The sequence below is a fragment of the Pantoea sp. SGAir0418 genome, assembly GCF_043529865.1.
Map to the genome: position 1 here is coordinate 2,860,646 of NZ_CP027911.1, position 54,084 is coordinate 2,914,729.

Annotated in this window: 64 protein-coding genes, 1 tRNA gene and 2 pseudogenes (2 of these 67 only partly in view); 33 read left to right on the plus strand and 34 right to left on the minus strand. The window is 53.2% G+C overall.

The genetic code is table 11. From position 1 onward, the window contains the following. The 7 genes from mrdB to C1N84_RS13375 form a co-directional block, all read left to right on the plus strand. Positions 1–243, plus strand: partial view of a peptidoglycan glycosyltransferase MrdB gene (gene mrdB / locus C1N84_RS13345; protein ID WP_031279886.1) — the 3' end only. Its footprint begins 870 nt before the window's first position; only the last 243 of its 1,113 coding nucleotides appear in the window; its start codon lies beyond the left edge, outside the window; its stop codon occupies positions 241–243. Between the two features lie 10 nt (positions 244–253). Then, entirely contained in the window at positions 254–1,348 is a 1,095-nt protein-coding gene (rlpA, locus tag C1N84_RS13350) for an endolytic peptidoglycan transglycosylase RlpA (protein WP_058769434.1), read from the plus strand. A gap of 118 nt (positions 1,349–1,466) precedes the next feature. Further along, positions 1,467–2,678, plus strand: a complete 1,212-nt coding sequence (dacA, locus tag C1N84_RS13355) for a D-alanyl-D-alanine carboxypeptidase DacA (protein WP_021508587.1) — start codon at positions 1,467–1,469, stop codon at positions 2,676–2,678. Between the two features lie 93 nt (positions 2,679–2,771). Continuing rightward, on the plus strand, positions 2,772–3,035 hold the full coding sequence (gene ybeD / locus C1N84_RS13360) for a DUF493 family protein YbeD (protein ID WP_010618866.1): 264 nt from the start codon (positions 2,772–2,774) through the stop codon (positions 3,033–3,035). Between the two features lie 69 nt (positions 3,036–3,104). After that, the gene (gene lipB / locus C1N84_RS13365) at positions 3,105–3,755 is read left to right on the plus strand and encodes a lipoyl(octanoyl) transferase LipB (protein WP_222985620.1); all 651 of its coding nucleotides are present in this window, start codon (positions 3,105–3,107) and stop codon (positions 3,753–3,755) included. 176 nt (positions 3,756–3,931) lie between these two features. Then, the gene (lipA, locus tag C1N84_RS13370; protein ID WP_394541638.1) at positions 3,932–4,897 is read left to right on the plus strand and encodes a lipoyl synthase; all 966 of its coding nucleotides are present in this window, start codon (positions 3,932–3,934) and stop codon (positions 4,895–4,897) included. Positions 4,898–5,052: 155 nt separating this feature from the next. After that, positions 5,053–6,102: a hypothetical protein gene (locus tag C1N84_RS13375; RefSeq protein WP_264441523.1), complete on the plus strand. Its 1,050-nt coding sequence runs from the start codon at positions 5,053–5,055 to the stop codon at positions 6,100–6,102. Between the two features lie 78 nt (positions 6,103–6,180). Here the strand turns inward: C1N84_RS13375 and tatE are convergent, their stop codons facing one another. The 6 genes from tatE to C1N84_RS13405 all read right to left on the minus strand — a co-directional run bounded on the left by tatE (position 6,181) and on the right by C1N84_RS13405 (position 10,872). Continuing rightward, positions 6,181–6,384 (minus strand): twin-arginine translocase subunit TatE, encoded by a 204-nt coding sequence (gene tatE, locus C1N84_RS13380; protein WP_010618871.1) that lies wholly within the window; start codon positions 6,382–6,384, stop codon positions 6,181–6,183. A gap of 98 nt (positions 6,385–6,482) precedes the next feature. Beyond that, a complete protein-coding gene (locus tag C1N84_RS13385; protein WP_058757904.1) occupies positions 6,483–7,253 on the minus strand; it encodes an amino acid ABC transporter ATP-binding protein in 771 nt (256 codons plus the stop codon). After that, the gene (locus C1N84_RS13390) at positions 7,250–8,209 is read right to left on the minus strand and encodes an amino acid ABC transporter permease (RefSeq protein ID WP_264441524.1); all 960 of its coding nucleotides are present in this window, start codon (positions 8,207–8,209) and stop codon (positions 7,250–7,252) included. The genes C1N84_RS13385 and C1N84_RS13390 overlap by 4 nt, the downstream gene beginning before the upstream one ends. Next, positions 8,206–9,093 carry an ABC transporter substrate-binding protein gene (locus tag C1N84_RS13395; protein WP_125309952.1) on the minus strand — a complete coding sequence of 296 codons (888 nt, stop codon included), beginning with the start codon at positions 9,091–9,093 and terminating at the stop codon, positions 8,206–8,208. Before C1N84_RS13395 ends, C1N84_RS13390 begins: the two co-directional genes overlap by 4 nt. Positions 9,094–9,115: 22 nt before the next feature. Then, positions 9,116–9,910, minus strand: a complete 795-nt coding sequence (locus C1N84_RS13400; RefSeq protein WP_059010522.1) for a deaminated glutathione amidase — start codon at positions 9,908–9,910, stop codon at positions 9,116–9,118. Positions 9,911–9,912: 2 nt separating this feature from the next. Then, positions 9,913–10,872 carry a nitrate ABC transporter substrate-binding protein gene (locus tag C1N84_RS13405; protein ID WP_264441525.1) on the minus strand — a complete coding sequence of 320 codons (960 nt, stop codon included), beginning with the start codon at positions 10,870–10,872 and terminating at the stop codon, positions 9,913–9,915. 136 nt (positions 10,873–11,008) lie between these two features. On the opposite strand from C1N84_RS13405, the gene C1N84_RS13410 reads away from it, so the two are divergent. After that, complete coding sequence (locus C1N84_RS13410) at positions 11,009–12,364, plus strand: aminotransferase class I/II-fold pyridoxal phosphate-dependent enzyme (protein WP_132465596.1); 1,356 nt, start codon at positions 11,009–11,011, stop codon at positions 12,362–12,364. Here C1N84_RS13410 and C1N84_RS13415 read toward each other — a convergent pair. The 3 genes from C1N84_RS13415 to pagP form a co-directional block, all read right to left on the minus strand. Then, on the minus strand, positions 12,348–12,773 hold the full coding sequence (locus tag C1N84_RS13415) for a GNAT family N-acetyltransferase (protein WP_021508597.1): 426 nt from the start codon (positions 12,771–12,773) through the stop codon (positions 12,348–12,350). The genes C1N84_RS13410 and C1N84_RS13415 overlap by 17 nt on opposite strands. A 358-nt stretch (positions 12,774–13,131) precedes the next feature. Then, a complete protein-coding gene (gene cspE, locus C1N84_RS13420) occupies positions 13,132–13,341 on the minus strand; it encodes a transcription antiterminator/RNA stability regulator CspE (protein WP_010615627.1) in 210 nt (69 codons plus the stop codon). A gap of 150 nt (positions 13,342–13,491) precedes the next feature. Continuing rightward, on the minus strand, positions 13,492–14,064 hold the full coding sequence (gene pagP / locus C1N84_RS13425; protein WP_021508599.1) for a lipid IV(A) palmitoyltransferase PagP: 573 nt from the start codon (positions 14,062–14,064) through the stop codon (positions 13,492–13,494). A 398-nt stretch (positions 14,065–14,462) separates the two neighbouring features. Between pagP and C1N84_RS13430 the strand changes: the two genes are divergently transcribed. The 3 genes from C1N84_RS13430 to C1N84_RS13440 all read left to right on the plus strand — a co-directional run bounded on the left by C1N84_RS13430 (position 14,463) and on the right by C1N84_RS13440 (position 16,452). Then, on the plus strand, positions 14,463–14,648 hold the full coding sequence (locus C1N84_RS13430; protein WP_058781246.1) for a hypothetical protein: 186 nt from the start codon (positions 14,463–14,465) through the stop codon (positions 14,646–14,648). A 374-nt stretch (positions 14,649–15,022) separates the two neighbouring features. Then, the gene (locus C1N84_RS13435; protein ID WP_058781245.1) at positions 15,023–15,268 is read left to right on the plus strand and encodes a hypothetical protein; all 246 of its coding nucleotides are present in this window, start codon (positions 15,023–15,025) and stop codon (positions 15,266–15,268) included. Positions 15,269–15,369: 101 nt separating this feature from the next. Next, a complete protein-coding gene (locus C1N84_RS13440) occupies positions 15,370–16,452 on the plus strand; it encodes a malate/lactate/ureidoglycolate dehydrogenase (protein ID WP_264441526.1) in 1,083 nt (360 codons plus the stop codon). Between the two features lie 33 nt (positions 16,453–16,485). On the opposite strand, the gene gntT is transcribed toward C1N84_RS13440, so the two are convergent. Then, positions 16,486–17,802, minus strand: a complete 1,317-nt coding sequence (gene gntT / locus C1N84_RS13445; protein WP_021508602.1) for a gluconate transporter — start codon at positions 17,800–17,802, stop codon at positions 16,486–16,488. 277 nt (positions 17,803–18,079) lie between these two features. Between gntT and C1N84_RS13450 the strand changes: the two genes are divergently transcribed. Next, the gene (locus C1N84_RS13450) at positions 18,080–19,225 is read left to right on the plus strand and encodes an iron-containing alcohol dehydrogenase (RefSeq protein WP_264441527.1); all 1,146 of its coding nucleotides are present in this window, start codon (positions 18,080–18,082) and stop codon (positions 19,223–19,225) included. 34 nt (positions 19,226–19,259) lie between these two features. Here the strand turns inward: C1N84_RS13450 and C1N84_RS13455 are convergent, their stop codons facing one another. The 3 genes from C1N84_RS13455 to C1N84_RS13465 all read right to left on the minus strand — a co-directional run bounded on the left by C1N84_RS13455 (position 19,260) and on the right by C1N84_RS13465 (position 21,677). Next, positions 19,260–20,087, minus strand: a complete 828-nt coding sequence (locus C1N84_RS13455) for a Cof-type HAD-IIB family hydrolase (protein WP_021508604.1) — start codon at positions 20,085–20,087, stop codon at positions 19,260–19,262. A gap of 109 nt (positions 20,088–20,196) precedes the next feature. Then, a complete protein-coding gene (locus C1N84_RS13460) occupies positions 20,197–20,658 on the minus strand; it encodes an RcnB family protein (protein WP_021508605.1) in 462 nt (153 codons plus the stop codon). Between the two features lie 779 nt (positions 20,659–21,437). Next, complete coding sequence (locus tag C1N84_RS13465; RefSeq protein WP_058781242.1) at positions 21,438–21,677, minus strand: DUF1272 domain-containing protein; 240 nt, start codon at positions 21,675–21,677, stop codon at positions 21,438–21,440. Positions 21,678–21,869: 192 nt separating this feature from the next. Between C1N84_RS13465 and C1N84_RS13470 the strand changes: the two genes are divergently transcribed. The 5 genes from C1N84_RS13470 to C1N84_RS13490 all read left to right on the plus strand — a co-directional run bounded on the left by C1N84_RS13470 (position 21,870) and on the right by C1N84_RS13490 (position 25,465). After that, positions 21,870–22,973, plus strand: coding sequence for an AI-2E family transporter (locus C1N84_RS13470; protein ID WP_264441528.1), 1,104 nt, complete (start codon positions 21,870–21,872; stop codon positions 22,971–22,973). Positions 22,974–23,237: 264 nt separating this feature from the next. After that, positions 23,238–24,398, plus strand: a complete 1,161-nt coding sequence (locus C1N84_RS13475) for a diguanylate phosphodiesterase (protein WP_264441529.1) — start codon at positions 23,238–23,240, stop codon at positions 24,396–24,398. A 66-nt stretch (positions 24,399–24,464) separates the two neighbouring features. Then, complete coding sequence (locus C1N84_RS13480; protein ID WP_058769421.1) at positions 24,465–24,746, plus strand: hypothetical protein; 282 nt, start codon at positions 24,465–24,467, stop codon at positions 24,744–24,746. Between the two features lie 180 nt (positions 24,747–24,926). Beyond that, complete coding sequence (locus C1N84_RS13485; protein WP_125311780.1) at positions 24,927–25,187, plus strand: hypothetical protein; 261 nt, start codon at positions 24,927–24,929, stop codon at positions 25,185–25,187. 80 nt (positions 25,188–25,267) lie between these two features. Next, the gene (locus C1N84_RS13490) at positions 25,268–25,465 is read left to right on the plus strand and encodes a hypothetical protein (protein ID WP_021508610.1); all 198 of its coding nucleotides are present in this window, start codon (positions 25,268–25,270) and stop codon (positions 25,463–25,465) included. 32 nt (positions 25,466–25,497) lie between these two features. On the opposite strand, the gene C1N84_RS13495 is transcribed toward C1N84_RS13490, so the two are convergent. The 3 genes from C1N84_RS13495 to ycgZ form a co-directional block, all read right to left on the minus strand. Next, a complete protein-coding gene (locus tag C1N84_RS13495; protein WP_264441530.1) occupies positions 25,498–25,764 on the minus strand; it encodes a biofilm development regulator YmgB/AriR family protein in 267 nt (88 codons plus the stop codon). A gap of 134 nt (positions 25,765–25,898) precedes the next feature. Beyond that, positions 25,899–26,168 carry a hypothetical protein gene (locus tag C1N84_RS13500; protein ID WP_058775261.1) on the minus strand — a complete coding sequence of 90 codons (270 nt, stop codon included), beginning with the start codon at positions 26,166–26,168 and terminating at the stop codon, positions 25,899–25,901. A 99-nt stretch (positions 26,169–26,267) separates the two neighbouring features. Further along, positions 26,268–26,510 (minus strand): regulatory protein YcgZ, encoded by a 243-nt coding sequence (gene ycgZ / locus C1N84_RS13505; RefSeq protein WP_021508613.1) that lies wholly within the window; start codon positions 26,508–26,510, stop codon positions 26,268–26,270. A 314-nt stretch (positions 26,511–26,824) separates the two neighbouring features. Between ycgZ and C1N84_RS13510 the strand changes: the two genes are divergently transcribed. Continuing rightward, a complete protein-coding gene (locus C1N84_RS13510; RefSeq protein ID WP_264441531.1) occupies positions 26,825–27,064 on the plus strand; it encodes a biofilm development regulator YmgB/AriR family protein in 240 nt (79 codons plus the stop codon). A gap of 221 nt (positions 27,065–27,285) precedes the next feature. Here the strand turns inward: C1N84_RS13510 and C1N84_RS13515 are convergent, their stop codons facing one another. Next, the gene (locus tag C1N84_RS13515; protein WP_031279895.1) at positions 27,286–27,546 is read right to left on the minus strand and encodes a hypothetical protein; all 261 of its coding nucleotides are present in this window, start codon (positions 27,544–27,546) and stop codon (positions 27,286–27,288) included. A 199-nt stretch (positions 27,547–27,745) separates the two neighbouring features. Next, complete coding sequence (locus C1N84_RS13520; RefSeq protein WP_264441532.1) at positions 27,746–29,209, minus strand: sugar porter family MFS transporter; 1,464 nt, start codon at positions 29,207–29,209, stop codon at positions 27,746–27,748. A 342-nt stretch (positions 29,210–29,551) separates the two neighbouring features. Between C1N84_RS13520 and C1N84_RS13525 the strand changes: the two genes are divergently transcribed. Then, the gene (locus tag C1N84_RS13525) at positions 29,552–30,127 is read left to right on the plus strand and encodes a TetR/AcrR family transcriptional regulator (RefSeq protein ID WP_264441533.1); all 576 of its coding nucleotides are present in this window, start codon (positions 29,552–29,554) and stop codon (positions 30,125–30,127) included. A 23-nt stretch (positions 30,128–30,150) separates the two neighbouring features. On the opposite strand, the gene C1N84_RS13530 is transcribed toward C1N84_RS13525, so the two are convergent. Together C1N84_RS13530 and C1N84_RS13535 are read right to left on the minus strand one after the other, a co-directional pair. Beyond that, positions 30,151–30,891, minus strand: a complete 741-nt coding sequence (locus C1N84_RS13530) for a BPL-N domain-containing protein (protein WP_394541849.1) — start codon at positions 30,889–30,891, stop codon at positions 30,151–30,153. A gap of 239 nt (positions 30,892–31,130) precedes the next feature. Continuing rightward, positions 31,131–31,586: a MarR family winged helix-turn-helix transcriptional regulator gene (locus tag C1N84_RS13535; RefSeq protein ID WP_264441534.1), complete on the minus strand. Its 456-nt coding sequence runs from the start codon at positions 31,584–31,586 to the stop codon at positions 31,131–31,133. 77 nt (positions 31,587–31,663) lie between these two features. Between C1N84_RS13535 and C1N84_RS13540 the strand changes: the two genes are divergently transcribed. Beyond that, positions 31,664–32,743 carry an FAD-dependent oxidoreductase gene (locus tag C1N84_RS13540; RefSeq protein WP_264441535.1) on the plus strand — a complete coding sequence of 360 codons (1,080 nt, stop codon included), beginning with the start codon at positions 31,664–31,666 and terminating at the stop codon, positions 32,741–32,743. A 31-nt stretch (positions 32,744–32,774) separates the two neighbouring features. Here C1N84_RS13540 and C1N84_RS13545 read toward each other — a convergent pair whose 3' ends face one another. After that, entirely contained in the window at positions 32,775–32,990 is a 216-nt protein-coding gene (locus C1N84_RS13545) for a hypothetical protein (protein ID WP_021508621.1), read from the minus strand. Between the two features lie 1,166 nt (positions 32,991–34,156). On the opposite strand from C1N84_RS13545, the gene C1N84_RS13550 reads away from it, so the two are divergent. The 4 genes from C1N84_RS13550 (at position 34,157) to C1N84_RS13565 (ending at position 39,801) form a co-directional block, all read left to right on the plus strand. After that, positions 34,157–35,347 (plus strand): ABC-three component system protein, encoded by a 1,191-nt coding sequence (locus C1N84_RS13550; protein WP_394541639.1) that lies wholly within the window; start codon positions 34,157–34,159, stop codon positions 35,345–35,347. A 20-nt stretch (positions 35,348–35,367) separates the two neighbouring features. Further along, complete coding sequence (locus tag C1N84_RS13555; protein WP_394541640.1) at positions 35,368–35,856, plus strand: three component ABC system middle component; 489 nt, start codon at positions 35,368–35,370, stop codon at positions 35,854–35,856. After that, positions 35,853–37,844: a DUF3732 domain-containing protein gene (locus tag C1N84_RS13560; RefSeq protein ID WP_264441537.1), complete on the plus strand. Its 1,992-nt coding sequence runs from the start codon at positions 35,853–35,855 to the stop codon at positions 37,842–37,844. The genes C1N84_RS13555 and C1N84_RS13560 overlap by 4 nt, the downstream gene beginning before the upstream one ends. Positions 37,845–39,582: 1,738 nt before the next feature. Continuing rightward, the gene (locus tag C1N84_RS13565) at positions 39,583–39,801 is read left to right on the plus strand and encodes a hypothetical protein (protein ID WP_152391266.1); all 219 of its coding nucleotides are present in this window, start codon (positions 39,583–39,585) and stop codon (positions 39,799–39,801) included. 56 nt (positions 39,802–39,857) lie between these two features. Here C1N84_RS13565 and C1N84_RS13570 read toward each other — a convergent pair whose 3' ends face one another. Both C1N84_RS13570 and C1N84_RS13575 read right to left on the minus strand, forming a co-directional pair. Then, on the minus strand, positions 39,858–40,541 hold the full coding sequence (locus C1N84_RS13570; RefSeq protein WP_152391267.1) for a VIT1/CCC1 transporter family protein: 684 nt from the start codon (positions 40,539–40,541) through the stop codon (positions 39,858–39,860). Between the two features lie 42 nt (positions 40,542–40,583). Then, positions 40,584–41,165 carry a cytochrome b/b6 domain-containing protein gene (locus tag C1N84_RS13575; RefSeq protein ID WP_159378390.1) on the minus strand — a complete coding sequence of 194 codons (582 nt, stop codon included), beginning with the start codon at positions 41,163–41,165 and terminating at the stop codon, positions 40,584–40,586. A 578-nt stretch (positions 41,166–41,743) separates the two neighbouring features. Between C1N84_RS13575 and C1N84_RS13580 the strand changes: the two genes are divergently transcribed. The 3 genes from C1N84_RS13580 to C1N84_RS13590 all read left to right on the plus strand — a co-directional run bounded on the left by C1N84_RS13580 (position 41,744) and on the right by C1N84_RS13590 (position 42,524). Further along, complete coding sequence (locus C1N84_RS13580; protein ID WP_338119616.1) at positions 41,744–42,070, plus strand: DUF1203 domain-containing protein; 327 nt, start codon at positions 41,744–41,746, stop codon at positions 42,068–42,070. 56 nt (positions 42,071–42,126) lie between these two features. Next, positions 42,127–42,255, plus strand: coding sequence for an Ltp family lipoprotein (locus C1N84_RS13585; protein ID WP_394516778.1), 129 nt, complete (start codon positions 42,127–42,129; stop codon positions 42,253–42,255). Positions 42,256–42,338: 83 nt separating this feature from the next. Then, on the plus strand, positions 42,339–42,524 hold the full coding sequence (locus C1N84_RS13590) for an Ltp family lipoprotein (RefSeq protein ID WP_394517478.1): 186 nt from the start codon (positions 42,339–42,341) through the stop codon (positions 42,522–42,524). Here C1N84_RS13590 and C1N84_RS13595 read toward each other — a convergent pair. Both C1N84_RS13595 and C1N84_RS13600 read right to left on the minus strand, forming a co-directional pair. Further along, entirely contained in the window at positions 42,507–42,827 is a 321-nt protein-coding gene (locus C1N84_RS13595) for an ASCH domain-containing protein (RefSeq protein ID WP_264441538.1), read from the minus strand. The genes C1N84_RS13590 and C1N84_RS13595 overlap by 18 nt on opposite strands. 533 nt (positions 42,828–43,360) lie before the next feature. After that, on the minus strand, positions 43,361–43,612 hold the full coding sequence (locus C1N84_RS13600; protein WP_264441539.1) for a hypothetical protein: 252 nt from the start codon (positions 43,610–43,612) through the stop codon (positions 43,361–43,363). A 449-nt stretch (positions 43,613–44,061) separates the two neighbouring features. On the opposite strand from C1N84_RS13600, the gene C1N84_RS13605 reads away from it, so the two are divergent. Then, the gene (locus tag C1N84_RS13605; protein WP_136545611.1) at positions 44,062–44,511 is read left to right on the plus strand and encodes a carboxymuconolactone decarboxylase family protein; all 450 of its coding nucleotides are present in this window, start codon (positions 44,062–44,064) and stop codon (positions 44,509–44,511) included. Between the two features lie 449 nt (positions 44,512–44,960). On the opposite strand, the gene C1N84_RS13610 is transcribed toward C1N84_RS13605, so the two are convergent. From C1N84_RS13610 to C1N84_RS13620, 3 genes are all read right to left on the minus strand, one after another. Beyond that, a complete protein-coding gene (locus tag C1N84_RS13610; protein WP_058759805.1) occupies positions 44,961–45,191 on the minus strand; it encodes an EexN family lipoprotein in 231 nt (76 codons plus the stop codon). A 167-nt stretch (positions 45,192–45,358) separates the two neighbouring features. Further along, positions 45,359–45,727, minus strand: coding sequence for a hypothetical protein (locus tag C1N84_RS13615; RefSeq protein ID WP_264441558.1), 369 nt, complete (start codon positions 45,725–45,727; stop codon positions 45,359–45,361). Next, positions 45,717–45,911 carry a hypothetical protein gene (locus C1N84_RS13620; RefSeq protein WP_021509672.1) on the minus strand — a complete coding sequence of 65 codons (195 nt, stop codon included), beginning with the start codon at positions 45,909–45,911 and terminating at the stop codon, positions 45,717–45,719. Before C1N84_RS13620 ends, C1N84_RS13615 begins: the two co-directional genes overlap by 11 nt. Before the next feature lie 311 nt (positions 45,912–46,222). Between C1N84_RS13620 and C1N84_RS13625 the strand changes: the two genes are divergently transcribed. Continuing rightward, positions 46,223–46,402, plus strand: coding sequence for a hypothetical protein (locus tag C1N84_RS13625; protein WP_136548049.1), 180 nt, complete (start codon positions 46,223–46,225; stop codon positions 46,400–46,402). Between the two features lie 301 nt (positions 46,403–46,703). Here C1N84_RS13625 and C1N84_RS13630 read toward each other — a convergent pair. The 5 genes and pseudogenes from C1N84_RS13630 to C1N84_RS13650 form a co-directional block, all read right to left on the minus strand. After that, positions 46,704–46,886: pseudogene (locus C1N84_RS13630) on the minus strand (helix-turn-helix transcriptional regulator); the annotation flags it as partial. A 207-nt stretch (positions 46,887–47,093) separates the two neighbouring features. Further along, on the minus strand, positions 47,094–47,894 hold the full coding sequence (locus tag C1N84_RS13635) for a hypothetical protein (RefSeq protein WP_264441559.1): 801 nt from the start codon (positions 47,892–47,894) through the stop codon (positions 47,094–47,096). 145 nt (positions 47,895–48,039) lie between these two features. Then, positions 48,040–49,266, minus strand: a pseudogene (locus C1N84_RS13640) (tyrosine-type recombinase/integrase). 165 nt (positions 49,267–49,431) lie between these two features. Then, a tRNA-Arg gene (locus C1N84_RS13645) sits at positions 49,432–49,508 on the minus strand. Positions 49,509–49,603: 95 nt separating this feature from the next. Next, positions 49,604–50,107: a DUF1198 family protein gene (locus tag C1N84_RS13650; RefSeq protein WP_152391275.1), complete on the minus strand. Its 504-nt coding sequence runs from the start codon at positions 50,105–50,107 to the stop codon at positions 49,604–49,606. Between the two features lie 175 nt (positions 50,108–50,282). Between C1N84_RS13650 and folD the strand changes: the two genes are divergently transcribed. Then, positions 50,283–51,149 (plus strand): bifunctional methylenetetrahydrofolate dehydrogenase/methenyltetrahydrofolate cyclohydrolase FolD, encoded by an 867-nt coding sequence (folD, locus tag C1N84_RS13655; RefSeq protein ID WP_058757932.1) that lies wholly within the window; start codon positions 50,283–50,285, stop codon positions 51,147–51,149. After that, positions 51,149–51,361, plus strand: a complete 213-nt coding sequence (gene ybcJ / locus C1N84_RS13660; RefSeq protein ID WP_058781236.1) for a ribosome-associated protein YbcJ — start codon at positions 51,149–51,151, stop codon at positions 51,359–51,361. Before folD ends, ybcJ begins: the two co-directional genes overlap by 1 nt. Positions 51,362–51,443: 82 nt before the next feature. Here ybcJ and cysS read toward each other — a convergent pair whose 3' ends face one another. Beyond that, positions 51,444–52,829, minus strand: coding sequence for a cysteine--tRNA ligase (gene cysS / locus C1N84_RS13665; protein WP_021508630.1), 1,386 nt, complete (start codon positions 52,827–52,829; stop codon positions 51,444–51,446). A gap of 218 nt (positions 52,830–53,047) precedes the next feature. On the opposite strand from cysS, the gene ppiB reads away from it, so the two are divergent. Both ppiB and C1N84_RS13675 read left to right on the plus strand, forming a co-directional pair. Then, positions 53,048–53,542 carry a peptidylprolyl isomerase B gene (gene ppiB, locus C1N84_RS13670; RefSeq protein WP_021508631.1) on the plus strand — a complete coding sequence of 165 codons (495 nt, stop codon included), beginning with the start codon at positions 53,048–53,050 and terminating at the stop codon, positions 53,540–53,542. Beyond that, positions 53,542–54,084, plus strand: partial view of a UDP-2,3-diacylglucosamine diphosphatase gene (locus C1N84_RS13675; RefSeq protein ID WP_058781235.1) — the 5' portion only. It continues 174 nt past the right edge of the window; only the first 543 of its 717 coding nucleotides appear in the window; it begins with the start codon at positions 53,542–53,544; its stop codon lies off the right edge, out of view. Before ppiB ends, C1N84_RS13675 begins: the two co-directional genes overlap by 1 nt.

Below are 54,084 nucleotides of genomic sequence, written 5' to 3' on the forward strand. Positions count from 1 at the left end.
GGGCTGGTGATTGCCGCACGCGCGCAAACCACCTTTGGTCGCGTGATGTCCGGCGGCCTGATGCTGATTCTGTTTGTGTATGTTTTCGTTAACATTGGCATGGTTAGTGGTATCTTACCGGTGGTTGGCGTGCCGCTGCCGCTGGTGAGCTACGGCGGATCGGCGCTGATTGTATTAATGGCCGGATTTGGCATCGTGATGTCGATCCATACTCATCGAAAAATGTTATCTAAAAGCGTTTAAGAGGCTGCACATGCGTAAGGACTGGCTTGGGGTTGCTCTGGCATCACTGGTACTGGCTGCCTGTTCCACACCGGAACAGCAGACGAACACGGCCCCGCCGCAGCCGGCCTACAATGGTCCGGTGGTGGAGATTCCCGGCGTGGAGCCGCGCTATGAGCCGATCAATCCCTCTACCAGCCAGGACTACAGCGTCAACGGCAAAACCTACCGGGTGATTAAAGATCCGTCCAACTACAGCGAAGTTGGTCTGGCAACCTGGTACGGTGAAGAGGCGCAGGGCAACCGCACCGCGCTGGGTGAAACCTACGATCCGGACGCGTTAAGCGCCGCACACCCTACCCTGCCACTGCCGAGCTACGTGCGCGTCACCAACCTGGCCAATGGCCGGCAGATTGTGGTGCGCGTCAACGATCGCGGCCCTTATACGCCGGGCCGGATTATCGACCTGTCGCGCGCCGCGGGCGATCGCCTGAATATTTCCAATAACACCCGCGTACGGGTGGATTACATCAAAGTAGCGCCGGACGGTTCGGTGTCCGGCCCGGGCACCATCGGCACCACCGTGGCCAAACAGAGCTATGCGCTGCCGGCGCGGCCTGACCTGAGCGGCGGCATGGTGATGACCGGCGCCAGCAGCGCGCCAGCGCCTGCCGCACAGGACGTTCGCGCGGTGGATAACAGTTCACTGCAGAGCAACGGCAACATCGGCGCACCGGTGCAGAGCAGCGGCTTTCTCGGCGCACCGCAGCCGTTAGCCAGCGGCGTACTGGAAGGCAGCGCGCCGGCCACAGCGGTTGCCGCCAGCCCTGCCGCACCGGCAGCGGCAGCGAGTCCGGCTCTGGCCAGCCATAACGCCAGCGCCCATGCCGGCAGCGGTTTTGTGGTACAGGTTGGCGCCCTGAATGATGCCGCACGCGCCCGGCAGATGGCGGACAGCCTTGGCCAGCGCTTTGGTGTACCCGGCGCGGTGGAAGCCAATGGCAACGTCTACCGCGTGCAGCTTGGCGGTTTCAGCAGCCGGGCTCAGGCCGCGGCGCTGCAGCAGCGTCTGAGCACTGAAGCGCAGATCAGCTCCTTTATTACCACGGCCCGCCCGTCAATGTGACGGGCCGTGCCCTTGCCTGCTGACACTGAGGCATAAAGCCAGATGTCGCACGATGGCAGCTTTGCTATAGTAAGGCACTTTTTTCACTCTTAACCCCACGGATGCTGTAGTCCTGAACATGAATACGCTGAAACCTTCTCGTTTTCTGAAACGCCTGACAGTGGGATCACTGGTCGCTCTCTCCCTCAGCCACGTTGCCTTTGCAGATGATGTTAATCTGAAAACCATGATTCCGGGCGTGCCGGACATCGATGCCGAAGCTTACGTGCTGATCGACTATAACTCCGGCAAAGTGCTGGCGGAAAAGAACGCGGACGCGCGCCGCGACCCGGCCAGTCTGACCAAAATGATGACCAGCTACGTCATCGGCCAGGCGGTCAAAGCGGGCAAAATCCATCAGGATGACATTGTTACCGTCGGTAAAGATGCCTGGGCAACCGGCAATCCGGTGTTCAAAGGCTCCTCGCTGATGTTCCTCAAGCCGGGCGATCGCGTACCGGTCTCTCAGCTGACGCGCGGTATTGTGCTGCAGTCCGGTAACGACGCCTGCGTGGCAATGGCCGATTACGTTGCCGGCAGCCAGGACGCGTTCGTTAACCTGATGAACAACTACGTGGGTGCGCTGGGCCTGAAAAATACCCATTTCCAGACCGTGCACGGTCTTGATGCTGACGGTCAGTACAGTACGGCGCGTGACATGGCGCTGATTGGCCAGGCGCTGATTCGCGATGTGCCGGATGAGTACGCGGTCTACAGAGAGAAAGAGTTCACCTTTAATAACATCCGCCAGATGAACCGTAACGGCCTGCTGTGGGATACCAGCCTGAACGTCGACGGCATCAAAACCGGCCACACCGAAGCCGCCGGCTACAACCTGGTGGCGTCAGCGACCGAAGGCCAGATGCGTCTGATCTCGGCGGTGATGGGCGGTCACACCTTCAAAGGCCGTGAAACCGAAAGTAAAAAGCTGCTGACCTGGGGCTTCCGCTTCTTCGAAACCGTGGCACCGCTGAAGGCGGGCAAAGAGTTTGCGTCTGAGCCGGTATGGTTTGGCAACAGCGATCGCGTGCAGCTCGGCGTGGAAAAAGATGCCTACCTGACCATCCCGCGCGGCCGCATGAAAGACCTCAAGGCCAGTTACGTGCTGAACAACACCGAACTGCACGCGCCGCTGCAGAAAAACCAGGTCGTGGGCAGCATCAACTTCCAGCTGGATGGTAAAACCATTGAACAGCGTCCGCTGGTGGTGCTGAACGAAGTGCAGGAAGGCGGTTTCTTCAGCCGCATCATCGATTACATCAAACTGATGTTCCATCACTGGTTCGGCTAAGGCGCGCTTGAAAAATCGCCAACCCGTCCCCAGATAAGCTACTATATTGCTCCCGCTTCGGCGGGAGCCTGTTTTTTATGCACCGGAGTTAATATGAAAACCAAACTGAATGAACTGCTCGAATTCCCGACGCCTTTTACCTACAAAGTGATGGGCCTGGCGCAACCGGAGCTGGTTGATCAAGTGGTTGAAGTGGTGCAGCGTCATGCGCCCGGCGACTACAGCCCTGACGTGAAGCCCAGCAGCAAAGGCAATTATCACTCGGTGTCGATCACCATTAACGCCACCCACATCGAACAGGTGGAAACCCTGTACGAAGAGCTGGGCAACATCGAAATCGTGCGCATGGTGCTGTAATGCTGACGCTGGTAAAGGCCGCTTTGCCAGCGTTATACTCTGCCCTCCACTCGCTACCGGACTTCTGCTTTGTCTGCTAATACGCTTCTTGTTCGTCAGCTTGGCCAGCGCGACTGGCAGCCCGTCTCCGATGCCATGCATCACTTTACCGATCGGCGCGACAGCGCCACCGCCGATGAAATCTGGCTGGTGGAACACCCCGCGGTGTTTACTCAGGGCCAGGCGGGCAAAGCCGAACATGTGCTGGTGCCGGGCGATATTCCGGTGGTACAGAGCGATCGCGGCGGCCAGGTAACCTATCATGGCCCGGGCCAGCAGGTGATGTATGTCCTGATTGACGTTAAACGCCGCAAGCTGGGCGTGCGCGATCTGGTCACCGCACTGGAAGAGACGGTCATCGCTACGCTGGCTGATTACGACATCAGCGCGCGTGCGCGTGCGGATGCGCCCGGCGTATACGTTGGCGATGCGAAAATCTGTTCGCTCGGCCTGCGCATCCGCAAAGGCTGCTCGTTTCACGGTCTGGCGCTCAACGTCGCGATGGATCTGGCGCCCTTCCTGCGCATCAATCCCTGCGGCTATGCCGGCATGCAGATGACGCAGATCAGCGCCTTCCGGCCCGGCGTCACGCCGGCGGACGTGCAACCGCGCCTGGTGCAGCATTTCGCGCGCCTGACCGGCTTTAGCGACACGGAATGGCATGATGAGGCCGCGTGCTGACCTTGACCGTACGTGCGCATTTACAAAATTGTAACTTTCGCCACGGCTTATCGGCTGCTTCTGCCCCGGCGAGATGATATAATTTTTGCAATTTTTTCAAATAAAGTTGAAAGCCTGGTTCTCAGTTTGAGTGAGGAAGCTTTCAAATCGCAATCCCGACCGGAACCTGCAGATTTATGAGTAAACCAATTCAGATGGAACGTGGCGTCAAGTATCGCGATGCCGACAAAATGGCGCTGATTCCGGTAAAAACCGTGGTCACTGAACGCCAGGAAATCCTGCGTAAGCCGGAGTGGATGAAGATCAAGCTGCCTGCGGATTCCAGCCGCATTCAGGGCATCAAAGCGGCGATGCGTAAAAACGGCCTGCACTCGGTGTGTGAAGAGGCTTCCTGCCCTAACCTTGCCGAATGCTTTAACCACGGCACCGCCACCTTTATGATCCTCGGTGCCATCTGTACCCGCCGCTGTCCGTTCTGCGATGTGGCACACGGTCGGCCAAACGCGCCGGACGCCAACGAGCCGCTGAAGCTGGCACAAACCATCGCCGACATGGCGCTGCGCTATGTGGTGATCACCTCGGTGGACCGCGACGATCTGCGTGACGGCGGTGCACAGCACTTTGCTGACTGCATCAGCGCCATCCGCGAGAAAAGCCCGCCCATTAAAATTGAAACGCTGGTGCCGGACTTCCGCGGCCGTATGGATCGCGCGCTGGAGGTCCTCACGGCGACCCCGCCGGATGTGTTCAACCATAACCTGGAAAACGTACCGCGCGTCTATCGTCAGGTGCGTCCGGGCGCTAACTATGAGTGGTCGCTGAAGCTGCTGGAGCGTTTTAAAGAGGCGCATCCGGACGTGCCAACCAAATCCGGTCTGATGGTCGGTCTCGGGGAAACCAATGCGGAAATCATCGAGGTGATGCGCGATCTGCGTCGCCACGGTGTCACCATGCTGACCCTCGGCCAGTACCTGCAGCCAAGCCGTCACCACCTGCCGGTACAGCGTTACGTCAGCCCGGCTGAATTTGATGAGATGAAAGAAGAAGCGCTGGCGATGGGCTTTACCCACGCCGCCTGCGGTCCTTTCGTCCGCTCGTCTTATCACGCTGATATGCAGGCGAAAGGCCTGGAAGTGAAGTAATCTCCTGCCGCGATTGCGCCCTGCTGCGGCGCAATCGCAAAAATTCTGCTTAAACCGCTTAATTCCTGTCGCAAATCTGTCGCTTTAACCGCTGAGGCCATAAGAGCCTGTTTATTATTTTATTTTCTCAGTGTTTTTTTCATAAAGGTCAGATTATGCAATCATCCTTTCATATCGATGAGCTCGATTTTATGCGGGCGGCGGATGTGTCAGGTCCATCCTCTGGTAGACCGCGAAGCGGCGCGTCGGGCGAAAGCCTGGATGCGCTAAAAGCGCGTACCACGCCCATGGATATCACTAATCCGTTCGTGACGCCCCATGCGTCGTGCGAACTGGCGTTTCTTGCAACCGCCATCAGCATCGACCACCGCTACGACGAAATTCATCTGCACCTGCCGCAAAGCGCGCAGCTTGCGTCTGCGCCCGCGCCCGCACTGCCGTTCACCGAACTGCGCAGCGTAACGCCGGATGAAACGCCGTTGCTGCCAGCGCTGCCGCCGCTGGAGTCAGCGCAGCAGGCCGCCGGCGAGAGCGTCTGGCACAGCCTGCCTGAGGTTCCGGCGCTCAGCCCGGCGCTGTCGCTGGTCAGCGCGCTGCCTGCGGCATGGTATACAGCTGAACATCAGACGCTCCACCCGTCGCCTGTCCCCACGCTCCCAGCCCGGCAGCCGCTGAGTCTGCCAGAGGTGGCTGTGCTGCGCGACATACAGCAACCCGACTATGCGGTGGATTACGATGACAGCGGTGAGCCGAAAATGTTTAGCGGCACGCTGGCTGCCGGCGATCAGGTGCATATTTATATCGATAATGTGCTGATCGAGGTGGTAACGGGCGACGCACAGGGTCACTGGCAGTTCGCTCAGCCCGCCGATTTAAGCGCGGCACAGCATGTTTTCAGTGCAGAGTTCTTCGATGAACAGGGGCATGTCAGCAGCCGTTACAATAAGTTGATTACCGTACTGCCGCAGCCTGCCGCTATTATCACGCCAATTGATGACAGCGATCTCAGCGCGATTGATTGTGCACTGATGGAACTGGCGATGCAGCAGGATGATATTGCGCCCGCTATTCTGCCGCTGACCTTTAGCGAAGCATGGCTGGATGAGTGGCACAGCGCTGACAGCACACTGACCGCCAGCGGCGATCACGGCGGCAACCTGCCAGGCTGGGATGAACCGCTTGAACATCACATTGTCTGGCACTAAAAAAACGAAAACCAGACTGTAGCAGTCTGGTTTTTTAACGTAATAAATATTTACACTTATTGACGTTCAGCGCAGAGATTACTCTTTATGGCCGACGCGTTCAGCAGGCGTTTCTTCGGCACTGCTTTTGGTTGCGGTGGATTCATCATCTTTCATGGCTTTTTTAAAGCCCTTGATTGCGGAACCCAGATCGCCACCCAGTGAACGTAACTTGTTGGTGCCAAAAAGCAGTACGATAAGCGCACCGATGATCAGCAGTTTGGCAATACTGATACCTTCCATATTTTACCTTTCAACCTTCGCGAAAAACGGACTGCACTATTAACGCGCAGTTATTCACCACGCTCAACTGCAATCTGTAACAGAGTGAGATCTCACGGTCAGATAAAGCGGCTGAGAAACGCCTGGGTACGCGGATGCTGCGGATTGCCAATCACCTGCTCTGGCGGTCCCTGTTCCACCACCACGCCACCATCCATGAACACCACGCGATCGGCGGCTTCACGCGCAAAGCCAATCTCATGCGTCACCACAATCATGGTCAGGCCGCGATTGGCTAAGGTACGCATGGTAGCCAGCACTTCCCCCACCAGCTCCGGATCCAGCGCTGAGGTCGGTTCATCGAACAGCATCAGCAGCGGTTTGATCGCCAGCGCACGGGCAATCGCCACGCGCTGCTGTTGTCCCCCCGACAAATGTCGCGGCCAGGCGTCGGCTTTATCGCTCAATCCGACCGTTGCCAGCAGCTCACGCGCGTGTTGCAGCACCTCATCGCGTGGAAACTTGTGCACGCCAATCGGCGCTTCCATGATGTTTTGCAGTACCGTCATATGGGGATAGAGATTGAACTGCTGAAACACCATGCCGATTTTCTGCCGCTGATGGGCAATTTTCCGCGCCGACAGGCGATGCAGCAAGCCGCGCTTTAGCGCGTAACCAATCTGCTCGTCGCCCACCATAATCGAGCCGGCATTCATCTCTTCCAGATGATTAATGCAGCGCAGAAAGGTCGACTTGCCGGAGCCCGAAGGCCCGAGAATCACCACCACTTCGCCCGGAAACACATCAAGGTCGATGCCTTTCAGCACCGCGTTATCACCGAAGCTCTTTTGCACATTACGCGCGCGCACCAGCGGCTGAATCTCGCTCATACGTCCTCCTTTAAACGCGGGGCCGCAGCCAGCGCCGTGTCACTGCTGGCGCGTCGTTTGTTCACCACCACGGTACGTTTGCTGCCGCGCGCGTAGTAGCGCTCAATGGCTGACTGGCCGACATTGAGGATCGAGGTAATCAGCAGATACCAGATCACCGCCACCATCAGCATCGGAATGATTTCAAAGGTACGGTTGTAAACGGCCTGCACCGAATAGAGCAGATCGCCCATCGCGATGACGCTCACCAGCGACGTAGCTTTGATCATGCTAATCAGCTGGTTGCCGGTCGGGGGAATAATGGCGCGCATCGCCTGCGGAATGATGATACGCCGCAGCGCGCGGCTGCGGCTCATGCCAAACGCCTGAGTAGTTTCAACCTGACCGTGATCGACCGACAGCAGGCCGGCACGGATTATCTCCGCCATATAGGCAGCCTCGTTGAGCGCCAGACCGGCGATGGCGGCGGTCAGCGGCGTGATCAGATCGTTGGTATTCCAGCTGGCAAAGGTGATGTCCGTCCACGGCACGGTGATCGATAGCGTGGGAAACAGCGTCGACAGGTTGTACCAGAATATCAGCTGCACCAGCAGCGGCGTACCGCGAAAGAACCAGATGTAGAGCGCCGACACGCCGCTCAGCAGTTTATTCTCTGACAGCCGCCAGACCGCCAGCAGCAGCCCCAGCAGGGTGCCCAGCACCATCGACACCACCGTCAGCCCGAGCGTCACCTGCAGCCCTTTCAGCACCGTGCCTTCGGTAAACCACTGCAGCACCACGTGCCACTCAAAATTGGGATTGGTCGCCACCAGCCACAGACCATTCGCTGCCAGCGTCAGGACCACGATCCAGCTAACCCAGCGTCCATACGCGGGCGCGCTACGGGCAAAAGCGACGTCGCGCTGCGGCACGTCAGCCTGATCCGTGGGGCGCGCGTTGGGGCCGACGGCACTCATTTTGCCGTCTCCTGCGCCAGGTTACGTCCCGGCTGCGGCAGCATGTTGCCGTCCAGCTGCCACTTTTTCATGATGGCCGCGTAGGTGCCGTTGGCAAATAGTTCTTTGTAGGCATCCAGCACCACCTCACCCAGCGGCGAGCCTTTGGGAACGACCGTGCCCTGAAAGATATCGCCAAAGCCGTTTTTCTGCCCCTGACCAGACAGTTCAAGCTGCCCCTGCGCCTGCTCAATGAAATAGGTCAGCGGCGCCTGCGAGGAGAAGAAGGCATCCGAACGCTTCGAGCGCACCGCCAGTATCGACGAAGGCTGATCGGTAAAGGACTGCACTACGACTGCAGGTTTGCCCGCAGCCTCACAGGCGGCTGACTGTTTGCGGATCACCTGCTCCGCCGAACCGGCCGCCATCACCGCAATGCGCTTGCCGCAGGTATCTGCCAGACCGTTGATGTGCGCCGGATTGCCCTTCTGCACGCCAAACACCACGAACTCCTGCACGTAGTCGATGAAGTCCACCTTCTGCTGGCGATCCGGATAATCACCTATCGGCCCGATGGCCATCTGATAGCGTCCGGAATTAATGCCGGCCAGTACGCCGGACAGACCGCTCACCGTCGCGTGTTCAATTTTCACGCCCAACAGCTGGCCGAGCGCCACGGTAAGATCGGCCGAGGCGCCATCCATTGAGTGCGGCCCGTTAACGATCTCATACGGCGGAAAGGAGCCGTTGTTTACCGAGATCATTTTGCCAGCCTGCTTGATCTGCGCGGGCAGTCGATCGTGCAGCGCCTGATCCATTTTTTGCGTCGGAATGGCGTCCGCTCCCTGGGCGACGCTCGCCGTCAGGCCGGTCGCCAGCGCGATGGCGGTTAAAAGCATTTTCATCAGTCAGTTTCCCCCAGGCAGGTCAAAGTGATTGCAATTCCGGACGGGCAAAGCGGCGATTTTCCAGTACCGGCAGCACGCTGCGGGCGTAGGCGATGCGGGCCGGATCCAGTTCGGCAAACACCAGTGCAGCGCACTCCGGTGCCTTAGCAATCACCACGCCAAGCGGATCGATCACCAGACTGTTACCAATGTTGCGCGGCCCGCACTCGCCTACCGCCACCATGTAGCAGGTGTTTTCCAGCGCGCGCGCACTGGTCAGCAGTTCCCAGTGCATCTCCTTTAACGGTCCTTTTACCCAGGCGGAAGGCAGCACCAGCACGTCGGCACCGTCCAGCACCAGCCGGCGCGCCAGTTCGGGAAAACGCACGTCGTAGCAGGTCATCAGCCCGACTTTCATGCCGGCCACCTCAACCAGCGGCGGCACGGCATCACCCGGATTGACCCGCTGCGACTCCTGCATGGCGAAGGCATCGTACAGATGCAGCTTGACGTACTGCGCGATGATTTCGCCATTACGCAGGGCAATCAGCACGTTGTGCGCTTTGTTATCCTGCGTCGGCACGTGCACGCTCATCATGGTGGTCAGCGCGTTACCTTTGCTGGTTTCCAGCAGCTGACTGACAAACGGCCCGTCCAGCGGCTGTGCGGCTTTTAACACCAGATCGGGATCGGCGATATCGCGCGCCAGCACGCCTTCCGGCAGCACCAGCAGATCGGCGCCCGCCGCCAGCGCATCCTGCATCAGACCGCGACAAATGGCGGTGTTCTCCTGCCATTCGCGGCTAACGGCGAACTGCCCCATGGCTACTTTCATCTTCACTCCCCTCTGGCCGCCGCCGGGAAAATCTCCTCCGGCGAGAGCAACGTTGTGGTTAAGCCCTGCTGGAACAGCTCACGGGCGAAGTCGGCAATCATCCTTTTGTTAGCGGTAAATCCGTTTTGATTCCAGTCGGCAGGCAAATCCTGCGCGGTGCGTCGCAAATCATCCAGCAGCCACGGCGTGGTATCCGCGTACTTCTCGCGTTTGCGCATCCACAGCTGATACGCGCGATCGATCACCTCGCTCAGCGCCTGCGGCAGCCACGGATGCGCCGCCGCCAGCGCCGGCTTCAGCGCCAGCAGATGAATACCGGGCACATAGCCGACGCGGTTGAAGTAGTCGCGCTCAGCACTGACGAAATCCGCCTGCAGCTGGCGCAGACCGGAATCTTTCAGGAAAAAACCCTCAGGCATAAACGGCGTGAACACCGCATCCAGCTCGCCGGCTTTCAACAGTTCAATCAGCGGACGCTCGTCCGGCGCCGGTTCGATACGGCCCGGGCGACCAAATCCCGCCAGCCGGTCAACAATCGGATGATCAGCGGTCAGGCGTCCGGCAAACCAGAAGGCGTCGTTGATATCGACGCCCGCTTCGCGCAGCACGGTGCGCGTCCAGGTATTACCGGAGTCCTGCCAGCCGGTAACGCCGATTCTTTTGCCTTTCAGCTGGGCTGGCGTGGTGAGCGGGCTGGCGGTGGTGGTGATGATGCAGCGCTGGCGAAAGCCACGCATCAGAAAGTGCGGCAGGCCGAGCAGTGAATCGTCGCCGCGCGCCCGTGCCTGCGCATAGCGGCTGAACGACACCTCACCGCCTTCGTAGTGTTCACTGCTGGCCAGGTTATCCACCAGCGTGCCTACGCGGTCAATGACCAGCCTGAAGCCCTGTGGCTGAATATCGCCCAGCGCCAGCGGCGTGAAGTAATCCCAGTCGCGCACCGCCAGTCTGATAGTGATCATCGTTGTGCTTCTCCGTTTGTTCAGCCGCCACGCTGGCGCTGTGCATTTTTTCTGCAAATTGTGCTTGAATTTGAGTCTAAAACGCGAATACTAATCTGAACAATCATTTCTTTGTTACTGAACAAAGCTTTTTCTTATGACGCAAATAGTGGATGCAGAGTGGCTCAGCCAGCAGATAAACGACGCCTCGGTTAAAGGCATTACCCTCGCCGCGTCAACATTGATTCGCGACGGACAGATTGCCGTGGGCATGCAGATGCCGGCAGTGCGCGATTTGGCGGAACGGCTGGGCGTGAGTCCGGCCACGGTATCCGCGGCCTGGGCGCAGCTGAAGAAGCAGAAAGTACTGGCGGGTAAAGGGCGAAGCGGAATCTGGGTGTGCGGCAACAGTGTGATGCCGCGACCGGTCCGCTTTGAGAAAATTGGCAACTATGGTGAAAACGTCAAGGCCGCGCTGGCGATGGCAGCACCCGATCCGGCCCTACTGCCGGATCTGCGCCCGGCGATGCTGGCCGGGCTGGCGTCACCGCAGCTGAATAGCTATCAGCGTGAGGCGATTTCGCCACAGCTGCAGGCGGCCATTGCGCCGCGCTGGCCCTGTCCGGCGGAGGCGTGGCTGGCGACCGATGGCGGCTTCGATGCCATGAACCTGATTGTGCAGACGCTGCTGTCACCCGGCGATCGGGTGGTGATTGAAGATCCGACCGCGACGCGTCTGCTGGATATGCTCGACAACATCGGTGCCGAAATCCTGCCGCTGCCCGGTGATGAGCAGGGACCGCTGCCCGCGGTGCTGGCGACACACTTACAGAAAGCGCCAGCGATGTTCATTTATCAGCCACGCACCCACTCGGCGACCGGCTACAGCGTCAGCCAGCAGCGCAGCGAAGCGCTGGCGCAGGTGCTGGCGCAGAGTGCCACCCTGATTGTCGAGGATGATGGCATCGGCGATTTGTCGCGCTGGCCGGTATGGAGTCTCGGCCGCCACTATCCGCAGCGCACGCTGCACGTGCACTCCTTTTCCAAAGCCTACGGCCCGGATTTGCGGCTGGCGGTGGTATCCGGCACGACAGAACTGGTGAAACGGCTGCAGTCGTGGCGTAACTTCGGGGTCAGCTGGACCAGCCGTATTCTGCAGGATGCGGTGGCCTGGATGCTGAGCGATGCGCCCACCCAGCAGCGCATACAGCAGGCCAAAGGCACGTATGCCGCGCGCCGTCAGCAGTTGCTGGCCGCACTGGCGCGGCGCGGGCTGGTACAGGAAGATCGCGACGGCCTGAGCGTGATGCTGCCGGTGGCATCAGAGCAGTATGCCATGATCACCCTCGCCGCCAGAGGCATCACCGTGCTGCCAGGCGAACGCTGCAGCATCAACAGCGGGCAGTTCATTCGCGTCAGCATTGCGCGGCTGCCGGCCGATCAGCTCGACAGCATCGCCGATGCGTTAGTGATTGCCTGCGGACGCGAGCTTAATATCAGCCCAGATCTTTGATGTGATAGCGTGGCGATTCAACGTAGCCTTCTCGCGCATAAAACTGGTTGGCTTTCAGTCGCGAGGCGTGACAATGCACTTCCATGCGGTCGCAGCCGCGCGCGCGCGCCAGTTGCTCGGCGTGGTTCAGCAGTTGCTGGCCGCTGCCTTTACTGCGCTCGCCCTCGGCGATACAGAAATAGCTGATGCGCGCGAAATCGCCCGCTAATGCCAGCTGCGGAATAAAGTGCAGCGAAAGAAATCCCAGCACCTGGTTACCGTGTTCCGCCACCAGCAGCGTCTCGTCGGGATGGGCGCACAATTGCGCCAGCCGATCGCTGATAAATTTTTCCGTGCCGCGATAACCCAGCTCGGTTAACAGTGCACTCAGGGCAAAGCTGTCTTTGGCCTGTGCTTCACGTATGTTCATCCTGCCTCCTCCGTTCCCTGACTGCTGTTATATAGCGTTGCCGCTGAAAAATCTGCAAGTAAGCTTTGTTATGAGTATGTTACGGGAATTATCTGTGAGCGACGCCGCAGAATGTGCCTTGTCATGCCGCTGTCACGCTGGCTTAAGGCTGGCTTAATCTTGCTTTGCCATGCTGGCATAAATGAAGTTGCGAGGCATGGCACATGAAGAATCTGGTACCGCACTGTTTAAATGAATGGCTGGCGCTGTCGCTCAGTACGCTGGTGATTATCGCCTGGGCCATTAGCTGGTGGCAGGGCTGAAAAAAGCACAAAAAAAACCCGCCATCAGGCGGGTTTTTAAAATTCTGACTGTTAACTTACAGAGCGGTAACGTTAGCAGCAGATGGGCCTTTAGCGCCGTCGGTGATTTCAAACTCTACACGCTGACCTTCAGCCAGAGTTTTGAAGCCGTTGCTCTGGATAGCAGAGAAGTGTACGAATACATCTTTGCTGCCATCTTCTGGAGTAATGAAACCGAATCCTTTGGACTCATTAAACCACTTAACGTTACCTTTGATCTTGGACATCTATATTACCTTTACATGAAAAATGGACACTAAACTGTGTCGGCATCTAGTACAGCAATTGCAGTGACATTTGTCCAGCGCGAATTGATGAAAAAGTGATAAATATTGATTTTTTCCATGCCCTTCACACTTTCTGCGCATCTTCAGCGATTAAAACTGAAATCTTAACCAGGCAAAATAGACGTTGCCGTTGTTATAAGTACCTGGAATGTAAGTCATTTGGAAGGTTGCCGGGCCATACCCTATCGAAGCCAGCGGCAATACCAGCGGAACCGGGATATATCGCCAGTTATCCCTGGCCGTCACGCCCGCAGTGTAACCGGCGCCCAGATGGAAATTCTGATCGTTCAGCGGTCGCCAGGTCGCTTCCCAGCCGTAGCCGGCGATGGGCTCCCACTTGTTAAACGAGTCTTTGAACGCCATGGCATACAGGCCGTGCCAGTTGCCCTTTTCATCCCAGCGCGAAACGCCACCGCCCGCACCCCACGGCCGCTCGTTGTACTTTTTGATGTGTTCATCATCGTAAGTAAAGCGGTTGTGCCAGGTGATAGCCGGGACGTAAAGATCGTAATTTTGCGGTTGTGTCCAGGTTTGCGCCACGTTATCGGAGAAGGTATTCCAGCCCGATTTAATCGCTTCGCCTGTGGTTGCCGCTGGTGTCGAAAAAGAGACCGATGAAGTCAAAATACAGCCGCAAAAGGCTGCAGAAATACGCCAGTTCACAACAATTCTTCCTGTTAAATCATCCTGTATCCGGCAGTCACCACGTAGCGCCACATCGCGCCGCACCGTGCTGCCGTGGGTTAATGGCTGATGCCACGAGCGCGTACAGCGCGCGCGCCACGATGGCGCCAGTCGCACCCCGCTCTGCTGGCAATCAGCTGGTTAATTTTACCTCACTGCGCGAACGGAGTCGAAACGGCAAATAAACAAAACGCAGAGGGTAAAAGGTGCAGAAAATGCACCGCTCAGTTGATGATTACTTAGGGTGATTACTTAATATTCAGCAACTTATCCATAGAAATTGATTTCATGAATAAATTAATAAAATTTATCAATTGAACTCACCCGATGATTGAGATAAATCTCATCACTCCAGGACGGAGAGAGGAGGAACTGAGATGACAATTCGTTGCAGCCGCTGCGGTTGCGCCAAATTTTTTTATACAGTACCCGGCAAGGAAAAGGTCGACGATCCCGATCATCACGGCGCCTGTTGCGCCGCGTGCGGCAAGCCGATCAGCCTGCGCGATGTGATCCCGCTGTCATCCCTGCAACCGGCTTCTGCCGCCCGTCACGTTGAATAATGTTTTCAGGCACCCGCCGGGTGCCTGAACGCGTCAGAAAATCAGTTTAAACACGCCAGTAATCGTCAGTAACCCGACAATAAAGATGATGGCAATAATCCACAGTATTATTTTCATAGTTCGCTCCTTCAGGATGAAAAATAACGCATCGTGCATTCAGTATAGATGATTATTCCGGCTTCGCTGGACGCTGAGAGCGCGATCCCAGTCACTTGCCTCAGAGACTGTTGCCTGCTCTTTTTTTCTGCGAGCCCGGTCGCAGCTTATCGCTTAAGTTGCTATCCCGCCGCACGCGTAGCGCGCTGATTGTCTAAAATTACAGCGCCTGTAGCAGGCCTCAATTGTTCGCTATGTCTACGTAACAAGGAGATAATATGAGCACGATTAATACCAGCATGGGTCGTTACAGCCTCAAGGCAAAGGATTATGGCAGTCACATTCGTGGCAGCATTGCGATTAATGACGAAGGCGGTACGCAGCTCACCCTGCAAGAGTTTGATGAGCATTATCTTGACGATGTCGTCAACAACGTTATTTATCCAATCACGGGTGGGAACCGTGAAATTGCACGCGCACTGCGTGAACAGATGGTTAAAGCCGGCTTCGAACAGCCGCACTGAGTTTGTTGGGCCACGTGTTGTGGCCCTTTATCAGCCCTTACTTGCGGTTATTATCCATTTCAGCGCAGGATGCTCTCTCCCCCCATAAGGAGATTAACCGCGTGACTGAACTGCATCGTGTTTCCCCTTCCCGCTTACATCAGTTTGTTCAGGCTATCTGGCTGCATGCCGGTAGCAGTGCCGAAGAAGCGCGCCTGGTGGCTGATCATCTTGTTGCTGCTAACCTCGCGGGCCATGACTCCCACGGCGTCGGTATGATACCGAGCTATATGGCCTCGCTGACGCAGGGCTTTCTACAGCTCAATCAGCACGTCAGCATCGAAAAAGACGCTGGCGCGGTCCTCACCCTTAATGGCCAGAAAGGCTTTGGCCAGGTGGCCGCGTACGAGGCCATGCAGCACGGCATTGAGCGGGCGAACAGGTTTGGCCTTGCGGCGGTCGGCCTGCATCATTCGCACCACATTGGCCGTATCGGTCACTGGGCGGAGCAGTGTGCCGTAGCGGGCTTTGTCTCCTTTCACTTCGTTAATGTGATGGGCGATCCAATGGTGGCGCCGTTTAACGGCAGCGATCGCCGCTTCGGCACCAATCCGTTCTGCGCGGTATTTCCGCGTCGCGACGGCGAACCGCTGCTGCTGGACTTTGCCACCAGCGGCATCGCCTTTGGTAAAACGCGTGTGGCGTATAACAAAGGTCAGCCGGTCGCACCGGGCTATTTGCTTGATGCGCAGGGCCAGCCGACCACCGATCCGGGCGTGATGCATCAGTCGCCGTATGGCGCGCTGACCGCCTTCGGCCTGCACAAAGGCTATGCGCTGGCGACGATGTGCGAAATCCTTGGCGGCGCGCTGTCCGGCGGTCGCACTACGCATGACGCCACGCTGCTTTCCGGCACTGACGCCATCTTCAACGGCATGACCACCATAATCCTGAACCCAGACGCGTTTGACGCACCGGCGATGCAGCAGGAAGCCGAAGAGTTTCTCGCGTGGGTCAGGCGTTCACCGCAAAGTGGTGAGGCGGAGATTCTGGTGCCGGGCGAATGGGAAACGCGCAACCGGGCAGCACGTGAACGCGAGGGCATTCCGCTGGACAGCAACAGCTGGCAGCAGATTTGCGCAGCGGCACGCCAGGCTGGCATGCCGGAGGACGAACTGGCGGCCTTCCGCGCCTTAGCGCAGTAAGCCGCCGGGGCTGAGGCGCGGTGCCTCAGCCGGTTACAGCGCAGCGGACAGCAGCAAACAGCCCAGCAGACCGCACACCGAGATGATGGTTTCCAGCGCCGACCACGAGCGAATAGTTTCACCGATGGTCAGGTTGAAGTACTCCTTAAACAGCCAGAAGCCCGGATCGTTAACGTGCGAGAAGATGACACTGCCGGAACCGACGGCAATGACCATTAGCTCCGGGCTGGCGCCGCTGGTGGCAATCAGCGGTGCCACAATGCCGCCGGCGGTAATCGCCGCGACGGTGGCAGATCCCAGCGCAATACGCAGCACTGCCGCAATTGACCACGCCATAAAGATTGGCGAGACGTTGGTTTCGTGCATCATCCCGGCGATGTATTTATCCACGCCGCTGTCTACCAGCACCTGTTTGAAGGCGCCACCACCGCCGATGATCAACAGCATCATGGCAATGATTTTGATCGAGTCAGTGATGGTGCCCATCACCTCATCCATGCTGCGGCCACGGTTAAGGCCAAAGGTGAAGATGGCAATCAGCACCGCAATCAGCGTCGCCATGATCGGATCGCCAAAAAATTCCGCGTACGGCAGCAGCACATGGCCTTTCGGCAGCAGCATTTCTGCCACGGCACGCAGCGCCATCAGGATCACCGGCACCAGCGCCGTCCACACGCTAACGCCAAAACCCGGCATCTCCGCTTCGCTGAAAGTTTTCGGGTTCCACAGCCCTTCCGGAATCGGCTTATCAATGCCTTTCAGAAAACGCGCATACACCGGCCCGGCCAGAATCACCGTCGGAATACCCAGCAGCGTACCGTACAGCAGGGTTTTACCCATGTCGGCGTTAAATAATGTGGCGATCGCGGTCGGGCCCGGATGCGGCGGCAGAAAGCCGTGCGTGACGGATAAGGCGGCCGCCATCGGCACGCCGACATACAGCAGCGGCACGCGCGCCGATGCGGCAATGCTGAACACCAGTGGCAGCATCAGCACGAACCCGACTTCATAAAACAGCGCAAAGCCCACGGTGAAGCCGGTCAGCACCAGCGCCCACTGAATGTGCTTCTGGCCGAATTTTTCGATCAGCGTGGTGGCGATACGCTGCGCACCGCCGCAGTCGGCCAGCAGTTTCCCCAGCATCGCGCCAAAGCCCATGATCAGCGCCAGGCTGCCCAGGGTACCGCCGACGCCGGTTTTGATCGATCCAATCACTTTATTGACCGGCATGCCCTGCATCATGCCCACCGCCAGTGCCACCAGAATCAGCGCGATGAAGCCGTTAAGTTTGAAGCGAATCATCAGCAGCAGCAGTAACGCCACGCCAATTGCCACATAGAGTAATGGCATAATTTTTCTCCACTTTTGCGCTCGGCGTATTACCGGCAGCGGTTTGTTGTAATGGGACAAAGGGGTTATCAGTGCCAGATGTTTCAGAATGCGACATCCTGTTACCGGTATCATGTTAAGGGTAACATTGACGGGAAAGCACCTGGTGCAGCGGGTGAATTTCTGTTTTGCGAAGGTGATCAACTTTTTGTCGGAGGGTTATCAGAATGTTTGCCCCGGCAGCGGCGCGGCTTTTGGTTACACTAGCTGTTTTATGCCAACCGATAAGGATCTGCAGGTGAGTGAGAATCTGATTGAGCTGTACAGTAATCAACAAACCCTGTTTGGCCGTGGCAGCATTGACCGCCTGGTCCCGCTGCTGGCGGCGAATCCGCAGCCCACGCTGCTGTTCTGCGGCCGCTCATTTCTCAACAGTCCGGCGTGGGCACGTCTGGGCGCGACGCTGAACGATCACATTCTGGGCTATGAAATTGTCAGCCATGAAGCCTCGCCAGACGAGATCGATGGCTGGGTGACGCGCTGGCGTGGCCACGTCGATCGCGTTGTTGCCATCGGCGGCGGCAGCGTGCTGGATGCGGCCAAAGCCTTTGGCGCCATGATGCAGCATCCGCTGAATATCGCGCGCTACCTCGAGAAAGTGGGCGATACGCCGGTACAGGCGGTCACGCTGCCGCTGATCGCCATTCCTACCACCGCCGGCACCGGCAGCGAAGTCACGCAGAATGCGGTGGTAACCGATCAGCAGCACATTAAGGTGAAGGCCTCGCTGCGCCATCCGGTGTTTGTGCCGCAGGTGGCGATTCTCGATCCCGATCTGCTCAAAGGGGCGCCGGATCGCGTGCTGGCCACCTGCGCCATTGATGCCTTTACCCACCTGTTCGAGGCTTATCTGTCACGCAAGGGCAACCTGTTCAGTCAGCAAAACGCGCTCAACGGGCTGCAACTGTTCATGCAGGCGTGGCCGTACCTCAATCAGGACGACAGCCGCGGCGATGCGGCACGTGAAGCCATGATGATGGCATCATGGCTCGGCGGCATCAGCCTGAGCAGCGCGGGTTTGGGGGTGGTCCACGGTATTGCCGGCGAGCTGGGGGCGATTAAACCGTTCCATCACGGTGAAGTCTGCGGTCGTCTGCTGTTCCCGTTCCTTGATGTACTGGCGGAGAGCGCGCACCCCGAACAGCAGCGGCTGATGGCGGCGCTGGCTGAACGCCTGCTGCCCGATGAAACGGCACCGCCGGCGCTGGCGCTGAAAGCCTGGCTGCAGCAGCAGGCTATCGTGCCGTTCTGGCTGGAAGGACCAACCCTCGCTGCGGAAGAGGTCGACTGGATTGTGGCGCGCGCCAACAGCAAAAACGGCTGGGTCAATTATGATCCCGCCACGCTCACGGAGATGATTACCGCCGCGTGGCGCGTCGTCTGAGCCTTTCGGGCAGCGCATGCTGCCCGTTGCTTATTCAGCCAGCAAACGGCCCTTCCCCCGCCAGCATCTGCTCAATCACCTGCAGCACGCCTTCCTGGTTATTGGACGGTGCGCCGTAGCGCGCAGCGTCTTTGACCCGCTGCGGCGCATTCTGCATGGCAAAGCTGAAGCGCGACTGCACCAGCATCTCCAGATCGTTGCCGCCGTCGCCAAACGCCAGCACCTCATCGCTGCTGATGTCCCAGCGCTGCTGCAGCAGGCGCAGACCGTTGGCTTTGTGCAAGCCGGGCACAATCAAATCCACCGAGCCGTGCCCGCTGGAAGTCGCCGCTGCTGCGCCCTGATGCAGACGCTCAATGTCAGCCATCAGAATATCGACATAATCATCGGACAGATTCAGCGCAAACTTGAACAGCCGGTCATCGCCCACGTCCGCGAGGCTATCGATCGCCTTGAGGCGATGGCAGTAGTGACGCATTTTGACCAGCCACTGCTCATCCATGGTGTTGAAGTGATAAGCGCTGTTACGGCCGCAGAGGATGTATTTCAGGTTGGGATAGTTACCGCGCTGCAGGGTATCGAGCACGGCATTAACGTCCTCACGCGAGAACGCGCCGCAGAACAGCTCCTCATCCCTATCGAGGATCCACGCGCCATTTTCGGCGACAAAGGCGATCTCACTGGCGATGTCGGGAAAGAAGGATTTGAGCTGGTAATACTGATTACCGCTGGCGACCACAAATTTGATGCCGCGCCGCGTCATCTCCTGATAGCAGGCCTGAAAACGTGCCCGGTTGTACTGTTTTTTATCGTCGAGAAAGGTGCCGTCCATATCCACCGCCACCATTTTTACCATGGTCATCATGACTCCTTAACGCGTTGAAAGGAAAAACGGGTTGTCCAGAGAATAACCTGGTGAGCGGTGAAAGCGGAGAGAAACACGGATGGCCGTCGCCATCCGTGCGGCAGGATTAGTTAAATGCGTTATTCAGCAAAATGGCGGTGATAATGCCGGTCGCGGCCGCCACTAACACATAATTTCCGTCGATAAAGGCCCAGTGCTCGCCGCGCGGCGGCTCATACAGACCGCGTGCCCGCCAGTCGTCGACGCGATAGTGTGGACCACGGAACTCCGGCGGTGCCGGATAACCACGGCGAAAATCATGACCGCGCCAGGCAAAGCGATCGCCGCCGCGATGTCCCTCCGGCATACGGTGGTCAGCATAATGATCGTGACGATCCGGGCCCGGTCCGCGATCGTGGCCAAAGTCACGACGGTCATGATGATCGGGACCCGGACCGCGATCCTGATGGCGGTCGCCGCCGTGCGGGTCCCAGCGAGGGTCACCGGGACCGTCGGCCCAGGAGACGCTGGAAAACAGTGTGCTGCATGCAATAAATGACGCAATAATCGTAAGTGTTGTTTTTTTCATGGTGTTACCTCCAGGGATAACGGCAGTCTGCGCGCCGTTGAGGCTTACTATTGCCTAAACAAAGCTAAAACAGCATTTCCAAAAGTCTTAAAAATCGGAGACTTACAATACATTACGCCCGGTTAGCGCTTTCTTAACGATTGTGGAGACTTTATGGTGGCGTGGCACGATAAGGCTGGCAGGGAAATAAGCAGTTAATTCAGCGGGAATAAAGAAAACCCGATCGCGGGGATCGGGCGGACAATGCTATTTCCATAAAAAGCATAAAGCGGGGAAACCCTGCTAAAAAGAGGGTAAAACTGAAGCACACAACGCCACATCACTAGCATTGCCCGGAAAGAATAACATTCATCAGGGCAAAATACTTTCAGAAAACTTCTATTTTCAGAAAAAACCGTAAAAAACTTCATGACAGCAAAAATAACCATCAAACATAAATAACGCGAAAGGAAATAAGGTCCGTGCTCTGACCAGCTGTCGTCAGGAAATATAGCCAGCCCGTATAAGATATCGACACAAAATCACAATGCATTGAATTTAAGAGATAAAAATTAAGCCATACTATTTTTTAGTTATGCCGCCATTTAAGCCGACCGGCAAACTAGCTGGCCGGCACATTTCATTGATAACGAGAGCCCTATTGCTGCCCTGGCAATTAATCGATGTGCGTGATTAATATAACGCTAATTTTTAACTAAGCTGAAGCGTAAGGTTAAATAATCAGCAAGCGGGCGCACAATAATTATGCGCCGGCTATTAATCCAATTGCGCTGGCGAATTTAGCGGGGTGGCGCAGAAACAGGATATCGCTGAGTTGCAGCCGGATGGCGCAGCAGCGCCTGCGCCGGACGTATCGGCCGCCGTACCAGCTCACCCGCACAGTTCGGGCAGTGCTGCGCCAGCACGCCTTCCGCGCAGTCAACACAAAATGTGCACTCAAACGAGCAGATGCGCGCATCAGGCGAGGCCGGCGGCAGATCTTTATCGCAGCATTCACAGTTAGGACGTAATTCCAGCATGGCACTCTCCTGTCAGGGGTCAGGGCTATCATCGCCGCCGCCGCCCCGGCGCGCCAGCCTGTGAGCGGACATCGCGCGGACAGATCGGGACAGCTTTTCATCCTGCACGCCTTGCCTTGCGCGCTAAAAACATTACATTCCGCAAAAGCCGTTCTATAGTTCATTCGCTACGTTTATCTGCGAGGCTTTTGCATGCGTGTTAAAGGGTTAAATATCGGTTTCTTTATAGTGATTCTGGCGATTGTCACGATCGCCTTTTTTGATGTGCTGGCGCCCTATTTCTCCGCCATTTTGTGGGCGGCGATTCTGGCGGTGATCTTTGCGCCGCTGAAGTCACTGCTGCGGCGCAAAATGGGCGACCGCAACGGGCTCGCTTCCTTTGTGACCTTACTGATTATCTGCCTGATCGTGTTCACGCCGCTGGCAATCATCACCTCGTCGCTGGTGGTTGAGATCAATACGGTGTACACCAAGCTGCAAACCAATTCCGCGCAGTTCCCGACGGTGTTTGCCTCGCTGCTGCAGCATCTGCCGGAGTGGGCACAAACCTGGCTGGCGGATCACGATCTGAACAATGCCGCACAGATTCAGCAAAAACTCTCCGGCTTTGCGCTGAAGGGCGGACAATACATGGCGGGCAGCGTGTTCCTGATAGGTAAAGGGACCTTCACCTTCACCGTGGGCTTTGGCGTGATGCTTTATCTGCTGTTTTTCCTGTTGAAAGACGGCGCCTGGCTGGTCGGGCTGATTCTCGAAGCGCTGCCGCTCTCCACCTATGTTAAGCACCATCTGCTGATGAAATTTGCCGCTGTATCGCGCGCGACGGTCAAGGGCACGGTGGTGGTGGCCGTGGTTCAGGGGGTGCTGGGTGGCTTTGCCTTCTGGATCACCGACATCGACGGCAGCCTGCTGTGGGGCGCGCTGATGGCGTTCCTGTCGCTGATTCCGGCAGTCGGCTCGGCTATCGTCTGGGTGCCAGCGGCCATCTTCTTCTTCGCCACCGGTGCGCTGTGGAAAGGCCTGTTCCTGGTGAGCTTTTTCGTTATCGTGGTCGGGCTGGTGGACAATATCCTGCGTCCGCTGCTGGTCGGCAAAGATACCAAAATGCCGGATTACCTGATCCTGATTGCCACGCTGGGCGGCATGGAAGTGTACGGCATCAACGGCTTCGTGATTGGCCCCTTGATCGCTGCACTGTTCATCGCCTGCTGGAATCTGCTCTCCGGCCGCGACAACCGGGAAAACGTCGAAGAGATCGACGAAGAGTTTATCGAAGAGGGTAAAACTCGCGAGTAGCAGCGGTATAACAGCTAAAGACCTGCTGACGGGCCACTATCGCTCACTGGCAGGCTTATCCGAAGCGGCGCTTTAAAGCGCCGCTTGTCTTTTCAGCGCGGCCGCCAGGCTGTCACGCTCAGCACCTTTTCCGACCTTTGACTCGCGCCTTCCCCCTTTTACCGGGCTCAAACAGCCGCCAGGCAGCGCTCAGCCCGGACGTTTCACAATTTAACCCATGCTGCTAAGGTGTCAGAGGACAATCGCGACAATCTGGAGCGTATAATGCTTACAACAATAATTTATCGCAGCCACATCTCTGAAGATGTTCCCGTCAATATCCTGCCGGAGATGGTGGCAAAAGCGAGTCTGCTCAATGCTGAGCATCATGTTACCGGCATCCTGCTGTTTAACGGCACGCACTTTTTTCAAATCCTGGAAGGGCCGGAGCACGGCGTTCTGGCAATCTACGCCCGCATCTGTGGCGACCGGCGTCATCACAATGTGGTCGAGCTGATGCGCGACTACTCTCCTTCGCGGCGTTTCGGTAATGCCGGCATGGAGCTGTTCGATTTGCGTAATCACCACAGCGGCAGTGTGCTGCAGGCGGTGCTTGATCGCGGCACGTCGAAATATCAGCTGACCTATGACGATCGCGGGCTACAGTTCCTCAGAACCTTTGTCGAAGCGCGTGAAAAAGAGAACTACTTTGAAGTGCCCCCGGCTGATTGCTGGGAGTTCATCCCCGCGGAAGGGCAATCTCCCGCGCCGGCCAGTGGCGTCACTTTCCGCCCTGTGGTTGATCCCCTTGGCCGTGAAGTGACGGCCATTGAGGCAATTCCGCACGCGCAACCCGCCGGACTCGGGGAACATGAGCGTTACACTCATGACCTCAACGTGGTGACAGACGCACTGCATAAAGCCGGCCAGGCCTGTCCCGATGGCATGACGCTGTATATCAGTATCCTGCCGATGACGCTGGTTTGTCTTCCCGATGCGGTAAGTCAGCTGGTCAGCGCCATCGCGCAGGCGGAGCTGGTGCCGCAGCAAATCATTCTTGGCGTGAGCGAAACGGAAGTCATCTCCCGGCTCGAAGACTTTTCCACGGCGGTCAGACAGCTGAAAGAGGCTGGCATCAGCCTTTCCATTGATAACTTCGGCGACGGCTCGGCCGGTCTCTCTTTACTGGCGCACGTCCAGCCTGACCGGGTACGTATCGGCGCGAATATTGTTCGTGATATTCACCGTAGCGGCCCGAAGCAGGCGGTGATGCAGGCGGTCATCCGCTGTTGTTCGGCGCTGGAAATCAACGTCATTGCGGCCGGCATTGAGCGTCCCGAGGAGTGGATGTGGCTGGAGGCGGCCGGGATCATCGATTTCCAGGGCAGCCTGTTTACGCCTGAGGGCGGCGCCGTGGCATGGCCTGAGAGCCGCGAGGCGATCTGAAAGCGGTTAAGCCTGACGACGCAGAACCTCTGAAGAGATAAAACGTCAGGCTCACAGGAGAAGACAATGCTGAGCGATGCCCGACTGCAGTTTATATCCAGCCATCCGGAGGAGAACGAACCGGAGGCGGTCTCCATGGCGCGCGAGTTACTCCGGTACCGCAGTGCGCTGGCGCAGCCATGGGCAGTGGTGGAGGGACTGGGGGTGAAGTACGTGGAGGACGGTAACGGGGCGATGATCTGGCCGGCGCGTTACTGCGAACGCGGCGACACCTTACTTTATCGTCTGGATCAGGCGGCTTCAGAAGTCAGCGGGCGCGCTGAAGCTGCGGATCCCGTCAGAAAGTAGCGCCGTGATGGCCGGCGCGAACGCAAATGTCATCTTCCTTGCAACGCCGGCAACTCAATATGCTGATCATTGCGCCGATAACCCGCGTCCGGCTTCTTTTAGCGGAGTTTGATGTGCTCAATGTGTCCGGGTGAGATTCCTGTGGTAAGCTCGTTGCCCTAACCGCAGCCGGACAGACTGATGAAAAACAATTTTGACGATAAAATGGCGGATATCATCATTGGAGAAGCCGTAACGGCGTTACTCGATGATAACGTCGCCATAAGCTGGGCGGCCCTTAACGACAGGCTGCAGGCGATGCTTGACCTCGAAACAGACAGTGACCGCATTCGTGCTGTGCTGCGTGTCATTGAGGACGTCAGACGGGAAATGGAGATGAGCGCGGTGAAGAAAGAGGCGTTCACTGCCGGGCATTTTTCTTTTTCCGGCAAGCTGCACTGATCGCTGCCTGACAATCTGCCGCGCCTGACGCTGTGGTTTCTGCTATACTGTATGCTTATCCACCAACGGATGGAGGTCATTTGAGCGATGACACCACCGCCGAAGATATCTACGCCGTTATTGGAACGGTTGTGGCACGCCTTCTTAAGCCGGACCAGCACCTGACACTTCAGGATATCACCCATGCCCTGCATCATCTTGGCGAAACGGCAAGCGAAGATGAACTGCGGCAGGCCTGTTTAAATGCCATCAGTATGCTTGTGAAGCAGATGCACTAAGCTTAATGCACTGCTCCGGCTTACTACCCTTTTCAGAACCCTTCATCATCCGGCGTTCTGCCGACCACGATTTCAAGCACGTTGCGCAGTACATCCAGTTTGACAAGATCGGTAGTCATCTCAAGCTCTGCGATGAGATACAGGATGATGGTTTTGCTCGTCACTTTTTGGCCATGGATGACGATATCGCGAATCACGGCATCCAGTGCCGCGGCTTCGGCTGCATAGCGCTCACCGCCGCTGCGAAAATGGTGAATAAGGGCCGCTTCCGCGCTGAATGGGTGTTCGTTGGTTTGCATGTGTCGTTATCCATAAACCGGGCGCTGCTGACAGCCCGGTGGTCGCCAAAAAAATCGGCCATCCTGAGATGGCCGTGTTATGCCGGGCGTCCTGCCACACTCCGGTTAATCACGAGATCGTACCGTCCCTGTCATTAATGCTTTTTACCAGCCCTGGGTTGTGACATCCCGCCCAGAGCAGCCATCGGCTTTTCACGATTTTCCCGGGCTGCTGACTGCATCTGCAGCTCCCTGATGGCGATCCTGATCGCCTCCAGACGGTCGGGATTAAATTCCTCTGCGGCCATTGACCGGAGCCGCGCTGAAACGGTCGCCACATTGATTCGTTCATTATTATCGAGCAGCCTGACCACCGCCTCGCCCAGGACGATTTCGGTTAAACGTTCAATTTGACTTCTCTGCATGCCCACCCCCTGCGGGACTGTGCCCTTTCGGACAAGTGGCTGCCCCTTCCCGGGTCATAAAGCGCATGCTGCAGGTACCACCGATTATCCCTTTTCGTATCAGCGTTCAAACAGCATGCCAATCAGCGTCTGGTAATGACGCTCTTCTTCATAATTCGCCGCGACCTCAAGGCGTCTCAGCAGTTTGGTGCAGATCGCCTTACGGTTGAGGTTTTTTCCTGCGCGCAGGATCTCAACGACAATCTGCCCCAGCGTTTCCTGCTGAGTAGGTGCTGTCGCTCTGCTGAAATAGCGGGCAATCTCACTGGCGCTGTCTGGAAATTTTGCAACATTCTGACGCATGATGATCCCCTCAGATGGTTAAAATACCGTCGCTTCTCTCTGTGCGTAAACTTATACAAAGAAATAAAACTTGTACAGCAATACTGTTTCTGTATTAGCTACATTCTTGTGCAAAAAATGCTAACATTTTAATCTCAGGGGCTTACGTGCTGAAATAACCGGCATGATGGCTGGGCTCAGCGGCAGGAAAAACGGTATCGGTTTGGACAACCCGCTGATTACCTGACACGGTATGAGGATTGTTGCTGTACAGACGATATCGTATCGGTTACTTTGCGCCCTACAAGATGATCGTGTGCTGCACAGGTGGACAAATGAGAAACAACGGGCTGCCGCCTTGTCACAATACCGGACTAGCCGGTTACTTCAGTCAGGTCACCGATCCCCGCCAGATTGCGCTACTGGGACGCATCACCGTTGAAATTTTGCGTCAGGAACGTCGGCTGACGCGCACCGCGATCTGCCTCAAGCTTATCGGGCACATCAATGACACGCACGATGACGTCGAAGCGGAACAGGCACGTTCCCTGCTGGCGATGCTGTTTGGTCGCTGATCGTTTGATTCATCCGCTCACCTTCAGCGCGTTGCACATCCGTCGCTAAAGCCCGCATCCGTTGCCACATGCCGCGTTGCCGATAATCGTTAATACGAGGTTTGATGGTGGTGAAGACGTCATCCCTGACAGTTTTCTCCGGCCGGTACACGCTAACGCGCGTCCGATGAGGTCATCTACGTTGTCGTCTTCCGGCCAGAGCCGGACTACGTCTTATGGCGTCAGTTCTTCTCGTCGTTCAGGCCTGCAAGCGTCTGCAGGTACGGCACATGGATCGCGGCCTGCTCAGGCTCATCAAAGCTTCTGAGCCAGCCGATCGCCTCTGAAATCGCGGACAGACGTGTGTCGCTGCCGCCAGCGCGTTTCATGTGTCTGAGCTCGTCGATAAGCGTATTAACGCTGATCTTCTTTTTGCCCAAAGCCAGGCTCAGTGCCGCTTCGCCAATAATGACGTGCCCTTTCCCGTCGTGTTGAATAGACAAATTTACTTCCTCCATTTCACGTTGATGAGAACCTCACGTCACACTGTAGACCCTATTGAGCGAACCGGTGCAGGCAAGTTCTGAAATGAAGCCTGTAACAGGATTTATTTTAGCGAGCATGAAAAATGCCGCGGCGGGTGCCGCGACAAAGGTTTCTATCGGCAGGCGCTGGCGCAACCTGCCTCAGCATGACGACGATTCAGCCTGATGACGCGGCTTGATCCGCAGGTTCACCAAAATGCTCGCGCATGTGGGATTCAATTTCTTCCAGTGATTTCCCCCGGGTTTCCGGCAACATCACGGCAATAAACACCAGGGAAGCTACGTTGATTGCGGCAAAGATAAAGAACGCCTTATTCCCCACCAGCGACAGCAAAGGCGGAAATGCCAGCGCTACCACGGCGTTGCATATCCACTGAAACGCTACCGCTGAACCGGTTAATACCCCGCGAACTTTCATCGGAAATAACTCCGACATCAGCAGCCAGTAAACCGGGGAAATGCACATCTGCATAAAGAACAGGAACACCAGAATACACGCCAGTGCCAGCAGACTTTGCGTCAGGCTTTGCGGCATGAGAACCAGCACCGCGCCCAGCGCCAGCTGCATCGCAATCACCACCGACAGCCCGGTCATCAGCATCGGGCGCCGGCCGAAATGACTGATGGCTTTAATGCCGGCAAAGGTGGCCAGTACCGATACCACCCCGTTGCCGATGGTGGCCGCAATCGAAGCACTGGTGCCCAGCCCGGTACTTTTCAGAATGACTGGCGTGTAATACATGAAGGCGTTGACGCCGGTAAACTGCGCGACAATGCCCATGCCGCAGCCCAGCAGCAGCAGACGCACAATCCATTTCTCTTTTAACAGTTCGCGCGCAGGTGGCCCCTGACGGGCTTCGCGGGCATTCTGCCGCATCTCTGCCATCTCTTTTTTAATCTCGCGCGGATTTTCCCGCAGTTTGCGCAGGATACGCAGCGCCTCATTAAAGCGCCCTTCCGCCACCATCCAGTGCGGTGAGGCCGGGACAAAAAAGGTGCCAATAAACAGCAGAATGCCGGGGATCATCGCCAGCGACAGCATATAGCGCCACATGCCCGGATCGTGCAGTAACAAACTCATGGCGGCGCTGACGACATAAGCCAGCAGTTGCCCTGACACAATCATCAGTTCGTTGCGGCTGACTAGCGGTGCCCGGCGCTTAGGCCCGGCAATTTCAGCGATAAAGACCGGAACCGTTGACGATCCGCCGCCCACCGCGAAACCCAGAATAAAGCGCATCACCACCATGATTTCCAGATTCGGCGCAACCGTGGTGCCTAACGCTCCGGCAATGAACAACAGGGCAAGGCTGCGTAACGTGATACGGCGACCAAAGCGGTCCGAGACATAACCGCTGATGAACGCGCCGAGCGCGGAGCCAAAGGTGAGCGCAGAGGTCACCAGCCCTTCAGTAAATGGCGTGAGATCGAGACCGCCCTGCGCGGCGGGCAGCGTCATGTAGGGCAGCGCGCCGGAAATAATGCCGGTGTCGTAGCCAAACGCCAGCGCGCCCATCGTGGCGACTAACACCACAAAAAACAGGCGCTGCTGAACAGTAAACGTCAGGCTGCCGCCATCATCTGATTGAGACTGCGAGGGATTTTGCTTGCTATCGTCCATGGGTGATTCAAGACCTGGTCAATGACGGGATAAAAAGGAGGTTTGAGTATAGTCAGAAACGAGAAAGTGTGAGGCCGGTCACGATTTTTACCGGATGGCGACTGATTAAAATTCCGCACCGCCCTGACTGCACAGCGCATGTTTGCGCCGCAGCCGCGCGCGCGCACTGCGCTCAAATCCTGGCTGGCCTGCTGAAATCCCACCCCCGACAGGGGGAAAATTTTCTGCTAAGGTACGCTGGCTGGTTAAAGAGAAACACGCTGAGGCGTAACGCAGAAAGGCAGGTCCGGCGACAGGTTGCTGAATTAACGTTCAGGACAACGGTGTCTTTTAAGGTTGAACGTGAAAAAAGAAACGGTTAAGAAAAATATCATTCTCGCGGCGCTGCAGCTGTTTCGGGAGCGCGGCTTCAACAATGTTTCAACCCGCGATCTGACCAATACGCTGGGCATATCCCGCAGCCACATCTACCACTATTTCAAAAACTGGGATGCGCTGAGGCTGGACTCGATTGCTTTCATGCTGGATGAGGACGTTGCCGCTTTCTCTGCAGAGAGTGAAAAGAGGGATGATTCACAGCATGACGCCTTTTTTCGTGCGCTGGTGGATTATCTCCTGCCAGACGGGCCGGCTTCTCACTGGTTGATCTACCTCGAGTTGTGGCCGCTGGCGGCAAGGGATACGCAATATGAGCAGCTGCTGCTCTCCAGCACGCAGACGTGGACGGCGATCATCCGTCAGGGCTTATCAGGCCAGGCATTTGGCCACCTCAGCGAAGCAGGTAAAGACGAGGTGGCGCGTAATCTTCACGCCCTGATTGACGGTTACTCAAGCGCGCTTATTCTTAACTACTCTGCGGATAAGCGGACACATTTTTTTCTTGAGATAATGGCCGCCTTGCAGAAACTTTGTCGCTAGCGGGGATTTTTCCACATAGCCGCTTACCTCCCGGGCTTTAAATCATTAATCAGTCTGGCCATCTTGCTGCCGGCTGAGGTGTAGGCCGGATTGTTTTTCTCCGGCGCCATCCAGCTTTCATCCGCTTCCGGATGCGGTCCGCTCAGGAGCACCGTGCCTTTACCGTAAGTATATTTCGCCAGCGCGATATCACCGTTGGCATAGCGCGCCAGAGCGACGAAGCCGTGCGCGTCTTCGGCATTCAGGTAAGGACCATCCTGATAATAAAATTTTTCGGTTTTCCCCTCCCAGACAACATCGACAACGTAATCGCCTTCGTCGGGTATGTTAGTCCCCTTGCGCATGACTTCAGAGTCCAGCGATGAGGGGATCAGCCCCAGCCAGTTTTCATCGGCCAGATACGCGCCCATACACAATCCGAGAAAGCTTTTTCCATTGCGGACAAATTTGCGTATGGCCTCAGCCCCTTCGTCGCCCAGCGCAGCAAAGGCGCCGGGGATGTCCTGCCCGCCTCCGGGCTGGATGTACACATCAAAAGTGGCGAGATTATCCTCCGTGACCTTTATTTTTTCCTGCTCTCCGACATAGGCGATGTCCAGCGGCAGACCACTCTGTTCCAGCGCTTTACGGACCATTTCGGAGCAGCCCGGACAACCGGCACCGCCGCGATAGATAGCGACATGGGTGACGGCAGCACTGGCCATATTCGCGGTGGCTAACCCACCGGCAAACAGAATGGCAGCATTCGTCAGAAGGTTCTTCATCAGATAACGCCAGAAACAGGAGGAGGCTCTCAGTAACATTGTTTTCACCATCAGCGGCAGGACCAGGCTCAAAATTAGAGCGACTGCTCAATTTAGGGCCAGCACGAAGAGGCTGTCAACAGCCTGACAGCGCGAAAAATACAAAGCTCTGTTTTAATTAATCTTTCACATAATCCCTTCAACGGCTGCCGCGATTGTGCAGGTTGCAGAAGGAGTGTCTGAACCTGACCGGCCGGGAATTATTCGATAAAACCGCTGGCTGACTGCCGTAACCGCCCGGTGATGGCGATCAGCCCTTCGATGTCTTCCGGCGTCAGCAAATCGAGGAAATTTCGCCGCACGCCTGCGGCATGTATCGGCCGCGCTGTAGCAAGCAGCTGGCTCCCTGCCTCTGTCATGCGGACTGAAATCCCTGCGCGAGTCGCGCGGCTGCGCTGTACCAGATCCCGGGCGGCCATACGTGAAAGCTGGTGCGATAGCCGCGACTTGTCCCATTCAAGGTATTCCAGCAGCTCACGCTGCAGCAGAATGCCCTGCGGACTGCGGTTGATTTCCATCAGGATCATGAAATCCGGGCCGGACAACCCGGTCGCCTCATTGATCTCTCTGACAATGCGTCCGGTGATGATTTCAGCAAGCCGGCGATATCCGCGCCATGCCTGCCACTCTGCGTCTGAAATCTCTGTGCTGCTCATTATTCATCCCGTGGCGTAGTTGATATGTCAACTTTGTGATTATACAGTATCCACTTTCACATTGGGGAAGAACAGACATGTCGGACAAACTGACTATCGCTATTGTGGGCGGCGGCCCGGCAGGCCTCACGGCGGCCGTGATTCTTCAGCGCCACGGTTTTAACGTAACGGTGTTTGAGGATGAGCCGGCGGATGCTGCGCGGAGTCAGGGCGGCTCGCTTGATTTGCATGCTGACAGCGGCCAGGCGGCGCTGCGCAGAGCGGGCCTGCTGGAGCAGTTCATCAACATCGCCAGGCATGAGGATCAGGAAAGCCGGATGCTGAATTACCTTACCGGAGACATTGAGGTCGACAGATTCACGCCGGAAGGTGAAATGGATAAACCGGAGATCGATCGCGGCGAGTTGAAAAACCTGCTGCTGAGCGCCCTGTTACCGCAGACCCTGCAGTGGGATCACAAACTGCATTACGTTGACTATGGCCGGCAAAAAGCGCACGGGCTGGTATTCAGAAACGGCAGGCGCTACGAAGCCGATATCGTGATTGGTGCTGACGGTGCCTGGTCGCGGGTCCGCCGTTACCTGACGCCGGTACGTCCGGTTTATACCGGCATTACCTTTTTCGAAGGCTGGATAGATCACCCGTCCGACCAAATCAACAGCATTGCCGGCAACGGGACCGCGTTCAGCTTTGGCGGTGCGCAGGCGCTGGTCACGCAACGCAACGGCGGCGGGAGGATTTGCGTCTATGCAGCGATGAAGCGCGCCCCTGATGCCATCGATCAACACATAGCTTCCTCCGGCCTCACCGCCTGGGTGCGCGACAGCTACCGCGACTGGGCCGCTTCCCTGCAATTGGTGGTGAACGCCACCGGTGACTATGTCAGACGCCCGATTTACAGCCTGCCCGCCGATTTTGGCTGGGCACCACGGCCGGGCATCACCCTGATTGGCGATGCAGCTCACCTGATGCCGCCGGTTGGCGTCGGAGTCAACCTGGCGATGCTTGATGCTTCAGACCTGGCTCTGGCACTGTGCGAGGCCTCGCACCCGCAGAACGGACTGCGCTCTGCGGAGACCCTGATTATGGAACGCGCACGCGACATGATGCCTGATGCAATAGCGAGGTTTCAGAACTGGTTCGATGAGAAAGCCTGACACCAGTTTTACGTGACCAGCCACCCGCGGTTTACTGTTGCTTTTGTTCCGCCTCTTTCTGTTTTTTGGCGGCCATGTGGTGGCCCACCGCGCAGCCCGCTGCCGCTCCGGCAACGCCATGATGAACCAGATGACCTGCCACGCCGCCAGCGACGGCGCCTTTCAGGCACCCTTTTGCCTCTGCCTGGGCGCTAACGACTAAAAGAAGGCCTGCCGCTGCCAGGGCCGCAATCCACTGTTTTTTCATTGCCGTAAATCTCCATAAAGATACGTGTTATGTCAGTAATGCTGAGCATAGCCTGGCAGAACTGACGGCGTGATATACAGGGGTTAAACGGCGAACTTTGTTACCTATGGTTACGCTTATGCAGCAACGGTCTGCTCAGGACAAAGTCAGTCAGGGCGCAAAACGCACCGGTATTTTTTTCAGTTTTTGTGCAACGAAAGCGGAGACAAATTAATATTAGTTGGTTAAGACGATAACGGAGTGCCTGCGAAACCTGTTTGGAATGGTAATGAGCAGTTCTATCGAGAGAAATCACTTCAAAGAGTGATCCTAGCTGTATAAGGGCAACAGAAAAATATTCCACACTGAATATTAGAACACCTTCAAGAGGTTATTTAATACGTAACACATGTGTGTTTTGTGGTACTTTGTCATTTTAACAGTTTCATCCACATAAAATGAACGAATCTCCTATCGATTAGCAATCGCAAACATAACCTTAGATAGCCTTATTAATAATGCACACTGAGATAATATTGAAATTAAAACATTATCACGTTAACCATTCAACGATGGTATAAAAAGGATTTGCCATATGGATACCAACATCATTCCTTGTATGAAAAACATTAAACAGCAAGGAAAGTGAGCACCTTACATTATCAATCAGAAAACATTTATAGCAAAAAAAAACCAACAATGAAGTACATATGGTTTCGCCCTGACTTAGAAAATAATTACAGTTAAAATGAGAGCATCAAATGAAGTAAACTTTTCAGCAGAAACCGGGGCGCCGGAAAATATATTTATATATGCTTTAGCACACCTTTCTAACTACAACTCTTGTCAATAAAATAAAAATTAAATTGCAACATTGATTTATTGAAAATAACTGTAATTACTGATTTATTCATATCTCAGCCAGGAAATTAAACATCAATCCAACCTCCATTAATTGGGTTTAATTTGAGCAGAAATAAAATTAAAATAAAACACCCTCATTACAATATATCTCCAACGATAATGCATGTGATAATTTTATTTATAGTGATAATTTGATATAAAGATTTTAAGCAAAAGAATATATTAAATACATATTGCATATTAGAAAAATATGAGTTTGAATGAGTATAACTTTTCTTAAATTGGCTAATTTTACTGTAAATTCATACAGGGAAAGAGTGAAAATGGTAACGACCGAAGCTAGTTCAAAAATCGCAGCTTTCATTTATCAGATTGAACGTGCTCTATATCGCATTTTCGCGAGCGAGCACAACCATGTTATGGTTGGTATTGAAACAGCTGATGATGTCGTTGAAGAAATACGTTTTGAAAACGGAAATATTCAGATAACGTTTGAACAAGATAAACATTCAGTCGATGAAACAGGCCAACCTTACCAAGACAGTAGCAAAAATCTTTGGCATACGTTGCATATCTGGCTTAATTCAATGACAGTGGTAAAATCCCAGTATGACGAAATCATTTATTGCCTCGTCACTAATAAATCTGTTGGTTCTAACACTTTAGCATCATTAATTTCAGACGCAAAAAACGACCATGAAATAAAAGAAGCCATTCAGAAACTTAAATCTCATGGCGCAAACATTTCAGGAAAGGTAAAAAATACTGTTGATGTGGTATTAAATTATTCTGATGAAGACCTTTATTTTCTGATAAAGAGAACTGAGTTATTGGGAGAACATGGAACTAATTCGGGCTTATCTCCCAAGGAAGCAACTATTACACTTATGCATTTACCTACAGAAATATCACATCATTCAGAACTAATTTACAGCACGATATTTGGTAGTGTAGTATCTCATTGCCAAAAGCATTGGAAAGAAAGGAAGCAAGTAGTAATCAAAAAATCAATGGTTTCAAAGTTACTTTTCGATATGAAAAGAAAATGCATGAATGAAAGGCTGTCCGAAAGGTCATTCAGAGAAACATCTTACATAGAGTATATGAAGTTAAATTCATTTAATAACTTTCTTTTCATCGGGCAACTAAAATTATTAGGATTTGATGATGAAGCATGCGAACATGCTTTAAAAAATTATTGGGCGTTTTATTCTGAAAAAATTAGACTACAAGAGATGGGAGATATTCCACTTAATGCATGGGAGAATAGAGACAATGCTCTTTATGATCGCTGGAAAGAGGTTACTTTCAATACACTATCAAAAGAAAAAAATGATTCATATTATTGTAAGATTTATCAAGACACAGTTGACATTAATTATCTAGCTCCCCTAAGCGGATATACTACAACTCATAATTATTTTACTTCTGGTAATTATCATATGCTTGCTGATGAACCAGAAAACGAGAACTTTATTTATTGGCATGATGTTTTTAAAAAATACAGCTCATAAAGTTAACGGAGTAATTTATTATGTTCTATGTTGATAAAAACATTATAAACAATAGTTTGTTAGCTTGCTTTTTACTAACAAATTTTATAGCAGAGTTTGAAAAAGATACACAGAACAAAAGAAACACTGACATAAGTTTATTATTATTAGTGCTTCCTCTTCTTTGGCACGAGACCTCGAGAATCGCAATAAGGAACAAGAAAAAAAGTACTCTTCTGAGTACAATAATTATTGATAATCCTTTGATACAACATTCAATTAAAAACAGAATAACAAATTTTTCAGGAGCAACATTACAAGGTCTCAATCTTGCAGTAGCATCAGGATTACTTGAAAAATTGAAAATTGATAACAACATTTATTTCAGACGCACTAAAAAGAAAATACCCAACGATATAAAACATGAATTACCTGATGATATGCAAAAATGCATTCCGCGAATTTCTTTTTGGTTTTCTCAGGAAGATACTGCGGAAATATTTAGTTTAATTTTAGGTGAAAAACCATGAAATTTTTAATCGAAAAAATAATTCTCTGGCCTGTAAATTCCGACAACGCAATGAGAATAATCGAATTTGCACCGGATAAACTCAATATCATTCATGGTATCAGCGGTACAGGGAAGTCATCAATAATATCGATTGTAGACTACTGCTTAGGCTCAAGCAAATGCGCTATCCCTGTAGGTAAAATTCGTGAATCGGTTGAATGGTTTGGGCTACAAGTCGAAATTAAAGGTATAAAATGTCTTATTTGCAGGAGATCTCCAAACCAAAAAAATGCAGGTAACGAATTTTATCTATCCCGGATGCAAGGCGAACTGCCAGTAACGATTGAAAAAGCAACACATAACTTTTCAAGTTTTAAAGAAACCCTCAATCAACTAGTTAAACTAAGCAATTTGGCTATTGATGATGAAAAAGAAAAAATTGGCTTTGATGGCAGAACATCTTATCGGGACATGACAGCATTCAATTTCCTTCCACAGCATATTGTTGCAAACCCTTATACGCTTTTCTTCAAAGCTGATTCTTATCAAAATAAAGAAAGATTAAAGAGGATAATGCCATTTGCGTTAGGTATAATTGACCGCGAATACATGATAAAAGAAAAAGAATTAATTGATCTTTACAAGCGACATGACTCTCTCATAAGACAACAAGAAATAAATATTAAAGCTCTTTCCGGATGGGAAAAAGACATATCGCATTTGTGGTATCAAGCAATCGAACTTGGCCTTCTAAATGCAAATCAAGAAGTCATCAATGAAAGTACAGATAAACTTCTCGACTTAAAATTTATAAATAAAAAACACTCTGAAGGATCGCTTAACGACTTATTAATTAATCCAAATTACAATTACACTAATGAAGCGCTAAAAAAAACAATATTTGAAGGCGAAGAAATTCAAAGAAAAATAGATGACATCCGTTTAAAAATAAGAAACTACGAACAACTTTTTGCCCAAGGGCAGTTTTTTTCAAATGCAATAAAATCAGAGAAAAATCATGCGCATGGATTTGAATGGCTGAAAGAAAATTTATCGCCTAAAGGTAAATGCATTGCCTGCGGCAATGAAACAACAATAACCTCTAACATAATCAATAATCTTGAGAAAAAAATATTAAAGTTAAATTCTATACCCGAAGGGTTATTTGACAAACCAATTGTAGATAAAGAGTTAGATAAACTCAAGAAAACACTAAGAGATTATCAAGAGACACTGCACTCGATAAGAAAACAAAAAATTCAGCTTGAGAAGTTAGACAAATCAACCAGTGACTCATTACAAAAAGTATATGTTTTAATTGGAAGGATTCAAGAAAACCTGGCATCTTTAGATAAAATAAAAAACACAGGTGATTTAAGTGAGCAAATTAAAGAAATTAAAAAAATCATCGAACCCCTTGATGTTTTTTTTAAAACCACCAATATAAAAAGCAAAGAGAGCGTTACATATAGTAAAGTCAACAGCCTGATAGAGAAATACGCTGACATACTTAACCTTGAGCGCAGAGGTAAAATATTTCTTGATAAAAACGAATTAACACTGAGCTTTAAAGAAAGCGAATACTCAAAAAGCGAATATCTTTGGGAAGTCGGTAGTGGTGCTAACTGGATGGGTTATCATCTTTCAACGTTCCTTGCCCTGCATGAGTTCCTGTCTTCGCCGGGAAATGAAAACCTTCCTCCATTTAGTTTTTTGATTATCGACCAACCGAGCCAAGTGTATTTCCCTAGCGCTGCATCCGGGGAAAACATCCTTGATGAGATTAATAGTCACAATCAATTAATGACTGCTAGGGAAAATGACATTTTGGCAACAAAGAAAATATTCGAGATGCTTTCTTCAGCCATAGAATCAAATGCTTTTAAATTCCAGGTAATTGTTCTTGAGCATGCAGATCAAACTATTTGGGGCGAGATTCCTCATACCTATGAAGCAGCACAATGGAAAACTGCAAAAGATGGCCTAATTCCGAAAGAATGGGTATGACAGAAACTTAACACTCGTTCTCTTCTTAGAACACCAGGTACCTATAGAAAAGTATAAAAGCAAGAATAATTACCAGCTGAGCTATCCTGACAAGGGATAGCTCATGATTTATTATAATAACAGAACATAATTTACACACTGGTCTGCCAATTAACACCCTCAGCAATGTTATCGCTGACACTCTAGGTATACCCGCAATTAACATTGAGCGTCACATTTTCCCAAGTCAAAGCTTAGACACCTGCCAGCGACTCAGCCAGGGAGTCATCCGTGATGGGCTGAATGTGATATTAATTCCAAGGATTGCTGTACTCATATACAGGTTACAGTGAGAGTTGGACGTCCGGACCAATAACAGGAGTTCATCTGCCGTCTGGTTTTTCAGGACGATTTTTCAATTGTCTGTGGCTGCTACTATGAACCCCAAGCATATGGCAAAAAGTGAGATGCATTCCTTCCCCATCAGTGAGCTTGTAATACTTGTCAGTTGACACCGTACTTTTTACCTTCACATCGGTTAATGTCATTTGAGATCTCAATGCTGGCTGTTGGTACAAGATTTTATCGAAAAGGTGGGATGCCATTACAAATACCAACAATTACAACTTGATGTAGGTTGATACGAATAGAAGTCGGCGGAGTAGTGACGCGCTAAATTCATTCAATCTCTTGAATTGTAGGCGTAAAAAAGACATCGATTGGCGTCAGTTTACTTGAAATGGCACCCCTACAGGATTCGAACGAATACAACAAGCACATGATTTTTAAGAAATATACTGTATTCGATATTTGTTCATACCCCCATAAATACCCCCAACTGACCAATGTCTCAGATATGCCCACTATTTATAATGGAATAACGAGCTGAATTTTAGCGTTCGTAAACAACCTTCCTGTATGTATAAACCTGGTTCGAAAATGATTTGCTTAATAAAGTAGCCCGGCCTTTTGACGCTCTTCAGGCTGCATTTCACCACAAACGAATTTAGGTTCCTTTTGCCAGCGGGTACACAGGTGTGGTGTTTGCATAAACCAGGATGGGATCCCCTGGTGACAAATGTTGCCGATTTTACGCACATCCGATGTAGGCAGCTCAACCTGGCAGGTGAAAACCATTTTTATTAATTAATTTCAGTAACTTAAAAACTGGTCTAATGACACCCCCACAAAAAAATTGTACAGGTGATCACGAAAATTATGCTTTATTTTCATTGGGTTAAGAGACCTGCCGCCGTCGCCATGAAAATGCAAAAATCAGCCGTTTTCCGCGGGGCCGCCGCCTCGTGGACAGGGTACCCTGCCGGGAGGACCCGCTCAATTTTCCACGTCCTGCTGGCCACAGTGATTGATCATCAACAAGCTGTTGGTCGGTTAAGAAAATGAAAGTCAGGCCCGAAAGGGTTTTGCCGAAACAGTGCAAAACCTTCAGGTTGTTGCAATGACTTCTCAGAAAGAGCGAACACTCCAACAAAGCCTAAGCCTTTAATTTGTTCGCGACCGTCACTTTGTCTGCCTTAGGAGAGCTGGAAGCCAGATATTTAATGAATAACTCACTGATTTTATTACGAGTGGTCACAGTGACCACCCGCGTCCTGAAGCTTAATCCAGCCCCCTCGTTTGAGGATAGCCCTGCTCTTCGGCCAGGTATAAATCTGTGAGCTGTTGTTTATATCATCAATTCTCACTTTAAGGATAAAGGCCATTCTGTCAAAGATTTCGTTTTTTATGGCGTCGGGGAATGTTTGATACTTCGCTCACGTCAGCACGCTCAGCCATCATCTGGCTGGCTGGCTGCTCAGGGGATGATTTTTTTCTGAATGAGGTTTTACCCGAAAAGTGCAAAACCCCAGACAGCGGCATTGCCTCTCATTTTGCTAATGCTCAACTGGAACTTAAGTCATTGATTTTTCCATTCGCCGTCACTTTGGCCCCGCCCGGATTGATGTCGACGGAATAGTCGATTAATACCCCTCAGATTTCAGTATCGAGGGGACTAGCGATCTCTCGCCTCACTTACCCTGCAAAATGCCCAAACATCACACCTGTTATTCCTGATAAACCCATCGCCAGGCTACTCCAGAAACTGATGCGAATGATACTGCGCATCACCGGTGCGCCGCCCACGATCGCAGCTAAAGCCCCCAGAAATACAAGCGCCAGGAGAGCTGCTAAGACAATAACGGCTATACCTGAATACGTCATTGCCACAATCAAAGGAATCAGCGCACCCGCGGTAAAACTGCCTGCGGAGAACAGCGCAGCCTGAAGTGGCCGTGCACTGAGGGTATCGGATATGCCGAGCTCATCACGGATATGTGCATCAAGGGCGTCGTGTTTCATCAACGCGCTGGCAACCTCCAACGCCAACTCCTTACTGAGTCCACGATGCACGTAAATGGCAGCCAGCTCGTGTTTTTCAGCCTGGTAATCACCCTCCAGCTCGGCCTGTTCCTCTGCAATAGCGACGCGCTCCGTGTCTACCTGTGAAGAAACCGAGACATACTCACCGGTTGCCATGGACATCGATCCTGCGACCAGTCCGGCTACACCAGCCAGAAGAATGCTCTGCGGCGAGCTGCCTGCAGCAACTACACCGGTCAGCAGGCTGGCGGTAGAAACAATGCCATCATTGGCCCCCATTACCGCTGCACGCAGCCTGCCTGAACGTGAAATTTTGTGCGATTCTCCAGACACCATAGTATTACTCCGGTCATTACCCTATCCAGGGGATGCGCAGGATCAGGTTTTTTCAGTCCCGGATGCCGGGGTCTTTCTTACCAGGAGCATATGTAATAACCCCATCAGGCCGTGCGCGTAAAAATAAATCTCGATGAACGTTGTCAGAAATTTGTGCAGACGGAGATAATATTCTGCTGCATCAGATGCATTTTTCAACAGTGTCTCTGCAAGAAACCAGACTCCTCCTGATGAGGCAACGAGAAGCAGTGCAAGAACGCCAAGTCCCTGTACGGCGGCAGCAATACCTCCCTGCGCAGCCCCGGGCAGTTTGCGCTGACTGATCAGTTTGATATCGCGTCTGATACCACTGAAATCCAACATCATCCACGCGTAATACCAGCGGAAGCCTCTTTGTGACAGCATCCATGCCAGTAGCATCAGGCCAAGGAAAATCAGCAGAAAACCAGAAACTACGTGAATCCAGGTTATCACGCCCTCAACACTGCTATCGGTAAGCAGCTCAGCCTCAATAAAATTGGAATTTATAATCTGAGATAAAATAAGTACCGCCACAGCAATATGTAGACCGCGAAAAAAGGGAGCGTAGCTATACGGAATTACGTCTACCAATTTAAATTTCATACTCACCCCAGGGAGAAAGACACCCCTGAAGGATGGTCTTTCAACATTAACTTATCCTTAAGTGACAAAATAATGCATCAGCAGTAACCTTCTGAAAGTATCATTATTTTAAAGAGAGCTTAACATCCTGCACTGACATTTTGTCCATAGCGGGCTCCATGGAGTGAATTATTGAACCAAATAGACCTCCGCCTTTGGCACATAGTAAATCGACAGTACACAAGATAATGTCCGCCATGAGGGAACAACCGAAATTTTGGAAAGGGAAAAGCTTAATATCCCCCTAACGTCACAGCGATGATCTTATAAAAGCAGTTCCGGCACAAAGCGGAATGACTAATGCCCATATTGCAGCAGTCATTTCCCTGTCCGAAAACAGCGAGCAAGGCTCAACAAGATGACGCTATCGTCTGCTGACTATCACAGGAGGCAAACATGCAATTTAGAATTTCAGGGCTTGATGCAACCCCCTTCCTTCATCTCTTTGGTAGAAAGAACATTACTTAAAAAAACACGGTGCGCTAAGAAGAGACGTCGACAGTTTTCCCGGCTATCCCGACAGAATTTCATTAAATGATATGCCCGTCGGTGAGACAGCGATACTGATTAATCATACCTATCAGCCTGCTGATACCCCCTATCACGGCACACATGCGATTTATCTCCGGGAAGGCTGTACTCATCAGGGGATATATATCAATGAAATCCCAAAATCACTCGCTGTCAGGCTCCTTTCAATGAGGGCCTTAGATGAAAAGCATTTCATGCTGGAGGCGGATATTTGTGACGGTGCGGCGGCGAAAAGTCGGCTGAATCATTTCTTTGACGATCCCACAGCCAGCTATGTCCATATTCATTATGCTAAGCCGGGATGTTACGCCTGCCTTGCCGAGCGTGTTCAGTGATTACCTGCGCCAGCTTGAGCATCGCTTCATACTGTTTGCAACGTCTGGAATCACTGATGTTAAACAATTTGACTGGGCCTCAAAATAATGCCGTTAGATTTGCGAAGCAATTTCTCAGTAGGAAAGCCTTCTCACGAAACGGACTTATTCAACAACTTTCATCGGATGCTGAAGATAGTTTCTAGATTTCTGACACTTCGGTAGCAGTGGACAACCTGAATATTGATTGGAATCAGGAGGCGGTGAAATTGCGAAGCAGTATCTCAACATGAAGGGCTTCTCATGCAAAGGCCTGATTCAGCAACTCTCCTCATGTGCCGGAGACACATATACAGTTGAGCAAGCAACCTACGGACAATACAGGCAGGTGGCTGCTAAAAAACGATGTGGTTTGAGTGACGTTTACCCTCGAACCACCGAATTCTCGGCTACAAACTTACGACGTAGGCGGTAAATGGTATATGACCGCAACTTCGGAATCCATCTCTATGCGCGGGTAGTGCTCACGCATCCCTTCTAGCAGTAATGCATCCGGCCATTCCACACTTTTTCCAAGCCTGGCCGCAACGTCAAAAAGCGGCATTTTTTCAACCTGCGTCACACATACCATGACCGTGTCATAGGCATCCTGCGCGTTTACGTAAAGCATAGGGCCCGGCACAATCTCGCATTCCCGCCATCGGATAGTATGACGCTTCCTGCCTGCGCGAACGTCCGGAAGCAGACGAGACACGATTTCAAGATACTGCAATGTCATATCACCTCCGGTGACCTGCACTAAGTAATGGATATAACGATCAGTAAGTAATATCGGTTTTTGACTAGTGGGTCGAATGTAATCTTATACAAGTTAGCTGATAAAAAAAGCAAAGCGTATCTTCTAAACGTCCGTTTCTGGCACAATGCGGATATTCTGCCCAGATTTCCTTAGTGAGCCTTAACGTCATGCCAGCAGTGTGTAAGCACCGCCATTTAAACCTCTCTTACTTCTCCCCACTTGCTCCCCACTTTTTCAGTTCCCCACTTGCTCCCCACCTGTTTTTTTCAAAACCCTGCTCAGCCCAGTACTGGTGCGGGTTTCAGGGGTTCTCCCCACTTTCCGGGTATATACAGGGAAAAAGTGGGGAATCCGGGGGCACGCTCCCCACCTTCCCCACCGCTTCCCCATTTTTTTACCCACTTTTATGATGTGAATGGAGCGTAAGGTGATCACCGTTCTGGATAATCAGATCATCATCAGTCAGCTTCTGCAGCCAGCGGGTAAAGTGTTTGGTATTAATCCCCATTGCTTTAATGGTCGTCGCGTACAATCATTTTTGTACATGCCTCCTGGCTGGCAATACGACTGCGAATAGCCTGCCAGAGTGCCATATGATTTCCTGTAATGTTCGGCACGCCGGCCAGTTCTGGTTCGCGCTCATCAGCCTCCCGGGCCACGTCCCGCACGGCCAGTGAATGGATTTCCTCTCCCTCTTCGTCCGTATACAGCCTGACCGGCTGCAGGTCGTACGCCCGGCGCTTCGGCTCTTCAGCGTCTTTCATCTTGGTGCAGGTCAGTATCAGGCGATGTTCTCATCCTCGCGCTTCACCTGAAACTCAGCGTCCAGCGCCGCGCGAAACGCGCTTGAGCCCCGCGCCCCTGTAGCCTCGTCTTTACCTGAGCGGTAAGCCACCAGCTTTGCTACAAGGCTGGCACCTTTTGGAGCAGTATTATCTGCTGTCCGCTATGCGCGGGAAACGGACATTATCGTGGTTTTTTCAGCACAAAATGATTGCTTTCAGAAAATGGTTTCCCTCTTTTACTTGACGAGATCCCCCTATGATTGTCCTACCGTTTAACTCATTTCTTGCCTCTTTTATCTACGACTTTAATGGCTAATATCACAATGTCTGAGCAGACGTACGAATTTAAATTCAGTCGTAGCGGTTCTGTGACAGACCATGATGATTAACAAATACTTACTTAAACATCTCAATAAGAGGATATAAGGATGAAGCGTCCAAACTGGTTTCAAGTTTCCGCTGAAGGTGGCAAGGCTATAGGAGCGCTCCATAATTACGCCATTACCGGGACAAGTTTGCCAGATGATCTGATTCATTTAATTTTTTTAAGAGTTTCACAGATCAATGGTTGTGCACACTGTATAGATATACATGCTCGCGATCTTATTAAGAGTGGCATGTCCGTCGAGAAGATTGTATTGGTGCCTGTCTGGAGAGAATCTACCTATTTATTCTCGGATATAGAGCAAGCTGCGCTCTCATGGGCGGAAGAAGTTACCCGTGTAAGTGAAACGCATGCTTCTGATGAAGCATATTCCGCAGCGCTTTCTGTATTCGGTGAAAAAGATTTGGTTGAACTTACCATTGTTATTGCCACTATGAATGCCATTAATCGTATGGGGATTAGTTTTCGAATGAAGCCGCTAGCTAAAGCCTGACAGATGTAAGCTACTCCTAAAATAGACTCTGGAGCCGTATTAAAGTCCGCTTTTGGCACAAAGCGGACGGGATCAGATAAACGTCCGCTCTGAGCGAAAAACGGGCATTACTTTAATGTAAATAATGGCATTTTTGATAGATGTTTACCGCTGTACGGTTTTCAAAACGAGATGTATATGCCGGCGGCTGTAAATCGCATTGTGCTCAAGCCACTGTTGCCGGAATTTTATCCAATCAAGTAGAGGAGAAGCCGGCGTATTTCGCCTGGTGTTGGCCGCCTGGTCCCTGTTATACCTTGAGATGGTATCGTCAGCCGCCGGCAAAATCACAATATGTACTGTTCCAGGGGGTAACGCCAGGGTCAGTTGACGGATTAGGTGGAACAGGCGTTCTATGGAATCGCTGAAGAATGACGTAAAAAAGCCGCCTCATGGCGGCTCGTATGGTTTTACCAACCCTTTTCTGGACTCTTTGTAAATTGGCCCGCGTGTACATCGGCATCAATCGCGTTGCGACAGTCTTCGGTGCCGCGCGGATTGGGTTCTTTACGGCATTCTTCATATTTAGATTTGCGCTCTTTGTTGTGAGCCTTGTACCATTCCTCGCTCTTTGCGCCCTCGTCGCAGCCGGTGAGCAGAATGGAAGTCAGCAGTCCCAGTGAAATCAGTCCAGTTTTCATCGTATCTTCCTTTTAATTAATGAATTGCGACAGCAATTACAGTCACCTGACGTGTCCAGTTTCACGTTTCGGCGGAATTGAAGCTTTCTGTCCAACCGGCGAGGAATGGAGACGCCAGATCATAATGGAGAACAGCGCGTCAGACAGGGTTTCCGTTTCCGTCATGCTCATTTCGGTATCCCTCCGCTCATCTGGAACTTGCCAATCAGCGGGTGGTACCAGTACGCCGAGCCGTACTTCCGTTTGGCCGCACGCAGCACCAGACGGGCCGCTTCACGGAATTTCTCGTCCGGCACCAGGTAACCTCCGGCCCTGTGCCGCACCAGCATCACGCCGGCGTTTTTTGCCAGCTCCTCCGCCTTTTTGGTGGAGATGCCAAACTCCGCCGCCAGCGTGCTGACCAGCGCCATGCCGGGCGGAATGGTGCCGCCCTGTGAATCCACCAGCGCGTTCAGGCTGGCCTCCAGGTCCCCGACGCGCGCAGTGAGCGCCTCCACCCGGCCGGCCAGCTCGTTAAACTTCACGTTACTGATCATGGTGCTTTCCTCCGTCAGCCCTGAGCGCGCGGTAGATCTCAAAGTTGATGTCGCAGGCCAGGCTGATGAGATGCCGCAGCTGGGGGGAACACTCCTGGCAGGCCTTGTCCATAATCACCTCAAACAGCGAGGTGGCCATCTCGGCCTGGAATTCAGCCTGATCTAAATCCATGGGCTCACGCATTTTGGGCCTCCTGAACGGGCAGCGGGTCCGCGAAAGAGAGGTTAAGGCAGCGGACAGCCTGCTCTGAGCCGGCGCCGGTGCAGAGACGGAGCGGGGGTACAGACCGGTCCTGACGCGAAACGACCAGGAAGCGGTGCTGATATCTGGGGCGAGTTTGGGTATGCTTGTTCATAGCCATAACTGTTACCTCGACTAACGGTTTGGTTAGACGCCTCGGTAGTGGGTCCAAGCACTGCTGAGGCGTTGCCTTTTTTACCATCTGTATGTAATGTGTCATTACACATAAACACATTACAACCGGTGTAATTAACGTGTCAACACACAAAAATGAAAGACGTGGTAATCCTCCTTTCCAGTTTCGGCTTGATCCCGAATTGCGAGACATGATGGAGCAGGCGCAGCAGAAAGATGGCGACGAATCTTTAGCTGCCTGGATAAAGCGCATCATTCGCAAAGAGCTCCAGTCCAGAGGTATAGAAACCAAAGGCTGACCAGTTCTGGCAGCTGCCTTGATAACTGCAATGTTCTCTGTTCTGTCCTCCGGAGCCGCCTTATGGCTGGATGAAGGGTGAGTCTGGGCACTGCCAGTCAAGGCAGTCATTTTTTTACCAATCATTTCTGTTACTCCGAATCAGTCTTTAATCAGAGCCGCCGCGACAGCGAGGGTGATAGTGCAATTAATTCATCGCAAGAGCGCGCAAGTTATTTTCATTCTGATTTAGAAGAGGCTTTGCATGCATTTGCGCTCCCGTTGTGTTGGGTTTTATCGGCGTTTAAAGATGGTGTAGCTGAGCGTGACGCATTGATGCGTTCTTGAATCCACGCATCGATCTCGCTTTCGATAAACGCAATCGCGCGGGCGCCAATTTTGACTGGCAAAGGGAAACGTTTTTCACTCATCAGGCGATACAGCCAGGCTTTGCTGTAGCCCGTGCGACGCTGAACTTCTGACAGGCGGATAAGTGATTCAGACATAGTGACCTCCTGATTCCTCGTGTGGTTTACAGGACTATTTCAGCAAGAAAAGAGAGAGAGATGTGGAAGCAGAGGTGAAATAACTGGAAGTGGAAACAAGCAAACTGGAAGTGTTCTGCTGGCATTCCCGAAGTGAAAGCCGATTTGGATGTCTGCAGAAACAGTTTTGGAAGTCTCTCCGGCTTGATGGGGCGAAACTGGAAGTGTTCAGGGTTCTGTTTTAACAATATGGCTTTCCAGCGCCGCTCTGAGTAAATCTGTCATCGCTTTACTGGTTATCTCTGTCCCCTTTCCATAGTCATTGATCGCCTTTCTCGCGGCTTCAACGACTGCACTCTTGTTCAGTCTGGCCCCTCTCAAATAACGACCGCCGGATTGTTCAAGAGCTACAGCCAGACCAGCAATCATCATCAGCGCAGTTTCCTTACCAGCGAAACGCCCCCATTTCACAGGCTCAGCGGCCAGAGCAGTTATAGTTTTGTCAGCCGGCAGGCGATCGGCTGGCAGGCGATCGGCTGGCGCATTATCCGCCCCTTCACAACGCAGTATCTTATATTGTTCATAGAGCTTACCTGCAGCCGGGAGATCGTCGGAGAATTCGACGGGAACAGGCAGGTCATTATGGAGCAGAAAAAGGAGCAGCTCTGTTTTTTTGAAATAGAATCCCTCGAATATCTGGAACCGGTCCACCAGATAAATATTGGGCCCAAACTCAGTGGGTGCCTTAAAATACTGACACCCGTGAGCAATTTTACTGAGAAAATTTAAACTTTTACTCTGGAAATCTTTATCTGACGCAAACCCTTTTTCACGTGAATAACTGTAAATTCTGAACTCGCAATGGTTTTGAGGATAAACGCCTGTAAAAGATCCAAGCGCGCGAGCCAGCAACATTGCGGCTTCATGCAATTCGCGTTTGCTGGCTTTAGCTACCACACGTATTGCATCTTTGAAATGCACGGCTTCAGCGTGTTCTTTATCCAGTTCTTCGAAGTTAATCTTTTGCATATGACGCACAGCATTCGTCAGCGATAGTGAGTAGATGAGGGGGCAGATGTTCAAACGTTTTCTGAATTCAGCCGCCACACAGGCTGGCTGTTTTTTTGTTCTTACGAAGTCTACTATCGTCTACTCTATGGGTCTACCGGTTCGTTCAGAGCCAGCCATCCGTACTCTCAGGCATGCCTGTCGGATTACGGGCTGTAGCCTTTTCCTGCGATTCGAGAAAGTCGGCATACCACTGAAGCATCGCCCGGCGCCCCTCCAGATACTGGGCATGGTTATAAACCCCCCGGATAGTATTTTTATCAGCATGAGCCAGCTGCGTTTCAATCCACGCCGTGTTGTAACCCTGCTCATGAAGGATGGTGCTCAGGGTGTGCCGGAAGCCGTGCCCGGTGGCTTTTCCGTCATAACCGATGCGCTTGATCACCTGATTGATACTGGCTTCGCTCATTGTTTTTCCTGCGTCATTACGCCCGGGAAAAACAAAGCGACCGCGCCCGGTCAGCTGTTTAAGCTCTTCAAGCAAAGCCAGTGCCTGCCTGGACAGCGGAACGATATGCGGGCGACGCATCTTCATTCGCGCCGCCGGAATCTGCCACAGGGCTTTATCCGGATCGAATTCAGCCCATTCAGCCGCCCGTAACTCAATCGTGCGCGTGCCGGTCAGCATCAGCAGCCTTGTGGCATACTGTGTCACTCTGCTGCCTGTATAGCCGCTGAGCGCGCGCAGGAAGTCACCCAGTTGGTCAGTGGTGAGATGAGGGAAATGCTTTTGCTTTGGCGCTTTCAGTGCGCCGGCGAGATCGGTAACCGGATTATGTTCTGCCCTGCCGGTAATCACTGCATAGGTGAAAATCTGTCGGCATGCCTGCCGGGTTTTCTTCAGCTTATCCAGAACGCCACGCTGTTCCATCTTACGCAGTACGGAAAGCATGTCGGTCGTTTTGATTTCAGTAATGGCACGCCTGCCAATCCAGGGGAAAACATCTTTGCGCAGATATTCGAGAATGTCGTCCGCATAGCCCTGAGACCAGCCCTCACGCTTGTGCGCATGCCACTCCAGAGCCAGCTCTTCGAAACTGTTGGTGACGGCTACACGCTGTGCCTGCTTTTCAGCCTGTTTTACCTCGCCCGGATCCTGTCCTGCAGCGAGCAGGCGCTTCGCCTCGTCACGTTTTGCCCGGGCATCAGCAAGCGGGACCTCAGGATATACCCCCAGTGATAACAGTTTTTCTTTGCCTGAGAAGCGTTACTTCAGCCGCCAGTAACGTGAGCCGCCGGGATGAACGAGCAAATATAACCCACCGCCATCGGACAGTTTGTAGGGTTTATCTTTGGGTCTGGCAGCGCTGACCTGACGGGCGTTTAGCTTCATTTTGGGGGTATCTCATTTCATTGAACGGGAGATACCCCCAAATGTACCCCCAGAATGATGTAGATTCCAGCAGATAAGGCTGTGCCTCAGCAGACGCTGATTTAGATAAGATGCTTGTTTTTAAGGGATTTTGTAGACTTCAGGAGAGGTTAAAAGAAGAGAGAATGGCACGCCCTACAGGATTCGAACCTGTGACCTACGGCTTAGAAGGCCGGTGCTCTATCCAGCTGAGCTAAGGGCGCATAGAAGATGCGTCGGATTATACGTCGGCACGCTGGCGCGTCAACGTTTTTGCCGCCAACGGACGGCAGAGTGTCGAGGGAATGAACAATTCGCCTTAATGACGCTGACGCCACTCGCTCAGCGAGACCAGATTACTCACCTCCGCGGATTCCCCTTCCAGTTCAATCCCCTGCGGCGTGAAGCGCGCATTATACTGCTCGCATAAGGCATGCAGCTCCTGGCTGTCCGGCTCAAGCTGGCGCAGAAAGCCCAGCGCCAGCAACAGCTGCTGACGTGAAATCAGAGCGGAGAACCCCGCCTTCGTCAGAATGTGATGCCAGCGCTGTGCGTTCCCATCGCTGCCATCAACAATCAGCACCTGCCAGATCAGCAGCACCGCCGCGCCATTATTGAGGTGCGCTTCGTTGTCGCCGCGAATGTAATCGGTGAACTCGTTTGCTGCCTCTTTGCCCATCTGCGCAAGCAGCGATTCAACATGCACTGGCGGCAGCTGCAGCCGCTTGCTGAGCGCCTGCGCGGCGTGGCGCGAACCGGCGGTCAGCAGCTGAAATCCCACAACAAACACTATCGCCAGCGTGGCGAGCATCAACCAAATCATCACGTGTTCCACATCGTTGCCTGGCGGGCATAATACGCGCTAAGCCTGGCGCGCGCCACGGCGAAAAATCGGGAAACCGATGGCGTAAACGAATCTGTGACTGACAGCCGCACGCGCTTCTGACAGAATAGGCGCCATCCCCGATTCAACTCTCTACAGATGGATTTCCTCTCTGATGGCAGCAAAAATTATTGACGGTAAAACGATTGCGCAGCAGGTGCGCCTTGAGGTTGCCGAAAAAGTGCAGCAGCGTCTCGCTGCCGGCAAACGCGCCCCTGGCCTGGCCGTGGTGCTGGTCGGTGAAAACCCGGCATCGCAGATCTATGTTGCTAACAAACGCCGCGCCTGCGAAGAGGTCGGTTTTGTGTCGCGCGCTTATAACCTGCCCGCCAGCACCAGCGAAGCTGAACTGCTGGAGGTGATCGATGAGCTGAACAATGACGACGCTATCGATGGCATTCTGGTGCAGTTGCCGCTGCCGGCCGGGATCGATAATGTCAAAGTGCTGGAGCGCATCACGCCGGATAAAGACGTTGATGGCTTCCATCCTTATAACGTCGGTCGTTTGTGCCAGCGCGCCCCTAAGCTGCGTCCGTGTACACCACGCGGCATCGTGACGCTGCTGGAGCGCTATAACATCGATACCTACGGCCTGAACGCCGTGGTGGTTGGTGCATCAAATATCGTCGGTCGCCCGATGAGCATGGAGCTGCTGCTGGCCGGCTGCACCACCACTGTCACGCACCGTTTTACCAAAGATCTGCGCCATCACGTTGAACATGCCGACCTGCTGGTGGTGGCGGTCGGTAAGCCGGGCTTTATCCCGGGCGACTGGATTAAACCAGGTGCGATTGTGATTGATGTCGGCATTAACCGGCTGGAAAGCGGCAAAGTGGTCGGTGATGTAGATTTTGCGTCAGCCTCTGAGCGCGCGGCTTACATCACGCCTGTACCGGGCGGCGTTGGCCCGATGACGGTCGCCACGCTGATTGAGAACACGCTGCTGGCGTGCGAACAGTATCACGACGTGGAGCAGGCATAATGGCGAGTTTTTCACTGGGTAAACATGCGCACGTTGATCTGTGCGATCTGCTGAAGCTGGAAGGCTGGGTCGAGAGCGGCGCGCAGGCCAAAGCGGTGATCGACGAAGGCGAAGTACGCGTCGATGGTGCCATCGAGACGCGTAAGCGCTGCAAGATTATTGCTGGTCAGACGGTTGAGTTTGCCGGTCAGCGCGTAACGGTTGTGGCCTGATTAGCCAGGTGCGCATGAATGCGCACCCTACACCCGTTGATCGCTGATGATAAAAAGGGCGAACCGCAGTTCGCCCTTTTTGTTATTTACGGCGCCAGCTTGACCCCTGCGGGCCATCTTCCACGATAACGCCCAGCTCGTTCAGCTTGTCACGAGCGATGTCCGCCTGCGCCCAGTCTTTCGCGGCGCGCGCATCGGCGCGGGTTTTCACCCAGTGTTCAATCTCCGCCACTTCATCGGCATTCACCTGTGCGCCACTCTGCAGGAACTGCTCCGGATCCTGCTGCAGAATGCCCAGCACATCGGCCAGCTGGCGCAGTTTCGCGGCCAGCGCATCGGCGGCGGCTTTATCTTCACCCTTCAGGCGATTGACTTCACGCGCCATATCGAAGAGCACCGAGTAAGCTTCCGGCGTGTTGAAATCATCGTCCATGGCGGTACGGAAGCGGGCTTCAAACGCCTCACCGCCAGCCGGCGTCGCGCTGGCATCGGTATGACGCAGCGCGGTGTAAAGGCGCTCCAGCGCCGCGCGTGCCTGATTCAGGTTATCTTCGCCGTAGTTGAGCTGGCTGCGATAGTGGCCGGACATCAGGAAGTAGCGCACGGTTTCCGCATCGTAGTGCTGCAGCACATCGCGCACGGTAAAGAAGTTGCCGAGCGATTTCGACATCTTTTCCCGGTCAACCATCACCATGCCGGAGTGCATCCAGTAGTTCACGTACGGGCCATCATGTGCACAGGTCGACTGCGCCACTTCGTTTTCATGGTGCGGGAACATCAGGTCTGAACCGCCGCCGTGGATGTCGAAATGGGTGCCAAGCTGTTTGCAGTTCATCGCCGAGCACTCAATGTGCCAGCCCGGACGGCCATTGCCCCACGGTGAGTTCCACGCCGGCTCATCGGCTTTGGACATTTTCCACAGCACAAAGTCCATCGGGTTGCGCTTCACTTCCGCCACTTCCACGCGCGCCCCGGCCTGCAGCTGTTCGAGATCCTGACGCGACAGCGCGCCGTAATCTTTATCGCTCAGCACATCAAACATCACGTCGCCGTTATCCGCCACGTAGGCATGGCCGCGATCGATCAGCTTGCCGACCAGTTCGATGATCTCCGCGATGTGGCGCGTGGCGCGCGGCTCGAGATCCGGCGGCAGAATACCCAACGCGGCAAAATCTTTGTGCATTTCGGCGATCATCCGGTTGGTCAGCGTTTCGATGCTTTCCCCGTTTTCGTTGGCACGTTTAATGATCTTGTCATCGATGTCAGTGATATTACGCACGTATTTCAGCTTATAGCCCACGTAACGCAGGTAACGCGCGACCACGTCGAATGCCACAAAGGTACGCCCATGGCCGATATGACAGAGGTCGTAAACCGTGATTCCACACACGTACATACCGATTTCACCGGCATGAATGGGTTTAAATTCCTCTTTCTGGCGACTCAGGGTGTTATAGATCTTTAGCATTGAACGATTCCGTTGTTTACGTGTGCGGGATACGCCTTCTTGATGTAGCCGGTTATTGTGCCGTATTTTTCCGACTTGTGCATCGCTCGCTTCGCAACTGCCGTTGCCTTACTGACGCGTTATTGGAAATTGTGATATAAGAGGCGTCTACAAAAATGCCCCGCCGCCTTGCCGGTGCGGCAGTTGATACTGACGACAACCTCCACAGGACGAATATAATGGTCACTTTCCAGACGAACCATGGCGATATCGTAATCAAAACCTTCGATGACAAAGCGCCGGCTACCGTACAGAACTTCCTGGACTACTGCCGTGAAGGTTTCTACGACAACACCATTTTTCACCGCGTGATCAACGGTTTCATGATTCAGGGCGGCGGTTTCGAGCCGGGCATGAAGCAGAAAGCCACCAAAGCAGACATCCGCAACGAAGCCAATAACGGCCTGAAAAACACCAAAGGCACGCTGGCGATGGCGCGTACCCAGGCACCTCACTCGGCTACCGCACAGTTCTTCATCAACGTTGCCGATAACGACTTCCTGAACTTCCGTGACGAAAGCCTGCAGGGCTGGGGTTACTGCGTGTTTGCTGAAGTGGTTGAAGGCATGGACGTGGTCGAAAAAATCAAAGCAGTGAAAACCGGCCGCAGCGGCATGCACCAGGACGTGCCGGTTGATGACGTGATCATCCAGAAAGTGACCGTCAGCGAGTAATGTCGCGCACGCTGTTTATCGCAGATTTACATCTGTGTCAGGAAGAACCGGCAATCACTGCCGGTTTTCTGCATTTTTTGCAGGGGGAAGCGCAGCAGTGTGATGCGCTTTACATCCTTGGCGATCTGTTTGAAGCCTGGATTGGCGATGACGATCCTAATCCGCTGCATCAGCAGATCGCCGACGCCCTGCGTGCCCTGCCGGTGCCAAAATTCTTCATTCACGGCAATCGCGACTTCCTGTTAGGTCAACAGTTCGCCCGCGCCAGCGGCATGACGCTGCTGCCCGAAGAGCAGGTGCTGGAGCGCTATGGTCAGCGCGTGCTGATGATGCATGGCGACACGCTGTGTACGGACGATCACGGTTATCAGCGTTTTCGCGCCAAAGTCCATCAGCGCTGGCTGCAGCGGCTGTTTCTCGCGCTGCCGTTGCGTCTGCGCATGCGCATTGCTGCGCGGATGCGGGCCGACAGCAAGCAGGCCAACCAGCACAAGTCACTGAGCATCATGGACGTCAACCCGCAGGCAGTAGCCGCGGCGATG

Excerpts from the sequence above, each read along its gene's own strand:
- C1N84_RS13395 (WP_125309952.1), bottom strand. The coding sequence starts at position 9,093 with ATGAAAATGCTTTTAACCGCCATCGCGCTGGCGACCGGCCTGACGGCG.
- C1N84_RS13565 (WP_152391266.1), top strand. The coding sequence starts at position 39,583 with ATGTTTGATACTTCGCTCACGTCAGCACGCTCAGCCATCATCTGGCTG.
- C1N84_RS13495 (WP_264441530.1), bottom strand. The coding sequence starts at position 25,764 with ATGCAAACCAACGAACACCCATTCAGCGCGGAAGCGGCCCTTATTCAC.
- C1N84_RS13410 (WP_132465596.1), top strand. The coding sequence starts at position 11,009 with ATGACGCAAATAGTGGATGCAGAGTGGCTCAGCCAGCAGATAAACGAC.
- lipA (WP_394541638.1), top strand. The coding sequence starts at position 3,932 with ATGAGTAAACCAATTCAGATGGAACGTGGCGTCAAGTATCGCGATGCC.
- C1N84_RS13405 (WP_264441525.1), bottom strand. The coding sequence starts at position 10,872 with ATGATCACTATCAGACTGGCGGTGCGCGACTGGGATTACTTCACGCCG.
- tatE (WP_010618871.1), bottom strand. The coding sequence starts at position 6,384 with ATGGAAGGTATCAGTATTGCCAAACTGCTGATCATCGGTGCGCTTATC.
- C1N84_RS13465 (WP_058781242.1), bottom strand. The coding sequence starts at position 21,677 with ATGCTGGAATTACGTCCTAACTGTGAATGCTGCGATAAAGATCTGCCG.
- cspE (WP_010615627.1), bottom strand. The coding sequence starts at position 13,341 with ATGTCCAAGATCAAAGGTAACGTTAAGTGGTTTAATGAGTCCAAAGGA.
- ppiB (WP_021508631.1), top strand. The coding sequence starts at position 53,048 with ATGGTCACTTTCCAGACGAACCATGGCGATATCGTAATCAAAACCTTC.
- C1N84_RS13535 (WP_264441534.1), bottom strand. The coding sequence starts at position 31,586 with ATGAGCAGCACAGAGATTTCAGACGCAGAGTGGCAGGCATGGCGCGGA.
- C1N84_RS13615 (WP_264441558.1), bottom strand. The coding sequence starts at position 45,727 with ATGATCAGTAACGTGAAGTTTAACGAGCTGGCCGGCCGGGTGGAGGCG.
- C1N84_RS13470 (WP_264441528.1), top strand. The coding sequence starts at position 21,870 with ATGCGTGTTAAAGGGTTAAATATCGGTTTCTTTATAGTGATTCTGGCG.
- C1N84_RS13455 (WP_021508604.1), bottom strand. The coding sequence starts at position 20,087 with ATGACCATGGTAAAAATGGTGGCGGTGGATATGGACGGCACCTTTCTC.
- gntT (WP_021508602.1), bottom strand. The coding sequence starts at position 17,802 with ATGCCATTACTCTATGTGGCAATTGGCGTGGCGTTACTGCTGCTGCTG.
- ycgZ (WP_021508613.1), bottom strand. The coding sequence starts at position 26,510 with ATGCGTCAGAATGTTGCAAAATTTCCAGACAGCGCCAGTGAGATTGCC.
- C1N84_RS13375 (WP_264441523.1), top strand. The coding sequence starts at position 5,053 with ATGCAATCATCCTTTCATATCGATGAGCTCGATTTTATGCGGGCGGCG.
- C1N84_RS13575 (WP_159378390.1), bottom strand. The coding sequence starts at position 41,165 with ATGAAATTTAAATTGGTAGACGTAATTCCGTATAGCTACGCTCCCTTT.
- C1N84_RS13460 (WP_021508605.1), bottom strand. The coding sequence starts at position 20,658 with ATGAAAAAAACAACACTTACGATTATTGCGTCATTTATTGCATGCAGC.
- folD (WP_058757932.1), top strand. The coding sequence starts at position 50,283 with ATGGCAGCAAAAATTATTGACGGTAAAACGATTGCGCAGCAGGTGCGC.
- ybeD (WP_010618866.1), top strand. The coding sequence starts at position 2,772 with ATGAAAACCAAACTGAATGAACTGCTCGAATTCCCGACGCCTTTTACC.
- C1N84_RS13600 (WP_264441539.1), bottom strand. The coding sequence starts at position 43,612 with ATGAAAGACGCTGAAGAGCCGAAGCGCCGGGCGTACGACCTGCAGCCG.
- cysS (WP_021508630.1), bottom strand. The coding sequence starts at position 52,829 with ATGCTAAAGATCTATAACACCCTGAGTCGCCAGAAAGAGGAATTTAAA.
- C1N84_RS13475 (WP_264441529.1), top strand. The coding sequence starts at position 23,238 with ATGCTTACAACAATAATTTATCGCAGCCACATCTCTGAAGATGTTCCC.
- C1N84_RS13415 (WP_021508597.1), bottom strand. The coding sequence starts at position 12,773 with ATGAACATACGTGAAGCACAGGCCAAAGACAGCTTTGCCCTGAGTGCA.
- C1N84_RS13595 (WP_264441538.1), bottom strand. The coding sequence starts at position 42,827 with ATGACATTGCAGTATCTTGAAATCGTGTCTCGTCTGCTTCCGGACGTT.
- C1N84_RS13540 (WP_264441535.1), top strand. The coding sequence starts at position 31,664 with ATGTCGGACAAACTGACTATCGCTATTGTGGGCGGCGGCCCGGCAGGC.
- C1N84_RS13545 (WP_021508621.1), bottom strand. The coding sequence starts at position 32,990 with ATGAAAAAACAGTGGATTGCGGCCCTGGCAGCGGCAGGCCTTCTTTTA.
- C1N84_RS13390 (WP_264441524.1), bottom strand. The coding sequence starts at position 8,209 with ATGAGTGCCGTCGGCCCCAACGCGCGCCCCACGGATCAGGCTGACGTG.
- C1N84_RS13385 (WP_058757904.1), bottom strand. The coding sequence starts at position 7,253 with ATGAGCGAGATTCAGCCGCTGGTGCGCGCGCGTAATGTGCAAAAGAGC.
- C1N84_RS13620 (WP_021509672.1), bottom strand. The coding sequence starts at position 45,911 with ATGCGTGAGCCCATGGATTTAGATCAGGCTGAATTCCAGGCCGAGATG.
- C1N84_RS13530 (WP_394541849.1), bottom strand. The coding sequence starts at position 30,891 with ATGAAGAACCTTCTGACGAATGCTGCCATTCTGTTTGCCGGTGGGTTA.
- C1N84_RS13480 (WP_058769421.1), top strand. The coding sequence starts at position 24,465 with ATGCTGAGCGATGCCCGACTGCAGTTTATATCCAGCCATCCGGAGGAG.
- C1N84_RS13570 (WP_152391267.1), bottom strand. The coding sequence starts at position 40,541 with ATGGTGTCTGGAGAATCGCACAAAATTTCACGTTCAGGCAGGCTGCGT.
- rlpA (WP_058769434.1), top strand. The coding sequence starts at position 254 with ATGCGTAAGGACTGGCTTGGGGTTGCTCTGGCATCACTGGTACTGGCT.
- C1N84_RS13485 (WP_125311780.1), top strand. The coding sequence starts at position 24,927 with ATGAAAAACAATTTTGACGATAAAATGGCGGATATCATCATTGGAGAA.
- C1N84_RS13510 (WP_264441531.1), top strand. The coding sequence starts at position 26,825 with ATGAGAAACAACGGGCTGCCGCCTTGTCACAATACCGGACTAGCCGGT.
- C1N84_RS13560 (WP_264441537.1), top strand. The coding sequence starts at position 35,853 with ATGAAATTTTTAATCGAAAAAATAATTCTCTGGCCTGTAAATTCCGAC.
- C1N84_RS13580 (WP_338119616.1), top strand. The coding sequence starts at position 41,744 with ATGCCCGTCGGTGAGACAGCGATACTGATTAATCATACCTATCAGCCT.
- C1N84_RS13550 (WP_394541639.1), top strand. The coding sequence starts at position 34,157 with ATGGTAACGACCGAAGCTAGTTCAAAAATCGCAGCTTTCATTTATCAG.
- C1N84_RS13430 (WP_058781246.1), top strand. The coding sequence starts at position 14,463 with ATGACAATTCGTTGCAGCCGCTGCGGTTGCGCCAAATTTTTTTATACA.
- C1N84_RS13605 (WP_136545611.1), top strand. The coding sequence starts at position 44,062 with ATGAAGCGTCCAAACTGGTTTCAAGTTTCCGCTGAAGGTGGCAAGGCT.
- C1N84_RS13650 (WP_152391275.1), bottom strand. The coding sequence starts at position 50,107 with ATGATTTGGTTGATGCTCGCCACGCTGGCGATAGTGTTTGTTGTGGGA.
- C1N84_RS13555 (WP_394541640.1), top strand. The coding sequence starts at position 35,368 with ATGTTCTATGTTGATAAAAACATTATAAACAATAGTTTGTTAGCTTGC.
- C1N84_RS13635 (WP_264441559.1), bottom strand. The coding sequence starts at position 47,894 with ATGCAAAAGATTAACTTCGAAGAACTGGATAAAGAACACGCTGAAGCC.
- ybcJ (WP_058781236.1), top strand. The coding sequence starts at position 51,149 with ATGGCGAGTTTTTCACTGGGTAAACATGCGCACGTTGATCTGTGCGAT.
- C1N84_RS13435 (WP_058781245.1), top strand. The coding sequence starts at position 15,023 with ATGAGCACGATTAATACCAGCATGGGTCGTTACAGCCTCAAGGCAAAG.
- dacA (WP_021508587.1), top strand. The coding sequence starts at position 1,467 with ATGAATACGCTGAAACCTTCTCGTTTTCTGAAACGCCTGACAGTGGGA.
- C1N84_RS13590 (WP_394517478.1), top strand. The coding sequence starts at position 42,339 with ATGAAGGGCTTCTCATGCAAAGGCCTGATTCAGCAACTCTCCTCATGT.
- C1N84_RS13500 (WP_058775261.1), bottom strand. The coding sequence starts at position 26,168 with ATGCAGAGAAGTCAAATTGAACGTTTAACCGAAATCGTCCTGGGCGAG.
- C1N84_RS13610 (WP_058759805.1), bottom strand. The coding sequence starts at position 45,191 with ATGAAAACTGGACTGATTTCACTGGGACTGCTGACTTCCATTCTGCTC.
- C1N84_RS13520 (WP_264441532.1), bottom strand. The coding sequence starts at position 29,209 with ATGGACGATAGCAAGCAAAATCCCTCGCAGTCTCAATCAGATGATGGC.
- C1N84_RS13400 (WP_059010522.1), bottom strand. The coding sequence starts at position 9,910 with ATGAAAGTAGCCATGGGGCAGTTCGCCGTTAGCCGCGAATGGCAGGAG.
- C1N84_RS13585 (WP_394516778.1), top strand. The coding sequence starts at position 42,127 with ATGTTAAACAATTTGACTGGGCCTCAAAATAATGCCGTTAGATTTGCG.